This is a genomic window from Streptomyces sp. NPDC006296, from assembly GCF_040613235.1.
GTDB lineage: Bacteria > Actinomycetota > Actinomycetes > Streptomycetales > Streptomycetaceae > Streptomyces.
Window position 1 is genome coordinate 1 of record NZ_JBEXRT010000011.1, and the last position, 56,608, is coordinate 56,608.

50 protein-coding genes, 1 rRNA gene and 2 pseudogenes (1 of these 53 cut by a window edge) are annotated in these 56,608 nt (G+C 73.8%); 40 read left to right on the forward strand and 13 right to left on the reverse strand.

Translation table 11 applies throughout. From position 1 onward, the window contains the following. From rrf to ABZ172_RS10120, 3 genes are all read left to right on the forward strand, one after another. A 5S ribosomal RNA gene (gene rrf, locus ABZ172_RS10110) occupies positions 1-92 on the forward strand; the annotation flags it as partial. Between the two features lie 212 nt (positions 93-304). Next, positions 305-1,792, forward strand: a complete 1,488-nt coding sequence (locus ABZ172_RS10115) for a hypothetical protein (protein ID WP_356882166.1) — start codon at positions 305-307, stop codon at positions 1,790-1,792. Continuing rightward, positions 1,792-2,625 carry a tetratricopeptide repeat protein gene (locus ABZ172_RS10120; RefSeq protein ID WP_356882168.1) on the forward strand — a complete coding sequence of 278 codons (834 nt, stop codon included), beginning with the start codon at positions 1,792-1,794 and terminating at the stop codon, positions 2,623-2,625. The genes ABZ172_RS10115 and ABZ172_RS10120 overlap by 1 nt, the downstream gene beginning before the upstream one ends. 161 nt (positions 2,626-2,786) lie before the next feature. Here the strand turns inward: ABZ172_RS10120 and ABZ172_RS10125 are convergent, their stop codons facing one another. Continuing rightward, positions 2,787-4,067, reverse strand: coding sequence for a DUF1015 family protein (locus tag ABZ172_RS10125; RefSeq protein ID WP_356882170.1), 1,281 nt, complete (start codon positions 4,065-4,067; stop codon positions 2,787-2,789). A 72-nt stretch (positions 4,068-4,139) separates the two neighbouring features. Between ABZ172_RS10125 and ABZ172_RS10130 the strand changes: the two genes are divergently transcribed. Then, on the forward strand, positions 4,140-5,168 hold the full coding sequence (locus ABZ172_RS10130) for an HAD hydrolase-like protein (RefSeq protein ID WP_356882172.1): 1,029 nt from the start codon (positions 4,140-4,142) through the stop codon (positions 5,166-5,168). 214 nt (positions 5,169-5,382) lie between these two features. On the opposite strand, the gene ABZ172_RS10135 is transcribed toward ABZ172_RS10130, so the two are convergent. Next, positions 5,383-5,730, reverse strand: coding sequence for an alkyl sulfatase C-terminal domain-containing protein (locus ABZ172_RS10135; RefSeq protein WP_356882174.1), 348 nt, complete (start codon positions 5,728-5,730; stop codon positions 5,383-5,385). A 42-nt stretch (positions 5,731-5,772) separates the two neighbouring features. Between ABZ172_RS10135 and ABZ172_RS10140 the strand changes: the two genes are divergently transcribed. From ABZ172_RS10140 to ABZ172_RS10160, 5 genes are all read left to right on the forward strand, one after another. Then, positions 5,773-6,087, forward strand: a complete 315-nt coding sequence (locus ABZ172_RS10140) for a hypothetical protein (RefSeq protein ID WP_356882176.1) — start codon at positions 5,773-5,775, stop codon at positions 6,085-6,087. Positions 6,088-6,094: 7 nt separating this feature from the next. Next, on the forward strand, positions 6,095-6,910 hold the full coding sequence (locus ABZ172_RS10145; protein WP_356882178.1) for a TlyA family RNA methyltransferase: 816 nt from the start codon (positions 6,095-6,097) through the stop codon (positions 6,908-6,910). Beyond that, positions 6,907-7,848, forward strand: a complete 942-nt coding sequence (locus ABZ172_RS10150; protein ID WP_356882180.1) for an NAD kinase — start codon at positions 6,907-6,909, stop codon at positions 7,846-7,848. Before ABZ172_RS10145 ends, ABZ172_RS10150 begins: the two co-directional genes overlap by 4 nt. Before the next feature lie 83 nt (positions 7,849-7,931). Next, positions 7,932-9,677: a DNA repair protein RecN gene (gene recN / locus ABZ172_RS10155; protein ID WP_356882182.1), complete on the forward strand. Its 1,746-nt coding sequence runs from the start codon at positions 7,932-7,934 to the stop codon at positions 9,675-9,677. 175 nt (positions 9,678-9,852) lie between these two features. Next, positions 9,853-10,926 carry a glycosyltransferase family 4 protein gene (locus ABZ172_RS10160; protein ID WP_356882184.1) on the forward strand — a complete coding sequence of 358 codons (1,074 nt, stop codon included), beginning with the start codon at positions 9,853-9,855 and terminating at the stop codon, positions 10,924-10,926. A gap of 62 nt (positions 10,927-10,988) precedes the next feature. Here ABZ172_RS10160 and ABZ172_RS10165 read toward each other — a convergent pair whose 3' ends face one another. The 5 genes from ABZ172_RS10165 to ABZ172_RS10185 form a co-directional block, all read right to left on the reverse strand. Beyond that, complete coding sequence (locus ABZ172_RS10165) at positions 10,989-12,620, reverse strand: PucR family transcriptional regulator ligand-binding domain-containing protein (protein WP_356882186.1); 1,632 nt, start codon at positions 12,618-12,620, stop codon at positions 10,989-10,991. Positions 12,621-12,718: 98 nt separating this feature from the next. Further along, positions 12,719-14,116: an FAD-binding oxidoreductase gene (locus ABZ172_RS10170; protein ID WP_356882188.1), complete on the reverse strand. Its 1,398-nt coding sequence runs from the start codon at positions 14,114-14,116 to the stop codon at positions 12,719-12,721. Positions 14,117-14,209: 93 nt separating this feature from the next. After that, positions 14,210-14,749, reverse strand: a complete 540-nt coding sequence (locus ABZ172_RS10175) for a DapH/DapD/GlmU-related protein (protein ID WP_356882190.1) — start codon at positions 14,747-14,749, stop codon at positions 14,210-14,212. A gap of 75 nt (positions 14,750-14,824) precedes the next feature. Continuing rightward, on the reverse strand, positions 14,825-15,796 hold the full coding sequence (locus tag ABZ172_RS10180) for a LysR family transcriptional regulator (RefSeq protein WP_356882193.1): 972 nt from the start codon (positions 15,794-15,796) through the stop codon (positions 14,825-14,827). Between the two features lie 151 nt (positions 15,797-15,947). Beyond that, on the reverse strand, positions 15,948-17,750 hold the full coding sequence (locus ABZ172_RS10185) for a glycoside hydrolase family 15 protein (protein WP_356882438.1): 1,803 nt from the start codon (positions 17,748-17,750) through the stop codon (positions 15,948-15,950). 439 nt (positions 17,751-18,189) lie between these two features. Here ABZ172_RS10185 and ABZ172_RS10190 point away from each other — a divergent pair, with 439 nt between their 5' ends. The 14 genes and pseudogenes from ABZ172_RS10190 to ABZ172_RS10255 all read left to right on the forward strand — a co-directional run. Continuing rightward, on the forward strand, positions 18,190-19,860 hold the full coding sequence (locus ABZ172_RS10190) for a CTP synthase (RefSeq protein WP_356882195.1): 1,671 nt from the start codon (positions 18,190-18,192) through the stop codon (positions 19,858-19,860). 137 nt (positions 19,861-19,997) lie between these two features. Continuing rightward, positions 19,998-20,624, forward strand: coding sequence for an NUDIX hydrolase (locus ABZ172_RS10195; RefSeq protein ID WP_356882197.1), 627 nt, complete (start codon positions 19,998-20,000; stop codon positions 20,622-20,624). 430 nt (positions 20,625-21,054) lie between these two features. Beyond that, positions 21,055-23,088, forward strand: coding sequence for a tetratricopeptide repeat protein (locus tag ABZ172_RS10200; protein WP_356882199.1), 2,034 nt, complete (start codon positions 21,055-21,057; stop codon positions 23,086-23,088). Between the two features lie 222 nt (positions 23,089-23,310). After that, entirely contained in the window at positions 23,311-24,426 is a 1,116-nt protein-coding gene (ald, locus tag ABZ172_RS10205; protein WP_356882440.1) for an alanine dehydrogenase, read from the forward strand. A 371-nt stretch (positions 24,427-24,797) separates the two neighbouring features. Further along, complete coding sequence (locus tag ABZ172_RS10210) at positions 24,798-25,916, forward strand: ParA family protein (protein ID WP_356882201.1); 1,119 nt, start codon at positions 24,798-24,800, stop codon at positions 25,914-25,916. Beyond that, entirely contained in the window at positions 25,913-26,521 is a 609-nt protein-coding gene (locus ABZ172_RS10215; protein WP_356882442.1) for a hypothetical protein, read from the forward strand. Before ABZ172_RS10210 ends, ABZ172_RS10215 begins: the two co-directional genes overlap by 4 nt. Positions 26,522-26,621: 100 nt before the next feature. Beyond that, positions 26,622-27,824: a segregation/condensation protein A gene (locus ABZ172_RS10220; protein WP_356882203.1), complete on the forward strand. Its 1,203-nt coding sequence runs from the start codon at positions 26,622-26,624 to the stop codon at positions 27,822-27,824. Continuing rightward, positions 27,821-28,471 carry an SMC-Scp complex subunit ScpB gene (gene scpB / locus ABZ172_RS10225; RefSeq protein ID WP_356882205.1) on the forward strand — a complete coding sequence of 217 codons (651 nt, stop codon included), beginning with the start codon at positions 27,821-27,823 and terminating at the stop codon, positions 28,469-28,471. The genes ABZ172_RS10220 and scpB overlap by 4 nt, the downstream gene beginning before the upstream one ends. Continuing rightward, positions 28,471-29,595 carry a pseudouridine synthase gene (locus ABZ172_RS10230; protein WP_356882207.1) on the forward strand — a complete coding sequence of 375 codons (1,125 nt, stop codon included), beginning with the start codon at positions 28,471-28,473 and terminating at the stop codon, positions 29,593-29,595. The genes scpB and ABZ172_RS10230 overlap by 1 nt, the downstream gene beginning before the upstream one ends. Positions 29,596-29,787: 192 nt before the next feature. Further along, the gene (gene pnuC, locus ABZ172_RS10235) at positions 29,788-30,441 is read left to right on the forward strand and encodes a nicotinamide riboside transporter PnuC (protein ID WP_356882209.1); all 654 of its coding nucleotides are present in this window, start codon (positions 29,788-29,790) and stop codon (positions 30,439-30,441) included. After that, positions 30,438-31,517 carry an AAA family ATPase gene (locus tag ABZ172_RS10240; RefSeq protein ID WP_356882211.1) on the forward strand — a complete coding sequence of 360 codons (1,080 nt, stop codon included), beginning with the start codon at positions 30,438-30,440 and terminating at the stop codon, positions 31,515-31,517. The genes pnuC and ABZ172_RS10240 overlap by 4 nt, the downstream gene beginning before the upstream one ends. Further along, positions 31,514-32,257 (forward strand): NUDIX domain-containing protein, encoded by a 744-nt coding sequence (locus ABZ172_RS10245; RefSeq protein ID WP_356882213.1) that lies wholly within the window; start codon positions 31,514-31,516, stop codon positions 32,255-32,257. The genes ABZ172_RS10240 and ABZ172_RS10245 overlap by 4 nt, the downstream gene beginning before the upstream one ends. Next, positions 32,254-33,276 (forward strand): ADP-ribosylglycohydrolase family protein, encoded by a 1,023-nt coding sequence (locus tag ABZ172_RS10250; protein ID WP_356882215.1) that lies wholly within the window; start codon positions 32,254-32,256, stop codon positions 33,274-33,276. The genes ABZ172_RS10245 and ABZ172_RS10250 overlap by 4 nt, the downstream gene beginning before the upstream one ends. Before the next feature lie 3 nt (positions 33,277-33,279). Beyond that, positions 33,280-33,498: pseudogene (locus ABZ172_RS10255) on the forward strand (nucleotidyltransferase domain-containing protein); the annotation flags it as partial. A 48-nt stretch (positions 33,499-33,546) separates the two neighbouring features. Here the strand turns inward: ABZ172_RS10255 and ABZ172_RS10260 are convergent. Beyond that, positions 33,547-34,245: a nucleotidyltransferase domain-containing protein gene (locus tag ABZ172_RS10260; protein WP_356882217.1), complete on the reverse strand. Its 699-nt coding sequence runs from the start codon at positions 34,243-34,245 to the stop codon at positions 33,547-33,549. Positions 34,246-34,469: 224 nt separating this feature from the next. Here ABZ172_RS10260 and ABZ172_RS10265 point away from each other — a divergent pair, with 224 nt between their 5' ends. From ABZ172_RS10265 to der, 7 genes are all read left to right on the forward strand, one after another. Continuing rightward, positions 34,470-34,832 (forward strand): DUF1304 domain-containing protein, encoded by a 363-nt coding sequence (locus tag ABZ172_RS10265; RefSeq protein ID WP_356882219.1) that lies wholly within the window; start codon positions 34,470-34,472, stop codon positions 34,830-34,832. Between the two features lie 4 nt (positions 34,833-34,836). Beyond that, positions 34,837-35,466 carry a TetR/AcrR family transcriptional regulator gene (locus ABZ172_RS10270; protein ID WP_356882221.1) on the forward strand — a complete coding sequence of 210 codons (630 nt, stop codon included), beginning with the start codon at positions 34,837-34,839 and terminating at the stop codon, positions 35,464-35,466. 35 nt (positions 35,467-35,501) lie between these two features. Continuing rightward, entirely contained in the window at positions 35,502-35,864 is a 363-nt protein-coding gene (gene aroH, locus ABZ172_RS10275; protein WP_356882223.1) for a chorismate mutase, read from the forward strand. Further along, positions 35,861-36,946, forward strand: a complete 1,086-nt coding sequence (locus tag ABZ172_RS10280; protein WP_356882225.1) for a prephenate dehydrogenase — start codon at positions 35,861-35,863, stop codon at positions 36,944-36,946. The genes aroH and ABZ172_RS10280 overlap by 4 nt, the downstream gene beginning before the upstream one ends. 110 nt (positions 36,947-37,056) lie before the next feature. After that, the gene (gene cmk, locus ABZ172_RS10285; RefSeq protein WP_356882227.1) at positions 37,057-37,773 is read left to right on the forward strand and encodes a (d)CMP kinase; all 717 of its coding nucleotides are present in this window, start codon (positions 37,057-37,059) and stop codon (positions 37,771-37,773) included. Continuing rightward, a complete protein-coding gene (locus tag ABZ172_RS10290) occupies positions 37,770-38,429 on the forward strand; it encodes a lysophospholipid acyltransferase family protein (RefSeq protein ID WP_356882229.1) in 660 nt (219 codons plus the stop codon). The genes cmk and ABZ172_RS10290 overlap by 4 nt, the downstream gene beginning before the upstream one ends. A gap of 63 nt (positions 38,430-38,492) precedes the next feature. Beyond that, a complete protein-coding gene (gene der / locus ABZ172_RS10295) occupies positions 38,493-39,962 on the forward strand; it encodes a ribosome biogenesis GTPase Der (protein ID WP_356882231.1) in 1,470 nt (489 codons plus the stop codon). A 65-nt stretch (positions 39,963-40,027) separates the two neighbouring features. Here the strand turns inward: der and ABZ172_RS10300 are convergent, their stop codons facing one another. Together ABZ172_RS10300 and ABZ172_RS10305 are read right to left on the reverse strand one after the other, a co-directional pair. Continuing rightward, a complete protein-coding gene (locus ABZ172_RS10300; protein ID WP_356882233.1) occupies positions 40,028-40,333 on the reverse strand; it encodes a hypothetical protein in 306 nt (101 codons plus the stop codon). Between the two features lie 137 nt (positions 40,334-40,470). Further along, complete coding sequence (locus tag ABZ172_RS10305; RefSeq protein WP_356882444.1) at positions 40,471-41,253, reverse strand: hypothetical protein; 783 nt, start codon at positions 41,251-41,253, stop codon at positions 40,471-40,473. Positions 41,254-41,564: 311 nt separating this feature from the next. Here ABZ172_RS10305 and ABZ172_RS10310 point away from each other — a divergent pair, with 311 nt between their 5' ends. Together ABZ172_RS10310 and ABZ172_RS10315 are read left to right on the forward strand one after the other, a co-directional pair. Then, the gene (locus tag ABZ172_RS10310; RefSeq protein WP_356882235.1) at positions 41,565-42,845 is read left to right on the forward strand and encodes a glycosyltransferase family 4 protein; all 1,281 of its coding nucleotides are present in this window, start codon (positions 41,565-41,567) and stop codon (positions 42,843-42,845) included. A gap of 435 nt (positions 42,846-43,280) precedes the next feature. Beyond that, positions 43,281-43,496, forward strand: a complete 216-nt coding sequence (locus ABZ172_RS10315; RefSeq protein WP_356882237.1) for an I78 family peptidase inhibitor — start codon at positions 43,281-43,283, stop codon at positions 43,494-43,496. A gap of 88 nt (positions 43,497-43,584) precedes the next feature. Here the strand turns inward: ABZ172_RS10315 and ABZ172_RS10320 are convergent, their stop codons facing one another. After that, positions 43,585-44,607 carry a phosphatase PAP2 family protein gene (locus ABZ172_RS10320; protein ID WP_356882239.1) on the reverse strand — a complete coding sequence of 341 codons (1,023 nt, stop codon included), beginning with the start codon at positions 44,605-44,607 and terminating at the stop codon, positions 43,585-43,587. Between the two features lie 476 nt (positions 44,608-45,083). Between ABZ172_RS10320 and ABZ172_RS10325 the strand changes: the two genes are divergently transcribed. Both ABZ172_RS10325 and ABZ172_RS10330 read left to right on the forward strand, forming a co-directional pair. Beyond that, entirely contained in the window at positions 45,084-46,814 is a 1,731-nt protein-coding gene (locus ABZ172_RS10325; protein ID WP_356882241.1) for an MFS transporter, read from the forward strand. A gap of 89 nt (positions 46,815-46,903) precedes the next feature. Continuing rightward, entirely contained in the window at positions 46,904-48,130 is a 1,227-nt protein-coding gene (locus tag ABZ172_RS10330; protein ID WP_356882243.1) for an acyl-CoA dehydrogenase family protein, read from the forward strand. Between the two features lie 22 nt (positions 48,131-48,152). On the opposite strand, the gene ABZ172_RS10335 is transcribed toward ABZ172_RS10330, so the two are convergent. After that, positions 48,153-48,593: a cell division protein SepF gene (locus ABZ172_RS10335; protein ID WP_356882245.1), complete on the reverse strand. Its 441-nt coding sequence runs from the start codon at positions 48,591-48,593 to the stop codon at positions 48,153-48,155. A gap of 310 nt (positions 48,594-48,903) precedes the next feature. Between ABZ172_RS10335 and ABZ172_RS10340 the strand changes: the two genes are divergently transcribed. Continuing rightward, positions 48,904-50,100: a DUF5685 family protein gene (locus ABZ172_RS10340; protein ID WP_356882247.1), complete on the forward strand. Its 1,197-nt coding sequence runs from the start codon at positions 48,904-48,906 to the stop codon at positions 50,098-50,100. Between the two features lie 30 nt (positions 50,101-50,130). Here the strand turns inward: ABZ172_RS10340 and ABZ172_RS10345 are convergent, their stop codons facing one another. Further along, entirely contained in the window at positions 50,131-51,069 is a 939-nt protein-coding gene (locus tag ABZ172_RS10345; protein ID WP_356882250.1) for an ABC transporter substrate-binding protein, read from the reverse strand. 447 nt (positions 51,070-51,516) lie between these two features. On the opposite strand from ABZ172_RS10345, the gene ABZ172_RS10350 reads away from it, so the two are divergent. The 5 genes and pseudogenes from ABZ172_RS10350 to ABZ172_RS10370 all read left to right on the forward strand — a co-directional run. After that, the gene (locus ABZ172_RS10350; RefSeq protein WP_356882252.1) at positions 51,517-52,383 is read left to right on the forward strand and encodes an amino acid ABC transporter permease; all 867 of its coding nucleotides are present in this window, start codon (positions 51,517-51,519) and stop codon (positions 52,381-52,383) included. Next, a pseudogene (locus ABZ172_RS10355) lies at positions 52,380-54,223 on the forward strand (FAD/NAD(P)-binding protein). Before ABZ172_RS10350 ends, ABZ172_RS10355 begins: the two are co-directional and overlap by 4 nt. Positions 54,224-54,286: 63 nt before the next feature. Further along, positions 54,287-54,499 carry a hypothetical protein gene (locus ABZ172_RS10360; protein WP_356882254.1) on the forward strand — a complete coding sequence of 71 codons (213 nt, stop codon included), beginning with the start codon at positions 54,287-54,289 and terminating at the stop codon, positions 54,497-54,499. Positions 54,500-54,534: 35 nt separating this feature from the next. Continuing rightward, on the forward strand, positions 54,535-55,287 hold the full coding sequence (locus ABZ172_RS10365; protein WP_356882446.1) for an amino acid ABC transporter ATP-binding protein: 753 nt from the start codon (positions 54,535-54,537) through the stop codon (positions 55,285-55,287). A 352-nt stretch (positions 55,288-55,639) separates the two neighbouring features. After that, on the forward strand, positions 55,640-56,608 hold the 5' portion of the coding sequence (locus ABZ172_RS10370) for an LLM class flavin-dependent oxidoreductase (RefSeq protein WP_356882256.1). The gene runs 108 nt beyond the window's last position; only the first 969 of its 1,077 coding nucleotides appear in the window; it begins with the start codon at positions 55,640-55,642; the stop codon falls past the right edge of the window.

The following is a 56,608-nucleotide window of genomic DNA, read 5'->3' on the forward strand; positions in this document are numbered from 1 at the left end:
CGCCCGGTTACATTCCGAACCCGGAAGCTAAGCCTTTCAGCGCCGATGGTACTGCAGGGGGGACCCTGTGGGAGAGTAGGACGCCGCCGAACAATCTTTCAGGACCCTTGGTCCCAGCGTTCATGCTGGGGCCGAGGGTCCTTTTTTGTTTGTCGAAGCGCGTCGGATGGTCGACTGCGCGAGAATGTCTTGTGGTACCCGATGACAGGAGTCACCCCCATGTCCACCAACTCTTCCGACGACCGTTCGGAGCGCGAGCCGCGTCGCCGGGACGGGGACGACAGGGGCGGCTACCGAGGCGGCCGTGACGACCGGTCCGGCGCGCCTCGCCGTGACGGCGACCGCGGCGGTTTCCGCCGCGACGACCGTGACCGTGGTCCCCGTCGTGACGACCGCGGTGGTTCCGGTACCGGTGGCGGAGGCTTCCGTCGTGACGACCGTGCCCCGCGTCGTGAAGACGACCGTGGTGGGTACCGCGGCGGTCAGCGCGACGACCGTGGCGGCCGCCCCGCCGGCGGCGGTTTTGACCGTCGTCCCTCGGGTGGTGGCTTCGACCGTCGTGACGATCGTGGTGGCCGTCCCTCGGGTGGTGGGTTCGACCGTCGTGACGACCGGCCGCGTGGGCCCCGTCGTGACGATGACCGTCCCGGTGGTTTCCGCCGTGACGACAGTCGTGGCGGTGGCTCCGGCGGTGGCTTCCGTCGCGACGACAGCCGTGGTTCCGGTTCCGGCGGTGGCTTCCGTCGGGATGACCGTGACCGTGGTCCGCGCCGTGACGATGACCGGGGCGGCAGCTTCCGTCGTGACGACCGTGCCCCGCGTCGTGAAGACGACCGGGGCGGTTACCGCGGCGGTCAGCGCGATGACCGCGGTGGGCGTCCGGCCGGCGGCGGTTTTGACCGTCGTCCCTCGGGTGGTGGCTTCGACCGTCGTGACGATCGTGGTGGCCGTCCCTCGGGTGGTGGGTTCGACCGTCGTGACGACCGGCCGCGTGGGCCCCGTCGTGACGATGACCGTCCCGGTGGTTTCCGCCGTGACGACAGCCGTGGCGGTGGCTCCGGCGGTGGCTTCCGTCGGGATGACCGTGACCGTGGTCCGCGCCGTGATGACGACCGGGGCGGCAGCTTCCGTCGTGACGACCGTGCTCCCCGTCGTGAAGACGACCGTGGTGGGTACCGCGGTGGCCAGCGCGACGACCGTGGCGGCCGTCCCGCCGGCGGCGGCTTCGACCGCCGTGACGACCGTGGTGGCCGTCCCTCGGGCGGTGGCTTCGACCGCCGTGACGACCGGCCGCGTGGGCCTCGCCGTGACGACGACCGTCCCGGTGGCTTCCGCCGTGACGACAGCCGTGGTTCCGGTTCCGGCGGTGGCTTCCGCCGTGACGACCGTGACCGTGGTCCGCGCCGTGATGACGACCGGGGCGGCAGCTTCCGTCGTGACGACCGCGCCCCCCGTCGTGAAGACGACCGGGGCGGTTACCGCGGTGGCCAGCGCGACGACCGTGGCGGCCGTCCCGCCGGCGGCGGCTTCGACCGCCGTGACGACCGCGACCGCGGCCCCCGCCGCGATGACCGCGGTGGTTCCGGCTCCGGCGGTGGCTTCCGCCGTGACGACCGTGACCGCGGACCCCGTCGTGACGACCGGGGCAACGACCGCGGTGGCTACCGCGGCCGGGACGACCGGGGCGGCTACCAGGGGCGCGACGACCGTGACCGGGAGCCCGTCAAGCGGCTTCCGCTCCCTGACGACGTCACCGGCGACGAGATCGACAAGGACGTACGGCAGGAGCTGATGAGCCTGCCGAAGACCCTGGCCGAGGATGTCGCACGGAACCTCGTCATGGTCGCCCGGCTGCTCGACGAGGACCCGGAGCAGGCCTACGCCTACTCCCGTATCGCCCTCCGGCTGGCGTCGAGGGTTGCCGCCGTGCGTGAGGCCGCCGGCTTCGCCGCGTACGCCACCCAGCGGTACTCCGAGGCGCTCGCCGAGTTCCGGGCGTCGCGTCGGATGACCGGCTCCGTGGAGCTGTGGCCCGTCATGGCCGACTGCGAGCGTGGCCTCGGCCGCCCCGAGCGTGCCATGGCCATGGCCGGTGAGCCCGAGGTGCAGAAGCTGGACAAGGCCGGCCAGGTCGAGATGCGGCTGGTCGCCGCCGGCGCCCGCAGGGACATGGGGCAGATCGACGCCGCGATCGTCACGCTGCAGAGCTCCGAGCTGGCGTCCAACGCCGTGCACCCGTGGACCCCGCGCCTGCGGTACGCCTACGCCGACGCGCTCCTCGAAGCGGGCCGCGAGGACGAGGCCCGTGAATGGTTCGGCAAGGCCCTGGAGGCCGACAAGGACGGTGCGACCGACGCGTCCGACCGGCTGGCCGAACTCGACGGCGTGGAGTTCGTCGACGCGCTCGGTGACGACGAGCACACCGAGGCCTCCGACGCCTCCGTGACCTCCGACGGCGACGCTCCGGACGTCGGCCTCCGCGCCACGGACGCGCGCGACCGCGACGACATCGGGAACGACGACGTTCACGAGGCCGACGAGGCCGACGAGGCTGACGAGGACGACGACGACGAGGAAGCGGTCGACGGCGAGCACGGCGACCTGAACGGGTCCGCGAAGGCCTGAGCTCCGCCGGATCACGGCAGATGAAGAGGGCGGCACCCACTCCGGGTGCCGCCCTCTTCATGTGCTGCCCTCTTGCATGCGCCCGCTCCCGCACCTGCGCCCGCTCCCGCACCTGCGCCCGCTCGCGGGGGTCCTACCGGCTGCGTCCCCCGCGCGGTGTGTCAGCCGATGTCGAGGCTGCGCAGGACCAGCCCCGTGGCCGGCTTGGGGCCGAACGAGGTCGACTTGCGGGGCATCGTGACGCCCTGCCGGGCCAGGTCCCTGACCACGTCCTCACGCACCGGGTGCATCAGCACAGCGGTGCCACCGTGCCGTTCCGCCTGTTCGACCGCGGCATCCGCCGCGTGGAGGTAGGCGATGTGCTCCGGGGCGTCGGGGATCCGCCACACCTCGTCCAGGAGCGTGGAGTGCAGCACGGTCGCGTCCAGCGCGCGCCAGGCCGCCGGCCTGTCGGCGCGGACCGTGCGGGCGAGCAGTGCCCCGTCCGGGCGGTCGACGAGGTGGAAGCCGCCGTCGCCCGCCAGGAGGAAGGCGTTGCCTTCCCCCGCGGCGGCGCCGAGCGCGTCGAGCGCACGGGGCAGCGGCCCCGCGACGGGCCGGACGCGGAAGAGCCCGTCGAGGGCCCGCAGCGCCTCGGCGACCGGGAGGCGGCGCAGGAGCCGGTGGATGGCGCGTACCCGCAGCGGGTAGCGGGCCGTGTCGACGAGCAGGACGAGCCCGAAGTCCCAGGGACCGGGGGTGGACCGCTCCTGCTGGAGCCGCAGATAGGTGGCCCACCGGTGGTGTCCGTCGGCGATCAGCGCCTGGCGGTGGGACAGGTCGGAGGTGATCTCCGCCCGCTCCGCGGGGTCGGTGACGGCCCAGAGCCGGTGCCCGACCCCGTCCTCCGTCGTCGTGGTGAGGAGCGGGAGGCGTTCCACCACCCGCTCGATCACGGCCGTCGCACCGCTCGGCCCGCCGTCGCCCGCATAGCTGAGGAGCAGGGGTTCGAGATGGGCGGCCGCGGTGCGCATCAGGTCGGCGCGGTCCTCGACGACGTCGTCCATGACGTCCTCGTGCGGCAGCACGACGCCCTCCGACGCGGGGGAGAGTGCCAGGGCCCCGATCACCCCGCGCTGGAGGGCGTCGCCGGCCCGCTGCTCGTAGACGTAGAGCGCGGGCACCGGGTCCGGGGCGAGGACGCCCTCCGCCAGCCAGCGCTTCAGGGTGTCGGCGGCCTGCCGGTGGCGTGCGGCGGCCGTGCCGGCCTGCGGGAGGATCAGCCGCACGATGTTGTGCGGGTCCGCGGACTCCAGGTGGTGGAGGCCGTCGGGCCGCACCACGACGTCGTACGGCGGCGAGGTGACCGCCGCGAGGCTGCCGATCCGCTCGGGTACGTACCGCAGGCCGCGGAAGGGGATCAGCCGCAGCCCCTGGCCGACGGCGGGCCCGGATGTGTTCATTTGTGCATCGTAGGTGCGCCTCCGCGATGCGCGATGATCGGGGGAGAGGCACGGAACGAGGAGCAGAGGCATATGAGTCAGCAGTACAGGTCCCGGCCGCTCGGGAGCGCGGTGGCGCTCAGCGAGGCGTACGACACGGCCCTGCTCGATCTCGACGGGGTGGTGTACGCGGGCGGGCACGCGATCGGCCACGCGGTCGAGTCGCTGGGCACCGCCCGTCAGGGTGGCATGCACCTGGCGTATGTGACGAACAACGCGCTGCGGACCCCGGACGCGGTGGCCGCGCATCTCACGGAGCTCGGGGTTCCGGCGGACGCCGCCGATGTGATCACGTCCGCGCAGGCGGTGGCCCGGCTGATGGCCGATCAGCTGCCGTCCGGCGCCAGGGTGCTCGTGGTCGGCGGTGAGGGGCTGCGGGTCGCGCTGCGCGAGCGCGGTCTGGTCCCGGTGGAGTCGGCGGACGACGATCCGGTCGCCGTGGCACAGGGGTACGGCGGACCCGACCTTCCCTGGGGCCGCTTCTCCGAGGCCGCGTACGCGATCTCGCGCGGAGCCGTGTGGTTCGCGTCCAACACCGACCTGACGATCCCGAGCGCCCGGGGGATCGCGCCGGGCAACGGGGCGGCGGTGGAGGTCGTCCGCATCGCGACCGGGGCCGAACCGCAGGTGGCCGGCAAGCCGCTCCCGCCGATGCACCGCGAGACCGTGCTGCGTACCGGGGCGAAGCGCCCGCTGGTCGTCGGGGACCGGCTGGACACCGACATCGAGGGCGCGTTCAACGGCGGTGTGGACTCGCTGCTCGTCCTCACCGGGGTGACCGACGCGGCCCGGCTGATCGCCGCCGGACCCGAGCACCGCCCGACCTACGTGGACCGCGACCTGCGGGGGGTGCTCACCGGTCAGCCCGAGGTCGCGGAGGAGGGGGCCGGCTTCCGCTGCGGCGGCTGGACGGCCGAGGTGCGCGGCGAGGCACTCGTGATGGACGGCGAGGGCGACCCGGTCGACGGGCTGCGGGCCCTGTGCGCGGCGGCGTGGACCCACGCCGGAGAGGGCGTGTCCCCGCTGGACGCGCGGAAGGCCGTGGCCGGGCTCGGCCTGTAGCGGGTCCGTGACGAGTCCGCGGTGGGTCCGCACCCGGTCCGCACCCGGTCCGGACCGGGTGCGCGGGACGGGAGGCCGGTGCGGCGGCCGGAGACCGGTGCGTCCGGCCCCGGTACGGCGGGCGCCCCCGGTGGGACGGGACCTCCGTGCCCCGCTCGTGAGGGGTGCATCCGGGCATGTCCGGGCACCCGGAGCGAGGACGGCAGGACATCCCTCAGAGCAGCGCCCTGAGCTTCAGCAGGTCGCGGAAGCCGGCCTCCAGCCGCACCCGGCCCGATGCCCAGGCCTTCGCGAAGTTCAGCTCGCCGCCGACCATGTCCACCAGGTCGTCGCCGGTCATCGCGAGCCGGATCTCCGCCTTCTGCCGGGGCGGGCCCTCGTGCGTGTCCAGCACCGTGATCCGGCCGTGCGCCAGCCGTCCGGTGAACGTCGCGTCGAGATCCTTGATGTGGCAGCTCAGCGAGCGGTCGAGGTCGGCGGCGCGGCGTACGTCGCCGTCGGCCCCCGCCAGGTTGTCGGAAAGTGTGTCGAGTGCGCTGCGGCACTCCGCCATGGTCGCCATCGGCACCGACGGTACACCGGCCCTTCGGGGTAGCGTTCCGGCATGAGCGACTGGATGCCGGGGCCGGACACGGCGCAGCGGGACGAGACGGACGGGACGGCCGGGACGCCGCCCGTCGCACCCCCCGAAACCTCCTTCGACCCCGTCCCGCCCGCCCCGCTCGGTGTCGCCCGTACACCCACCGGGCACGCCGGGGTCGACGCCCGGCTGGCACGGCTGGCCGACGCGGACCACCTCGCGGCGGACGGCCACACCGAGGTGTACGAGGATGTACACCGCGGGCTGCGCGACGAGCTGACCGCGCTGGACGCCCGGCCCGCACCCGCACCGACGCCCGCGCACGACAACAGGAGCTGAACCGAACGTGGCAGGAGTGGCACGTCGACGCCTCGACGCCGAGCTGGTACGCCGCAAGCTGGCGCGCTCGCGTGAGCACGCGAGCCAGCTGATCGCAGCGGGGCGGGTGACCGTCGGCGGCAACACCGCGACGAAGCCCGCCACCCAGGTCGAGACCAGCGCCGCCCTCGTCGTCGTCAAGGACGACAGCGACCCCGAGTACGTCTCGCGCGGCGGGCACAAACTCGCGGGCGCCCTGGACGCCTTCGTGCCGCTCGGGCTGGAGGTCGAGGGACGGCGGGCCCTGGACGCCGGGGCCTCCACCGGCGGCTTCACGGACGTCCTGCTGCGGGCCGGCGCCGGCCACGTCGTCGCCGTGGACGTCGGCTACGGCCAGCTCGCCTGGTCCCTGCAGTCCGACGAGCGCGTCACCGTCAAGGACCGTACGAACGTGCGCGAGCTGACGCTGGAGCAGATCGACGGGACGGCGGTGGACCTGGTCGTGGGCGACCTGTCGTTCATCCCGCTCGGCCTGGTGCTGCCCGCCCTCGCGCGCTGCGCCGCTCCCGACGCCGACCTGGTGCTCATGGTCAAGCCGCAGTTCGAGGTGGGCAAGGAGCGCCTCGGCACCGGCGGCGTGGTCCGCAGCCCCGAGCTGCGGGCCGAGGCGGTGCGCGAGGTGGCGCGCCGGGCCGGTCTGCTGGGCCTCGGCGTCCAGGGGGTGACGGCGAGCCCGCTGCCCGGGCCGTCGGGGAACGTCGAGTACTTTCTGTGGCTGCGGGCCGGCGCACCTGAGCTGGATCCCGCGGACGTCGACCGCGCAGTGGCGGAGGGGCCCCGTTGACGACGCACACGGCACACACCGGGAACACGCAGCGGCCGGGGGACCCGGACCGCACGGTCTTCCTGCTGGCGCACACCGGCCGCCCGGCCGCGATCCGCAGCGCCGAACTGGTCGTGCAGGGCCTCCTGCGGAACGGCCTGGGGGTCCGGGCGCTGGCCGTCGAGGCGGAGGACCTGCCGCTGCCGCGGTCCGTGCAGACGGTCACCGACGCGACGCCCGCCGCCGTGGACGGCTGCGAGCTGCTGATCGTGCTCGGCGGGGACGGAACGCTGCTGCGCGGGGCGGAGATCTCCCGGGCCTCCGGTGTGCCCATGCTCGGCGTCAACCTCGGCCGGGTCGGCTTCCTCGCCGAGGCCGAGCGTGACGACCTGGACCAGGTGGTCGACCGTGTGGTGACCCGTGCCTACCAGGTCGAGGAGCGGATGACGCTCGACGTCGTCGTGCACAGCAACGGCGACGTCGTGCACACCGACTGGGCGCTCAACGAGGCCGCCGTGCAGAAGGTCTCGCCCGAGCGGATGCTGGAGGTCGTCCTGGAGATCGACGGCCGCCCGGTGACCGGCTTCGGATGCGACGGGATCGTGTGCGCCACCCCCACCGGGTCGACGGCGTACGCCTTCTCCGCGGGCGGCCCCGTCGTCTGGCCGGAGGTCGAGGCGCTGCTGATGGTCCCGATCAGCGCCCATGCGCTCTTCGCGAAGCCGCTCGTCACGTCACCCGACTCGGTGCTGGCCGTGGAGGTCCAGCCGCACACCCCGCACGGGGTGCTGTGGTGCGACGGCCGCCGCACCGTCGAACTGCCCGCGGGCGCCCGTGTCGAGGTGCGGCGCGGAGCGGTGCCGGTACGGCTCGCACGGCTCCACCAGGCGTCGTTCACCGACCGTCTGGTGGCCAAGTTCGCCCTGCCCGTCCAGGGCTGGCGGGGTGCCCCGCACTGACCCCGCGGGACGCTGCTCACACCCGCGGGAGTGAATCCGCCACCGGGGTCCGTCGCACGGCGGTGCCCGGACCTCGTAAGGTCGTGTCCGTGTTGGAGGAGATGCGGATACGGTCGCTCGGGGTCATCGACGACGCGGTGGTGGAGCTGTCACCCGGTTTCACCGCGGTGACGGGTGAGACCGGCGCGGGCAAGACCATGGTCGTCACCAGCCTCGGGCTGCTGCTCGGAGGGCGTGCCGACCCCGCCCTCGTGCGGATCGGCGCCAAGGCCGCGGTCGTCGAGGGGCGCATCACCGTGTCCCCGGGCGACGCGGCGGCGGTACGGGCCGAGGAGGCCGGGGGCGAGGTCGAGGACGGTGCGCTGCTCGTCAGCCGTACCGTTTCGGCCGAGGGGCGCTCCCGGGCCCACCTGGGCGGGAGATCCGTGCCGGTGGGGGTGCTCGCCGAGCTCGCCGACGAACTCGTCGCCGTGCACGGCCAGACCGACCAGCAGGGGCTGCTCAAGCCCGCACGGCAGCGCCAGGCGCTGGACCGCTACGCCGGGGACGGTGTCGAGGGCCCGCTCTCCGCGTACACGGCGGCCCACCGGCGGCTGCGTGCCGTCGTCACCGAACTCGACGAACTGACCACCCGGGCCAGGGAACGCGCCCAGGAGGCGGACCTGCTGCGCTTCGGCCTCGACGAGGTCGCCGCCGTCGAGCCGCTGCCGGGGGAGGACACCGAGCTCGCCGCGGAGGCCGAACGGCTCGGCCACGCGGAGGCCCTCGCCTCCGCGGCGGCCCTCGCCCACGCGGCGCTCGCCGGCGACCCCGAGGACCAGGAAGGGGTGGACGCCACCACGGTCGTGGCCGCCGCCGGCCGGTCCCTGGACGGCGTGCGGGCGCACGACCCCGCCCTGGCGGCCCTCGCCGACCGGATCGGCGAGATCTCGATCCTGCTGGCCGACGTGGCCGGGGAACTCGCCGGTTACGCCGACCAGCTCGACGCCGACCCGCTGCGGCTCGCCGTCGTGGAGGAGCGGCGCGCCGCGCTCGGCGCGCTGACCCGCAAGTACGGCGAGGACATCGCCTCCGTGCTCGCCTGGGCCACGGAGGGCGCCGCCCGGCTGACCGAGCTGGAGGGCGACGACGACCGCATCGGAGAGCTGACGGCGGAGCGCGACGCGCTGCGCGGGGAGCTCTCCGCCCTCGGGCAGCGGCTGACCGACGCACGGACCGAGGCGGCGGCCCGCTTCGCCGCGGACGTCACCGAGGAACTGGCCTCCCTCGCGATGCCGCACGCCCGGGTCTCGTTCGCCATCGGGCAGACCGCGGCGCCGGACGAGCCGTCCGGGATCGACATCGGCGGCCGGAGCGTCCTCTACGGGCCGTCCGGCGCCGACGAGGTGGAACTCCTGCTGGCGCCGCACCCCGGTGCGCAGCCGCGGCCGATCGCCAAGGGCGCCTCGGGCGGTGAGTTGTCCCGGGTCATGCTCGCCGTCGAGGTGGTCTTCGCGGGCTCGGACCCCGTGCCGACGTACCTCTTCGACGAGGTCGACGCCGGTGTCGGCGGGAAGGCCGCCGTGGAGGTCGGCCGGCGGCTGGCCAAGCTCGCCAGGTCCGCGCAGGTCGTCGTGGTCACCCACCTGCCTCAGGTGGCGGCCTTCGCCGACCGGCAGCTGCTGGTCGAGAAGACCGTGGACGGAGCGGTCACCCGGAGCGGTGTCACGGTCCTGGAGGGCGAGGACCGGGTGCGGGAACTCTCCCGGATGCTCGCCGGGCAGGAGGACTCCGAGACGGCACGGGCGCACGCCGAGGAGCTCCTGGAGACCGCCCGGGCCGACGGCTGACGGCGCGTCCGCGTCAGTCTCACGCGGCCCACTTCACTCGTACGAGTGGGGTGGGCCGCCTCGTTGCCGGTGAGGGGACGGGAACAACGTTTCGTCAGTCCCGGAACGTGCGTGCGGGCTGGCATCCTTGGGACCGTACACATCACCGACTGGGGAGCCCCGGGAGCCGATCAACGTGTCACAGCTGCGTACGGTCCAAGTCCTGGGCGGCGGCGCCGGAAGCAGCGCTCGGGTCAGCTCGCTCGCCGCGGGGCTGGTCGCCAGAGGCGTGCAGGTCACCGTCTGCGCCCCGGCCGGGTCCGGTCACGCCCACGGCCTGCCCGCCGCCGGGACCCGGTTCGTCGCGGTGCCCCGGCGCAGTGATCCCGCGGCGGTCGCCGCCCTGCGCGCCGCGTGCGCCGGAGCGGACCTCGTCCACGCGCACGGCCTGCACGCCGCCGTGCGCGCCGCGCTCGCGCTCAGCGGCCGGGCCACCCCGCTGGTCGTGACCTGGCACACCCGCGCCCCCGCGGCGGGCGCCCGCGGCCGGCTGCTGCGGATGCTGGAGCGCAGGGCGGCCCGGGTGGCCGCCGTCGTGCTGGGCACCTCCTCGGAGGTGGTCGACCGGGCCCGCCGCCGAGGCGCCAGGGACGCCCGGCTCGCGCCGCCCGCGATCCCCCCGAGCCGCTTCGCCGGCGCCCCCGACGACGGCAAGGTCCGTGCCGAACTGGGCGCGTACGGAAGACCGTTGCTGGTGGCGTTCGCCCAGCACGGTCAGGACGCGCTGCTGGACGCGGCGCGCGGATGGTGCGCGCTCGACCCGGTGCCCCTGCTGGCCGTCGTGGGGGAGGAGCACCTGACCGGCGCGCTGCGGCGCCGGATCGCCGCGGAGGGCCTGCCCGTCGTCCTCGCGGGCGGCCCGGACGCCATCGGCGGTCTCCTCGCCGCCGCCGACCTCGCCGTCCTGGCCGGCCCGGGGGAGAGCGGCCCGCTGCTCGCGCGGGAGGCCCTGCGGCTCGGCACCCCCCTGGTGGCGGCCCGGGCGGACGGGCTGCCCGAGCTCGTGGGCGACGCGGCGGAGTTCGTTCCTCAGGGGGACGCCGAAGCGCTCTCCGAGGCCGTCGTGCGCCTTCTCGGCGACCCCGGGCACCGGCAGCGGCTCGCGGCGTCAGGACGCGCGCAGGCGGCGGGCTGGCCGACCGAGGACGACACCATCGCCCATGTGCTCTCCGTGTACGACGAGTTGGCGACGCCCGCCGCGACCGGCTGAGACGGCGTCCGCCGGCGCACCGGCCGGCGAGGCGCGCGGCGCTCCGCGGGCCGGTGCGGTCCTCACCGGGGCGTCAGCCGCCGGGCCCGCAGCGCGAGGTTCAGCGCCAGCACCGACGCGGGGTCGTCCAGATCGGTGCCGAGCAGCTCGCCGATGCGGGCCAGCCGGTTGTAGAGCGTCTGCCGGTTCAGATGCAGGTCGCGTGCGGCCTCCGCCTTGCGGCCCGCATGGGCGAGGTAGGCCTCCAGCGTGGGCAGCAGCGCGGGGCGCGAGGTCCGGTCGTGCGCCAGCAGCGGACCGATCGCCCGGTCCACGAAGGACGCCAGGTCCGGATCGTCCCGCAGCCGCCACAGCAGCAGGTCGATGTCCAGCCGGCGGGCGTCGTACCAGGGGCGGTCCCCGAGCCCCTGCGCGGCCGTCGCCGCCTGGGCCGCGTGCCGCAGCCCCGCGCCCGCCGCCTCCCAGCCGCCCGCGTCGCCGACCACCACGGCCGACGGCGCACGGTCACCGGGGCTGCGGAGGCCCGCCCGGTCTGCCCCGGTCCGCAGCGCCGCCGCGACCCGTTCCGCGAGCGCCGTACGGGAGGTCCCCGGGCGCAGCGCCAGCAGCAGCGGGACCCTGCCCTCCACCGGGCGCACCCCCACCAGCACCGGCGTCCCCACCGCAGCGAGCTCCTCCGTCACCGCCCGGGCCAGCACCGCCCAGCTGCCCGCGGGTGCCGACGCGGGGGAGAGCCGCATCACCACCGGGAGCAGCGGGTCCCCGCCCGGCCGGAACCCGAGGACGCCGGCCTGCGCGGGGGCGTCCGACGGGGCGATCCGGCCCTCGGCGAGATCGGTGAGGAAGTCACCGCGGCCCCGCGCCGCCACCTCGTCCTCCTGCCGGGCCTGCATCAGGACGACCGCCAGGATGCCCGCGGCCCGCTCGGCGGCCATCCGGTGCACCGCCACCAGCGGCCCGGACACCGCGAGCAGCACCAGCCGGGCCCGCACGGAACCCGGCCCGGGCCCGCTCCCCGGCACCTCGACCACCACCGTGCCGGCGGGGGGCGCCTCACGCGCCGTACGCGCCCCGCGCAGCCCCTCCCAGACCTGGAGCGGATCGGCGCCCACCGGTCCGGCGTCCGTGCCCGCCGCGAACAGCAGCCGGCCGTCGGGGGTCTCCAGGAAGACCGGGTTCGCCGCGAAGTCCGCCAGGATCCCCAGGACCTGCGGCACCCCGCCGCCGCCCAGGACCGCCTGCGTACACCGCAGGTGGACCTCCTCCGCCCGCCGGAGCAGGCCGTAGTGGCCGTTCACGATCTCGGTGTGGATCTCCTCGGTCACCGCCACGAACGGCACCTCGCGGTGCAGCTGGACGAGCGGCAGCCCCGCCGCGCGCGCCGCCTCCACGATCGCCGGGGGCAGCCGGCCGAAGCGCGGCCCGAGCTCCACGACGAGGGCCGCGATACCGCGCTCGGCCAGCCTGCGGACGAAGGCGCGCTGGTCGGCGGGGCGTGACCCCAGGCCGAGCCCGGTGGTGAGCAGCAGCTCCCCGCCCCTGAGCAGGTCGGGGAGGTTGGGCGCCTCACCGGCGTGCACCCAGCGCACCGCACGGTCCAGGTGGTCCGCACCGGTCAGGACCTCCGGAAGTCCGCCGCGCAGCCCCGGCAGCTCCAGCGCCCGCCGTACGGTGATCACGCCCTCTGTCTCCACCGGCTCCGGCCTCGTGCTTCCACTCGTGCGCCCAGGCGCGGGGTGTCCGGGGCGCGGAGGCCCCCGGTCAGGAAGCTACCGGGCCCCGCCGTGCCGCGTCACACCACGGCCACCGCGGGCTTCACGTTGTGGTTCAGGTGGAAGACGTTGTCCGGGTCGTACCGGGCCTTCACGCGGGACAGCCGCTCGTAGGCCCGCTCGCCGAATCCGGCCACCACCCGCTCCTGCCCCTCGCGGCCGATGAAGTTGAGGTAGACCGCGCCGTTCGCCCACGGCAGCATCGAGTCGCGTACCCCGCGCACCCACCCCCTGACCCGCTCGTCGTCCGTCTCGTTCTCCCAGATCCCGAAGGGGTGGACGGCCCACGGGCAGGACCGCCACGGCAGCGGGTGGTCGGCGGCTCCGCGCGCCACCGCGCCGCCCATCGGGAACAGCACGTGCTGGGTGGGCGTGGGGACCGGGAGGGTGGCGGCGTTCGCGCAGAACGCCGTGACGGCCTCGTCCGGGAACGCGTCCAGGTACTCCGCCGACCAGTAGTTCCGCAGGCCGGGCGGATCGTCGAGCATGCACTGCAGCTCCGCGTAGGGGATCGTGTCGACGATCTCCGCCCGGTGGTCCAGGGCCAGCAGCGGGGCCGCCACGTCGCGCGCCCGGTCCGGTGTCCCGGTGAAGGTGACGAGAGCGGCGCACACGAGCCGGCCCACCATGTCCTCCGGGACCCACTCCTCCGGCGGCGCGGTGACGTACATGCAGCCGCCGCCCGCCTCGTCGGGGGCGGACTCCATGACGTCCCGGTACGTACGGACCGCCTCGGGGCCGTCCTCCGGGCGGAAGAGCAGCATCACGATGCTCATCCGGGGCAGCTCGTGCAGCCTCAGCGTCAGCGAGGTGACGACACCGAAGTTGCCCCCGCCGCCGTGCAGGGCCCAGAACAGCTCGGGGTGTTCGTCCGCCCGCGCGTGGACGAGCGTGCCGTCCGCCGTCACCACGTCGGCGGCCAGCAGGTTGTCGCAGGCCAGCCCGAACGCCCGCTCCAGCCAGCCCGAGCCGCCGCCCAGCGTGAAGCCGCCGACGCCGGTGGTGGACACCCGTCCGCCGGTGGTCGCCAGGGCGTACGGCTGGGTGGCCCGGTCCAGGTCGCTCATGACGGCGCCCCCGCCGACACGGGCGGACCGGGCGCCGGGGTCGACCTCGACCGAGCGCATCCGGCGCAGGTCCACCACCAGGCCGCCCTCGCTGAGGGCCATGCCCGCGACGCTGTGGCCGCCCCCGCGCACCGCGACCTCCAGCCCCCGGTCTCGTGCGACGGCGAGCGCCCGCGCCACGTCCGTCCCGGACGCGCACTGGGCCACCACCGCGGGTCTGCGGTCGATCATGCCGTTGAAGACGGTGCGTGCCTCGTCGTAGCCCGGGTCGCCCGGGACGTGGACCTCACCGGTGAAGCCGGGGCGCAGGCCGGCCGCGGCGGTGTCCGGCACGGAGGTGCGGGGTGTCATGGCGTGCCCCCTTCACAGGGCTCTGCAGGACCCCTCCATCGTAGGACCGGCCGTGGACACCGGCCGTTCCTCGGGGGCGGCCGGACCGTGCGGTCACCACCGTCGCCGTACCGCCGCCTTCCCGCCGGTCACCAGACTCGCCGGCGGCACGTCGTCGGCCACCACCGCGCCGGCGGCGACCACGGCGTCACGGCCGATGCTGACCCCGGGGAGGATCGTGGCGCCGGCGCCGATCCACACGTTCTCCGCGACGTCGATGGGCGCGCCGCTCAGCCACCCGCGCCGGTCCCCGGGATCGACCGGGTGGCCCACGGTGATGAACGTGGCCCGCGGCCCGATCATCACGCGCTCGCCGAGCCGGATGCCGGCGTAGTCGAGGAACGTGCAGTTCTGGTTGACGAACACCCGCGGCCCGAACTCCAGGTTCAGGCCGTGGTCGGTGAAGAAGGGCGGATACACGGTGACCCCGGAGGGAAGCGGCCGGCCGAGTATCCGGCCGAGCAGCTCCGCCCTGCCCTCCTCGTCGTCGAAGGGCAGGACGTTCAGGCGGGAGGTCAGCTCCGTGACCCGCAGGACCCGCTCCGACATGGCCCGGAACTCCGGGCTGTGGATACGCATGAGACGGTCGGACATACGGTGCTCCTCATTCCTCTCTGCCGTCCCGGCGGCCGGGCACGGCCCCCGGGACACCGGTCCGCTGACGGCCGGTCACCGGTGACCGGCCCCGTGCTTCTGCGCGTCGCCGCCGCCCGGCACCTTCGCCCAGGACGGGCGCCAGACCCGGCCGGCGGGCCGCGGCAGGCTCCCGAGATGGGCGATGAGACCGCCGAGCGCCGGATGCGGGTGGGTCCCGGGGAGGATGAGGGAGAGCGGGTAGGCGAGGACCGGGTCCACGACGGGGATGCGCCGCAGACCGTGGGCCGCCGGCCAGACGTACCGGTCGCGCGCCCCCACCAGGGTCGCCACGTCCGGCGACTCCGCGAGGGTCTCCAGCAGCACCTCGTCCCCGAAGTGCGGGCCCGCCGCGTCGACGCGCAGGCCGAAAGCGGTCACGAGCTGGTCGTAGAAGTCCGACCACTCGCTGAGGGGCGCGATACCGGGGATCCAGATCCGGTGCCCGCGCAGCCGCGCGGGCGTCACCTCCGGCTCGTGGGCGAGCGGATGACGCGGACCGACGAGGAGGTCCAGCGGGGAGTCGAACGCGTGGATCATCCGCACCCCGGGCGGCAACGCGCCCGGAGCCGTGACCGTGCGGAAGGAGGCGTCGACCTCGCCCGCCTCGACGGCGGCGGCCGCCACGCCCGGGTCGTCGGCCCGCAGGGTCACCACGTCCAGGCCGGTTCCCGGCCGCGACCGCCAGTACTCGTGCAGCACGACGGCCTGCGCGCTCCGCAGGCCGAGCACGTCGACGCGCAGGGTCCGCGCACCCGGCCCGACCGCGGAGACCGCGCGGTCGGCGGCCGCGACGACACTCCGCGCGTGCGGCAGGAACACCCGGCCGTCGGGTGTCAGCCCGACGCCCCGGGCGCTCCGTGAGAGGAGCCTGACCTCCAGCCGGCGCTCCAGGGCGGCGATCCGCTTGGAGACGGCCTGCTGCGTCACGCCCAGCTCGTCCGCCGCACGCCGCACCTGTCCGAGCTCCGCCGCCCGGACGAACGATCGCAATGCCTCGATGTCCACCGGTTCACCCTAGGGGCGTACAACCGAGGGTTGTGAGGCGTGGTGGACCGGTTGCGGGACGGCACGCCCCGGAGCATGAGGGCCCCGCGACGGCAGGACCCGCCCCGGTCGTCCGACCGGGGCGGGTCCTGTGCACGAGAGGGCGGGCGGGTCAGCCGACGTACGCCCCGCTGGCCGTCAGCCGCAGCGCCGTGTCGATCAGCGGGACGTGGCTGAACGCCTGGGGGAAGTTGCCCACCTGACGCTGGAGCCGGGAGTCCCACTCCTCGGCCAGCAGGCCGAGGTCGTTGCGGAGGGACAGCAGCTTCTCGAAGAGCCGGCGGGCCTCGTCGACCCGGCCGATCATCGCCAGGTCGTCCGCCAGCCAGAACGAGCAGGCGAGGAACGCGCCCTCGTCGCCCTCCAGACCGTCCACGCCCGCGTCGTCGCCCTCGGTGGGGTAGCGCAGCACGAAGCCGTCCTCCGTGGACAGCTCCCGCTGGATCGCCTCGATCGTGCCGATGACGCGCTTGTCGTCCGGCGGGAGGAAGCCCATCTGCGGGATCAGCAGCAGCGACGCGTCCAGTTCCTTCGACCCGTAGGACTGGGTGAAGGTGTTGCGCTCCGGGTCGTAGCCGTGCTCGCAGACGTCCCGGTGGATGTCCTCGCGGAGCTGGTGCCAGCGCTCCAGGGGCCCCTCCACGTCCCCCGCCTCGATCAGCTTGATCGTGCGGTCGACCGCGACCCAGGCCATCACCTTGGAGTGCACGAAGTGCCGGCGCGGCCCGCGCACCTCCCAGATGCCCTCGTCGGGCTCCTCCCAGTGCTTCTCCAGGTACTCGATCAGCTTGAGCTGGAGGCCCATCGCGTAGTCGTTGCGGGTCAGCCCCGTCATGTGCGCCAGGTGGAGCGCCTCGGTGACCTCGCCGTACACGTCGAGCTGGAGCTGGTTGGCCGCGCCGTTGCCGACCCGGACCGGGGCGGAGTTCTCGTAGCCCGGAAGCCACTCCAGCTCCGCCTCGCCGAGCTCGCGCTCACCGGCGATGCCGTACATGATCTGCAGGTTCTCCGGGTCGCCCGCGACGGCGCGCAGCAGCCACTCGCGCCAGGCGCGGGCCTCCTCGCGGTACCCCGTGCGCAGCAGGGAGGAGAGCGTGATCGCCGCGTCCCGCAGCCAGGTGTAGCGGTAGTCCCAGTTCCGGGAGCCGCCGATGTCCTCCGGGAGGGACGTGGTCGGGGCCGCCACGATCCCGCCGGTCGGCGCGTAGGTGAGCGCCTTCAGGGTGATCAGGGAGCGGACCACGGCCTCGCGGTAGGGGCCGTGGTACGTGCACTGGCCGACCCAGTCGCGCCAGAAGTCCTCCGTCGCCGTCAGCGAGGCCTCCGGTTCCGGGACGCCCGGCGGCTCGTGGTGCGAGGGCTGCCAGCTGATGGTGAACGCGATCCGGTCACCGGGGGCCACCGTGAAGTCGGAGTACGTGGTCAGGTTCTGGCCGTACGTCTCCGTGTCCGTGTCCAGCCACACCGAGTCGGGCCCGGCGACGGCGACCGTCCGTCCGTCGACCTTGTGCACCCAGGGGGTGACCCGCCCGTAGCTGAAGCGCATCCGCAGTTCCGAGCGCATCGGAACCCGGCCGCTCACCCCTTCGACGATGCGGATGAGCTGCGGTGCTCCGTCACGCGGCGGCATGAAGTCGGTCACCCGGACCGTGCCGCGGGAGGTGTCCCACTCCGATTCCAGGACGAGCGAGTCGCCGCGGTAGCGGCGCCGGTCCGCCGCCGGGGGCTCCGCGCCCTCCGGGCGGGCGGGGCCCAGCCTCCAGAAACCGTTCTCCTCGGTACCGAGGAGCCCGGCGAAAATTGCGTGTGAATCAAAACGTGGGAGGCACAGCCAGTCCGCCGTGCCGTCCCGGCAGACCAGGGCTGCGGTCTGCATGTCTCCGATGAGTGCGTAATCCTCGATGCGCCCGGCCACGTGCTTCTCCAGTCGAACGGCCATGTCGCCCCGGAGGGCGCTTACTGCTGGTCAAGGGGTCGTTGTAGTAGAACCGACGAGCTCTTGCACGGGTGAGCGGGCTGGGGTGGAGCCGCTGGGCCGGCCAACTCGGCAGCGAGTGTCCGAGCAGGATACGACGCACCAAGGGGTTCCGCGCGCCTGTCCACGACTTGTCCGTCGCCCGTCACGAATGAATGCGGTGGACCTGAAACGAACGTGATGATCGTGTGACGACCCCGGAGAAGGCATGGCCGGAAGCGGCCTCCCTCCGTCGCTGTTACCCTGGTAGCCCGTGGACCGGTGGTCGTCCCCGCAGTGGACGAGGCCCCCGAACCGCAGCGACGGCACCTCCGGAGACCCTCCGCACGGCACGCCGGTACGCACCTCACGATCGCGACCACGGGAGCCCCCTTTGGCTATGCAGCCCACATCCACGACGACCAAGCACATCTTCGTCACCGGGGGTGTCGCCTCCTCCCTCGGCAAGGGTCTGACTGCCTCCAGCCTGGGTGCCCTGCTCAAGGCACGTGGCCTCCGGGTCACCATGCAGAAGCTCGACCCCTACCTCAACGTCGACCCCGGGACGATGAACCCCTTCCAGCACGGTGAGGTGTTCGTCACCAACGACGGCGCCGAGACCGACCTGGACATCGGCCACTACGAGCGCTTCCTCGACGTCGACCTCGACGGCTCGGCCAACGTCACGACCGGCCAGGTCTACAACACGGTGATCGCCAAGGAGCGGCGCGGCGAGTACCTCGGCGACACCGTCCAGGTCATCCCGCACATCACCAACGAGATCAAGCACCGCATCCGCCGCATGGCCACCGACGACGTCGACGTCGTCATCACCGAGGTCGGCGGCACCGTCGGCGACATCGAGTCGCTGCCCTTCCTGGAGACCGTCCGCCAGGTCCGCCACGAGGTCGGCCGCGACAACGTCTTCGTCGTGCACATCTCGCTGCTGCCCTACATCGGCCCCTCCGGCGAGCTGAAGACCAAGCCCACCCAGCACTCCGTCGCCGCGCTGCGCAACATCGGCATCCAGCCCGACGCGATCGTGCTGCGCGCCGACCGCGACGTCCCGACCGCCATCAAGCGCAAGATCTCGCTGATGTGCGACGTCGACGAGGCCGCCGTGGTGGCCTGCGTGGACGCCAAGTCGATCTACGACATCCCCAAGGTGCTGCACACCGAGGGCCTGGACGCCTACGTCGTGCGGAAGCTGGACCTGCCGTTCCGCGACGTGGACTGGACCACCTGGGACGACCTGCTGGACCGTGTCCACAACCCCGACCACGAGGTCACCGTCGCCCTGGTCGGCAAGTACATCGACCTGCCCGACGCCTACCTCTCGGTCACTGAGGCCATCCGGGCCGGCGGCTTCGCCAACAAGGCCCGCGTCAAGGTCAAGTGGGTCGCCTCCGACGACTGCAAGACCCCGGCCGGCGCGCAGAAGCAGCTCGGCGACGTCGACGCGGTCTGCATCCCCGGCGGCTTCGGCGAGCGCGGTGTGGTCGGCAAGGTCGGCGCCATCCAGTACGCCCGCGAGAACAAGGTGCCGCTGCTCGGCCTCTGCCTCGGCCTGCAGTGCATCGTGATCGAGGCCGCGCGCAACCTCGCCGGCATCCCCGACGCGAACTCCACCGAGTTCGACGCCGCCACCGGGCACCCCGTCATCTCCACCATGGAGGAGCAGCTCGCCTACGTCGAGGGCGCGGGCGACCTGGGCGGCACCATGCGGCTCGGCCTCTACCCGGCGAAGCTCGCCGAGGGCTCCCTGGTCCGCGAGGCCTACGCCGACGAGCCCTACGTCGAGGAGCGCCACCGCCACCGCTACGAGGTCAACAACGGCTACCGCGCGGAGCTGGAGAAGAAGGCCGGACTGGTCTTCTCCGGCACCTCCCCGGACAACAAGCTCGTCGAGTACGTCGAGTACCCGCGTGAGGCCCACCCCTACCTGGTGGCCACCCAGGCGCACCCGGAGCTCCGCTCCCGCCCGACCCGCCCCCACCCGCTCTTCGCCGGCCTGGTGAAGGCCGCCGTGGAACGCCGGATCGCGGCGCGCGGGACGGCCGCCGACGCCTGAGGGCCGCTCCACCGGGCCGGACGGGCCCGGGAGCGGCCCGGCGGCCCGAGGGTGCTCCGAGGCGATACGGTGGACCGGGGCGCGGTTCCTTCACGGGATGCGCGCCCCGGTTTCCGTTTGTTCGTGGGAGGACGTACATGGGTTTCCAGGACACGCCCGAGGAGTGGCAGGTCACCGCGTCGGTGACCCCCTTCACCGGCAACAAGACCAGCGTCCGCACCGACGACGTCGTGATGCCCGACGGAAGCGTCCACAGCCGCGACTACCAGGTGCACCCCGGATCCGTCGCCGTGCTCGCGCTCGACGCGGACGGCGGGGTCCTGGTCCTGCGGCAGTACCGGCACCCGGTCCGCCACAAGCTCTGGGAGATCCCCGCGGGGCTGCTCGACATCCCCGGTGAGAACCCGCTGCACGCCGCCCAGCGGGAGCTCTACGAGGAGGCCCACGTCAAGGCCGAGGACTGGCGGGTGCTCGCCGACGTCTACACCACCCCCGGCGGCTGCGACGAGGCGGTGCGGATCTTCCTCGCCCGGGACCTCTCCGAGGCGGAGGGCGAACGCTTCGAGGTCTCCGAGGAGGAGGCCGACATGGAGCAGGCCCGGGTCCCCCTCGACGAGCTCGTGCGGGGTGTGCTCGCCGGTGATCTGCACAACAACTGCCTGGTCGTGGGTGTGCTGTCGCTGACGGCTGCCCTGGCGGGCGACGGGGTGGACGCACTGCGCCCGGCCGACGCCCCGTGGCCGGCACGGCCGTTCGAGGCCTGAGGCCCCACCGGCCGCTCCGGGGACCTGTCCGGCCGTGCCCCGCGGGGCACGGCCCGGGCGGCCCGGGGCGCTGCCCGACCCGCGCCCGGCCGGGTCCGATGCGCGCCCGCCGGGTGCCGCGCTCCGGCCGGAGCGCGGCACCCGGACGCCGGTCCGGTCAGGCCGTCCGCCCGGGCCGCTCCCCGGCCCGGGCCCCGCTCCCGCCCGGCCGGCCGCCCCGCCCGTGTGCCCGGCCCGTCCGGCCGCCCCGCCCGTCCGCGCGGGCCGGTGGTTCCGCGTCGACGGAGGACCGATCGTACGAAAAGCTGATCCGATCGGGGGACGTCTCCGCCGCGCTCGGCCGTGATCGTCCGCACCTCTGAACTACGCTCGACAGGCCCCGTCCGGACTTCCGGCGGGCAACCGCGTGCAGCGAAGTGGAGCGTGGCCCGTGACGGATCAGGCGGTGGACACCAACGGCCCGGCCGGACCGGCGGGGACGGCGGAAACCAAAGAGCCGCCGGATGTGACACCACCTCAGTTCTTCGGCCGCGAACGCGAGTTGAAGGCGCTTCAGGAGGACGTCGCGGGGGCCGGGCTGGACACCCTGGCAGGCCGCAAAGCGGCCCGCGCCCGGGTCCTGCTGATCGCCGGCCGGCCCGGATCCGGACGCTCCGCGCTCGCCTCCGAACTCGCCCGCAGGCTCGCCGAACCGGGTGACTACCCCGACGGGGTCTTCCAGGTGGCGCTCACCGAACCCGGGGGCGAGCGGGTCCCCACGGAACGCACCGCGCGCGCCCTCCTGGACCTGCTCTCCGTCGCCGCTCCGCCCGGAGCCCACGAGGACGAACTCTCCGAGATGGTCCGCGAGGCGTTCGCCGTGCGGCGCTCCCTGATCCTCCTCGACGACGCCGTCGACGCCGAACAGGTCGACCCGCTGCTGCCCGACAACCCGGACTGCCTGGTCGTCGCCACCTCGACCGGCCCGCTCACCGGCATCCCCGGGGTCCGCCCGTGCACCCTCGGCGGCCTGGACGCCGGCTCCGCCGTGCAGCTGCTCGCGCGCACCATCGGACAGGTCCGCATCACGGTCGATCCACGGACCGCGGAGGCCCTCGCCGAGGAGTGCGGGGGACAGCCCGCCGCGCTCACCCTGGTCGCGGGCTGGCTGGCCGCCCGCCCCGGCGCCTCGGTCGCCGATGTCACCGGCCGGCTGCGCGACCAGCCCGACGACCCCGAACAGCCCTCCGGGGACCGGCCGTTGGCCCGGGCCTTCCGGCTCGTCCACGCCTCGCTCCCGCCCGCCGCCGCCGGGATACTGCGGCTGCTCGCCCTCGCCCCCGCCGGACTGGCCGACGCCCACACCGCCTCCGCGCTGGCCGGCTGCTCGGTCTCGGCCGCCCGGACGACCCTCGACGACTTCGTGCGGCTCGGCCTCCTCCGGACCAACAGCGCCGCGCTGCCGCAGTACGAGCTGCCCGGCTGCCTCGCCCCGCTGGTGCGCGCCGCGCTGGAGGAGCGGGAGCGGCCCGCCGAGATCCAGCTGGCCCGCGCCAGGATGCTGGAGCGGACGGTGCGCCGGCTCCAGGCCTGCCGTGCGGTCACCGACCCCGAGGACTCCCCGGCCCGCCGCAGGCTCGCCGGCCTGCCCCGCTCGCTGCGCTTCCCGCACCCGGAGGCCGCCGCCGCGTGGCTGCGGACCCGGGAGCCCGCCCTGCTCGCCGCCGCCCGGACCGCGGTGCGCGACGGGGACCTGGACACCCTCGCCCGGCGGCTGGTGGCAGCGCTCGTGCGGGCCCTCGCCGTGCACCGCGGCACCGAGGAGGCCGCCCCCGTGCTGTACGGGCTGCACGGCCTGGTCCTCGACGTGGCGGAACGCCGCGACCTGCCCCGGGAGAAGGCGGCGGCCCTGCTGAACCTCGCCGACCTGGACGCCAGGACCGGCCGCACCCGGGAGGCGCTGGCCCGCTACCGGGCCGCGCTGGACGCGGGGCGCGCGGCGAAGGACCTCTACGCGACCGGCAGGGCGATGGAATCCGCGGGCGGCGCGCACGCGGAGCTCGGGGACTTCAGCCGGGCGTCCGACTGGTACGGCCGGGCGCTCGCGCAGCGGCTCACCCAGGGGGAGCGGGCCGACGCGGCACGGCTGTACGGACGGCTCGGCGCCGTCCACACGTACGCCGGACGCTACGGCGAGGCGCTGCGCGACTGGCGCGCGGCGGCGTCCGGGCACCGCAGGCTCGGTGACCTGCCCGCCCAGGCGCGGGCGCTCAGCGAGGCCGCGCGGGTGCAGGAGTACGCGGGCCGGCCGCAGGAGTCGCTCCACACCTGCCGGGAGGCCGTCGAGCTGGCGCGCAAGGCCGGTGACCTGCGGCTCCAGGCCGCGCTGGAGCTCAGGCTCGCGGACACCCTGGACCGGCTCGGGGACCCGGCGGCGGCCCGGCTGCACCGGACGACGGCCGACAGGCTGCTGGGCGAGGACTGAGGGGCCTCCCGCGGCACCGGCGGGCTCCGGGGCACCCCCCGGACCTGTGAAATCCGTAGTGCTTCGATCAAAACTTAATGGTTTGTAAGGCTAGACAGGGAGAAGTCCTTCGTTAATGATGGCTCTGCCGCACCTTCTCGCGGTGTCTCCCCCTATGCTTGGTTCATACGGGTGTATCCCGTTGTGCGCCAGCGACCCCCCGAGCCAAGGACCGTGATCGACGTGAAGGTCGGCATCCCCCGCGAAGTCAAGAACAACGAGTTCCGGGTGGCGATCACCCCCGCCGGAGTGCACGAGCTCGTCCGGCACGGCCACCAGGTCCTCGTCGAGCAGCACGCGGGCGAGGGGTCCTCCATCCCGGACGCCGAGTACGTCGCCGCCGGTGCGCGGATCCTGTCCACCGCCGACGAGGTCTGGGCCGCGGCCGACCTGCTGCTCAAGGTCAAGGAGCCGGTCGCCGAGGAGTACCACCGCCTCCGCAAGGGCCAGACCCTCTTCACCTACCTCCACCTCGCCGCCTCCCGCGCGTGCACGGACGCCCTGCTGGAGTCGGGCACGACGGCGATCGCCTACGAGACCGTCGAGACCGCGACCCGCGCGCTGCCGCTGCTCGCCCCGATGTCCGAGGTCGCCGGCCGGCTCGCCCCGCAGGTCGGTGCGTACCACCTGATGCGTTCGGTCGGCGGGCGCGGTGTGCTCCCCGGCGGCGTCCCCGGCACCGGGGCGGGCCGTGCCGTCGTCATCGGCGGCGGGGTCTCCGGCTGGAACGCCACGCAGATCGCCGTCGGGCTCGGTTTCCACGTCACGCTGCTCGACCGCGACATCAACAAGCTGCGCGAGGCCGACAGGATCTTCGGCACCCGGGTGCGCACGGTCGTGTCCAACGCACTCGAACTGGAGAAGGCCGTCGTCGAGGCGGACCTCGTCGTGGGCGCCGTGCTGATCCCCGGTGCGAAGGCGCCGAAGCTGGTCACCAACGAGCTGGTCGCCAAGATGAAGCCCGGAAGTGTTCTTGTCGACATCGCGATCGACCAGGGAGGGTGTTTCGAGGACTCCCGTCCGACCACGCACGCCGAGCCGACCTTCACGGTCCACGACTCGGTCTTCTACTGCGTCGCGAACATGCCCGGCGCGGTGCCGAACACCTCGACCTACGCGCTCACCAACGCCACGCTCCCCTACATCCTGGAGCTCGCGAACCGCGGCTGGGCCGACGCCCTGCGCCGTGACGCCGCGCTGGCCAAGGGCCTCAACACCCATGACGGCCAGGTGGTTTACCGCGAGGTGGCCGAGGCGCACGGTCTTGACCACGTCGAGCTGAGCACGCTGCTGGGCTGAGCGCCCGGCACCTCCCGTCAACCCTCCCCGTCAACCTCGCGCGTCCGGCCGGACCTTGCCCAGCAAGGTCCGGCCGGACGCATGAGAGGCTTCCCTCCAACTCGCCGGAGACGTAACCCTCGACCCGTTTTGCACCCCCGCGAAAGGTGCGCCCCGGACGCTCCGCGCTCTTGACAGAGCGGTGTTCGATTGCCGACACAACGGGTCGGGTCCGGCGGATTGTGTTGCTGCGAACCGGTGACACGCCATAGAGTCGCCAATCGTCGGCATGATGCCACGCTGACCAATCGATAAGTTTCCTGGTCACATCCAAGGAGGTAAGACGACTTGTGAATGAGTCGACAATTACTCCCGGGGGTGGTCGACCAGGGATGCCTGCACGGGGCCTGAGCCCGAACGGGCTCGAAGCTGTCGGCTCCGTCGCGGTCCGCACCTTCGCCACCCAACAGCACATGACGACAGCCCCCCAGATGATGGACGGCCTACACGTGAACGCCATGGCCGGCAACGAAAGTGGCCGAGAGACCGCCCACTTCGCCGACTTCGCCGAGGTGCCCGAGGGGCACTTCTACGACCCCGACGCCGAATACGAGCCCGATCCGGAGTACGCGGCCACGCTCGCGCCCGACGCCGCACGCCAGCGCCGCGAGCGGATCGGCCCGACCGGGAGGCCGCTCCCGTACTTCCCGATTCCCGGTCCGCTGACCGAACACGGCCCCGCGAAGATCATCGCGATGTGCAACCAGAAGGGCGGCGTCGGCAAGACGACGTCGACCATCAACCTGGGTGCCGCCCTCGCCGAGTACGGCCGGCGCGTCCTGCTGGTCGACTTCGACCCGCAGGGCGCCCTGTCCGTCGGCCTCGGGGTCAACCCGATGGAGCTCGACCTCACCGTCTACAACCTGCTCATGGAGCGGGGCATGGCGGCCGACGAGGTGCTGCTGAAGACGGCCGTGCCCAACATGGACCTGCTCCCCAGCAACATCGACCTCTCCGCCGCCGAGGTGCAGCTGGTGAGCGAGGTGGCCCGGGAGTCGACGCTGCAGCGCGCCCTCAAGCCGCTGATGGCCGACTACGACTACATCGTGATCGACTGTCAGCCCTCGCTCGGTCTGCTCACCGTCAACGCCCTGACGGCGGCCCACAAGGTGATAGTCCCGCTCGAGTGCGAGTTCTTCGCGCTGCGCGGCGTGGCGCTGCTCACCGAGACCATCGAGAAGGTCCAGGAGCGGCTCAACCCCGAGCTGGAGCTGGACGGCATCCTGGCCACCATGTACGACTCCCGGACGGTGCACAGCCGTGAGGTGCTCGCACGCGTCGTCGAGGCCTTCGACGATCACGTGTACCACACCGTCATCGGCCGCACCGTGCGTTTCCCGGAGACCACGGTCGCCGGTGAACCCATCACCACGTACGCGTCGAACTCGGTCGGCGCCGCCGCGTACCGCCAGCTCGCCAGGGAGGTGCTCGCCCGGTGTCACGCCGAGTGAGTCTGCCGGGGGCCGACGAGCTGTTCCGTACCACCGGGGGCATGGGCCTCCAGGCCTCGTCCCCGGCCGAGCGGCGACGCAAGGCGAACGGCGAGGCGCGGGTCCCCGCGCCGGCCTCGGGAGGCGACCCGGCGACGGAGCCGGGGGCCCAGGGCGGCTCCGCGGCCTCCGGCGGCGGCACGTCCGCCGGAGGGTCCCCGGAGGAGCACTCGGCGGCGGACGCCGACGGCGGCGGCTCGCGCAGCCGGGCCGACGGGGAGGACCGCACCCCCGCCGGCGCGCCCCGCGCCCGGGGCGCGGCACCGCAGGAACCCGCTCCCACCGTCCAGCCGCAGCGGGCACGCGGGAGCGGTGGCGGCGGTGGTGGCGGGCGTGGCGCGAACCGCAGGCCCAGCGGCCGCGAACGCCACGACGAGAAGATCACCGTGTACGTGTCGGCCGAGGAACTGATGGACCTCGAACACGCGCGTCTGGTGCTGCGCGGTGAGCACGGACTGGCCGTCGACCGCGGGCGCATCGTCCGGGAGGCCGTCGCCGTGGTGCTGGCCGACCTGGAGTCGCGCGGCGACGCGAGCATCCTCGTACGGAGGCTGCGCGGCCGCTGAGCGGCCCCGCGCCGGTAGCCTGCCGGGGGAGGGCCGCCGCACCGGCGGCCCCGCCCGGGGTGCACCGCCCCGCTCCCGCCGCACCCCTGGACCCCCGCACATGCCGACTGCCGACGACCCGCCCCGCCCGACCCGCCGTGCCCTCGGCCGCGGACCGGGCATACGGCCTGCGTCGGCTCCCGCAGCTCCTGCGGCGTCCGGGGAGCCCGCCGCGGCGGCTCCGGCGCCTCCCACCGCCCCCGTAGCGCCTTCCGTGGATCCCCCGGCCGTCGTCCCGGTCCCGGGAGCACCCGCGGTCCCGCCGGACGCCGCCGAGCCCGCCGGGGGACTCCCCGGGCCGGACACCCGGCCCGCGACACCGGAGGAACGCCACGGTCCCGTCCCGGTCCCCACGGGCGAGGACGCCGGTGCGCCGCCCGTCCCCGGGGCCCCCGCCGGTGGGACGCCCCCCGGCGGGGAGCCGGCCGCGGAGGGGGCCGCAGGGGAGGGAGCCGAGGACCGGCGGTTCACCGTCCGGCTGGTGAACTTCGAGGGCCCCTTCGACCTGCTCCTCCAGCTCATCTCCAAGCACAAGCTCGATGTGACCGAGGTCGCCCTGTCGAAGGTCACCGACGAGTTCATGGCGCACATCCGGGCCATGGGCCCGGACGGGGACCTCGACCAGACCACCGAGTTCCTCGTCGTCGCCGCGACCCTGCTGGATCTGAAGGCCGCCCGGCTGCTGCCCACCGCCGAGGTGGAGGACGAGGCGGACCTCGCCCTCCTGGAGGCCCGGGACCTGCTCTTCGCGCGGCTGCTGCAGTACCGCGCGTACAAGCGGATCGCGGAGATCTTCAGCGACCGGCTGGAGTCCGAGTCCCGGCGCCACCCCCGCACCGTGGGGCTCGAACCCCAGCACGCCGAGCTGCTCCCCGAGGTCGTGATCAGCATCGGCCCGGAGGGCTTCGCCCGGCTCGCGGTCAAGGCGATGCAGCCGAGGCCCGAGCCGCAGGTGTACGTCGACCACATCCACGCGCCGCTGGTCAGCGTGCGCGAGCAGGCGGAGGTGGTGGTGGCCCGGCTGCGGACCGGCGGCGAGATCAGCTTCCGGGAGCTCACCGAGGACGCCCCCGACACCCTCACGGTCGTCGCCCGCTTCCTGGCGCTCCTGGAGCTCTACCGGGAGAAGGCGGTGGCGCTCGACCAGGAGGAGGCGCTCGGCGACCTCCGGGTGCGCTGGGCCGGGGGAGAGGACACCGTGCCGGTGGTCACGGACGAGTTCGACCAAGAGGTGCGCGAGCCGCAGGAGGACGTACAGGCATGAGCACGGACGACGAGGGACGCGAGGGCACGGTGGCCGGGCTCGACCTCAGGCCCGCACTGGAGGCGGTCCTCATGGTCGTCGACGAGCCCGCCACCGAGGAGCACCTCGCCAAGGTCCTCCAGCGGCCCCGCAGGGCCGTCGCGGACGCCCTGCGGGCGCTGGCCGACGAGTACACCGCGCAGGGCCGTGGCTTCGACCTCAGGCTCGTCGCCGGGGGCTGGCGCTTCTACACCCGCCCCGCGTACGCGGAGGCGGTCGAGGGCTTCGTCCTGGACGGCCAGCACGCCCGCCTCACCCAGGCCGCGCTGGAGACCCTGGCCGTGGTCGCGTACCGCCAGCCCGTCAGCCGGTCGAGGGTCTCGGCGGTGCGCGGGGTGAACTGCGACGGCGTGATGCGGACCCTGCTCCAGAGGGGTCTCGTCGAGGAGGCGGGCGCGGAACCCGAAACAGGTGCGATCCTGTACAGGACGACGAACTACTTTCTGGAGCGCATGGGCCTGCGAGCCCTGGACGAGCTCCCGGAGCTCGCCCCCTTCCTCCCGGAGGCGGACGCGATCGAGGCTGAGACGCCAGAGGGTGTGCCGTCGTTCGATCCGGACGCACCGGACACCCCGGAAACGCACGCAGACGACAAGACGGAATTTTGATGCGAAGCAGTGGCAGCAGCAACGGAAGCGGCAGCGGCAAGAGCGGCGGCAACCGGAACCCCCGGGGCGGCTCGGGCGGCTCCGGGCGTCCCAGGGCCGCGGGCGGGCGCGACGACAAGCAGGAGCAGCGTCCCCGCCGTCCCCGCCCCGAGGAGCGCCGCTACGACGTGGGCTCCGACAAGCCGGGCGGCGACGGTGGCCCCCGCAAGGGCCGCGGCGCCGCGGCCCGCGGCGGGGCCAAGGGCGGCCCCAAGCCGGCCCAGAACGTGAGCAAGGGCGGCCGCCGCCAGGGCGCGCCCTCCCGTCCCCGGGAGCTCGACGCCAAGATCGAGCAGCGCAACCGCGACCGGTACGCCGACAAGCCCGACGTCAAGCTGCCGAAGACGCACCCGGGCGCCGAGCAGGAGGGCGAGCGGCTGCAGAAGATCCTGGCCCGGGCCGGCATGGGCTCGCGCAGGGCGTGCGAGGAGCTGATCGAGCAGGCCAGGGTCGAGGTGAACGGCGAGATCGTCCTGGAGCAGGGCATGCGCGTCGACCCGCAGAAGGACGAGATCAAGGTCGACGGGCTGACCGTCGCCACCCAGTCGTACCTCTTCTTCGCGCTGAACAAGCCGGCCGGGGTCGTCTCCACCATGGGCGATCCGGACGGACGCCAGAACCTCGGCGACTACGTCACCAACCGCGAGACCCGGCTGTTCCACGTCGGCCGTCTCGACACCGAGACCGAGGGCATCATCCTGCTCACCAACCACGGCGAGCTGGCCCACCGTCTGACGCACCCCAAGTACGGCGTCAAGAAGACCTACCTGGCCGCCATCCAGGGGCCGCTCCCGCGCGACCTCGGCAAGCGGCTCAAGGACGGGATCCAGCTGGAGGACGGCTACGCGCGCGCCGACCACTTCCGGGTCGTCGAGAACACCGGCAAGAACTACCTGGTCGAGGTCACCCTCCACGAGGGCCGCAAGCACATCGTGCGCCGGATGCTGGCCGAGGCGGGCTTCCCGGTCGAGCGCCTCGTGCGGACGTCCTTCGGGCCGATCCCGCTGGGCGACCAGAAGTCCGGCTGGCTGCGCCGCCTGACCAACACCGAGGTGGGCATGCTGATGCGCGAGGTCGGCCTCTAGGACGTCTCGCGGGCTCCGTCCGCCCGGAGGGCGGGCGGCACGTCCGCAGCACGCGCCCGCCCCGGCGCACCACCCCGTCGAACGGCCCGCGGCCGGTTCCTCGTTCAGTTCTTCGAACGGGAACCGGCCGCGGGCTTTTCCTCGCGCCGGTTCTTCTTTATAGTCAGAGTGACCATTAAGAAGGAGGGCGGCGTGACGCTCGCGGACCTGCTCGATCCCCTGCAGCAGCCCCTGGTGACGGTCCTGGACACCCCGGTCAGCTGGACCGAGGTGCTGGGCTTCGGCAGCGGTGCGCTGTGCGTCTGGCTCGTGGCCCGCCAGCACCTCGCCAACTGGCCCCTCGGGATCGCCAACAACCTCTTCTTCGTCCTGCTGTTCACCCAGTCCGGTCTGTACGCCGACGCCGGCCTGCAGATCGTCTTCATCGTCCTCGCCGCGTACGGCTGGTGGACCTGGACCCACGGGGGTGGACCAGGTGCCGCGGCCCTTCCGGTGCGGAGCACGACCCGCACCGAATGGGCCTGGCTGCTCGCGGCGGGGGCGGTGGGGACCCTCGGCCTGACCCTGCTGCTGTCCCGGGCCACGGACTCGACCGTGCCGTTCTGGGACGCCCTGACCACCTCGCTGTCGCTCATGGCGACGTACGGACAGTGCCGCAAACGCGTGGAGTCCTGGTGGCTGTGGATCGCCGCCGACCTGGTCTACATCCCGCTGTACGCGCACAAGGAGCTCTACCTGACCTCCCTGCTGTACGTCGGCTTCCTCACCCTCTGCCTCCTCGGGCTGCGCAGCTGGAGCAGGGACCTCGCGCCGCACCGGCCGACGGACGCGGCGGTGCCGGCATGAGGCGCTTCGGACACGGCCTGGTGCTCGGCAAGTTCTATCCGCCGCACGCCGGCCACCACCACGTCGTCCGCACCGCGCGGGACCGGTGCGAGACGCTCACGGTCCTGGTCTGCGCCGCCTCGGTCGAATCCGTGCCGCTCGCCGACCGGGTCGCCTGGATGCAGGAGGTCCACCCCGATGTCCGGGTGGTGGGCGCGGTGGACGACATCCCCATGGACCTCCACGACGCCGCCGTCTGGGACGCCCACATGGAGGTGTTCACCACGGCGGTCCCCGAACGCGTCGACGCCGTCTTCACCTCGGAGACGTACGGCGGGGAACTGGCCCGCCGCTTCGGCGCGGAGTCCGTCCTCGTCGACCCCGCCCGCACCGCCTTCCCGGTCTCCGGCACCGCCGTCCGCGCGGACCCCGCCGGCTGCTGGGACCACCTGGAACCCCCGGTACGGGCCGCGCTCGTCCGCCGCGTGGTCGTCCTGGGCGCCGAGTCGACCGGCACCACGACCCTGGCCGAGGCGCTGACCGGGCACTACCGGCGGCGCGGCGGCGTCTGGGCGCGGACCCTCTGCGTCGCCGAGTACGGAAGGGAGTTCAGCGAGCGGAAGCTCGCGGATCTGCGGAGCCGCCGGCCCGGTGCGCGGTGGGAGGACGTCTCCTTCACCACCGACGACTTCCCCCGCATCGCGGAGACCCAGAACGCCCGGGAGGAGGCCGCCGCCCGGTCCGGCTCCCCGGTGCTCTTCTGCGACACCGACTCCTTCGCCACCACCGTCTGGCACGAGCGCTACCTCGGAGGGCGCAACCCGCTCGTCGAGAAGACCGCCGACCGCCTCACCCACCACCTCTGGCTGCTCACCGGCCACGAGGGCGTCCCCTTCGAGGACGACGGACTGCGCGACGGCGAGGAGCTGCGGCCCTGGATGACGGACCACTTCCGCGCCGAACTCACCCGGACGGGACGCCGGTTCGTCGAGATCACCGGCTCGCCCACCGAACGCCTCGACGCCGCGGTCGCCGCCGTGGACGAACTCCTCGCCACCGGGTGGCACTTCACCGCACCCCTGCCGGAGAAGCGATGAGCACCGCCCCCGAGGGGTACGACCCCCACGCCTTCGTCCCCTTCGCCGTGACCGTCGACCTCGCCGTCTTCACGGTTCGCGACGCCCGGCTGCACGTGCTGCTCGTGGAACGCGGCCAGGCGCCCCACGAGGGGCGCTGGGCCCTGCCCGGCGGCTTCGTCCTGCCCCGGGAGTCCGCCGAGGAGGCGGCCCGCCGCGAGCTCGCCGAGGAGACGGGCCTCACCCAGAAGTCGGTCTGCGCCTTCCACCTCGAACAGCTCCGCACCTACAGCGAACCGGACCGCGACCCCAGGATGCGGGTCGTCTCCGTCGCGTACGCCGCGCTCGTGCCGGACCTCCCCGAACCCCGGGGCGGCGGGGACGCGGCCCGCGCCCGGTGGTGGGAGGCGGAGGGCGCCGGGCCGCTCGCCTTCGACCACGACCGCATCCTGGCCGACGCGCACGACCGGATCGGCGCCAGGCTCGAATACTCCTGCCTGGCCACCGCGTTCTGCCCCGCCGAGTTCACCCTCGGGGAGCTCCAGCAGGTCTACGAGACCGTCTGGGGCGTGGAGCTGGACCGGCCCAACTTCCGGCGCAAGGTCCTCGCCACGCCCGGCTTCGTGCAGGCCGTGGACGGACCGCCGCGCCGCACCGGCGGACGGGGGAAACCCGCCGCCCTCTACCGGGCGGGTACCGCCACCGCCCTCCACCCTCCCCTGCTGCGCCCGGAAGGACGCCCCGAAGGACGGACGCCATGATCCCGACGAGAACAATCACCACGCAGGCCGCCACCGGTGCGCTGACCGGGCTCGCGCTCGGCGACGCCCTGGGCTTCCCCACCGAGTTCGACGACGTCCCGTCGATCCTCGCGACATGCGGGCCCTGGCGGCAGATGCCCCTGCCGCAGCCCGCGTTGGTCAGCGACGACACCCAGATGACCCTGGCGCTGGGGCGCGGCATACGCACCGCCATGGACCGGGGTCCGCTCACCCCGGAGCGCCTGGTGGGGCCGGTGCGCCAGGAGTTCGTCGCCTGGCTGCACTCGCCGGACAACAACCGCGCACCCGGCGGCACCTGTCTGACCGCCTGCGGTCTGCTCGACAGCGACCGCCCCTGGCAGGAGGCCAGCCGGACCGGCTCCAAGGGCTGCGGCGCCGACATGCGGGTCGCCCCCGTCGGCCTCGTGCCGGGCCTCAGCGAGGAGCAGCGCTCCGGCGCCGCCCAGCTCCAGGCCGCGCTGACCCACGGACACCCCACCGCACTGGCCGCCTCCGACCTGATGGCCCATGCCGTGCACCTCCTGGCGCAGGGCGCCGAACCGACGGGCCTGGTCGGCCTGCTGCGCAGCTACGCCTACGAGAACGGCAGCCGCTACCGGAAGCGCTGGCTCGGCGACCTGTGGCGGTACGCGGGCGACCCCTCCCCGGAGGCCTACATCCGGCGCGGCTGGGACGAGTGCCTCGACGCCCTCGCCCGGGTCCAGGACGCCCTGCGCGCCCCGTCACCCGAGACCGACCCCTGCGAGGCGACCGGCGACGGCTGGATCGCCGAGGAGGCCCTCGCGACGGCCCTGCACTGTTTCCTGCTCTTCCCCGGCGAACCCGTCACCGCCCTGCGCCGGGCCGCCTGCACCCGGGGCGACTCCGACTCCCTCGCCTGCCTGACCGGCGCGCTCGCGGGCGCCCACATGGGCGCGGGCGCCTGGCCCAGGGAGTGGTCGGAACGCATCGAGTACCGCAGCGACCTGCTGTCGCTCGCCGCGCTCTGGGACGCTTGATCCGTGCACCCCGACACGGCACTCCTCCGGCAGGCCGGACTGCCGCTCACCGACTTCGCCCCCGTCCTCGCCGAAGAGCCCGGCCCCCTCCTGTTCGCCACGGTCTCCGGCGCGCACCTGTACGGCTTCCCCTCCCGTGACTCGGACGTGGACCTGCGGGGGGTCCACGTCCTTCCCGCGGAGGATCTCGTCGGGCTGCGCGACCCCGAGGAGACGCGCTCGCACCCGGTGGTCCGCGCGCGCCTCGGCTGACGGACGACGGGGCGTCCCTCAGCCGCAGGCCGCCGCCGACGCCCTGCGGGCCCGGACCAGGAACGCCTCCACGCGTTCCCGGTCCGGCTCGGCGGGCAGCGGGGAGCGTGCGGCGGCGGCGTCGCTCTCCTCGGCCAGGCGCGTCATCCGGCGTTCCACCTCGGGCCACGGGACCTCGCCCCGCTTCACCGCGAGCAGATCCTCGCGCGCGTCCCCGACGCCGATCCGCAGCTCACCCGTCCTCAGCAGGTCCCGGCAGGACGCCAGAAGCCGCAGCAGGTGCATGGCGTGCTTCCAGCGGGGCGCGCCGTGCACGCGGACGTCGGCCTCCAGCTTCCGCCGCTGGCCCAGGGCGTAGCGCACGAACGTCCCGTGGGCCGAACGGGACAGGAAGGCCGGGCGCAGGGCGACCAGCTCACGGCCCGTGGCGTCGATCCGCTCCACGAGCGGCGAGTGCAGGCACTCCAGCACGTTGGGGTTCCCCCGGAGCGCCAGCTCGCAGAAGCGCTCCAGCTCCCAGGAGAACTGCTCGTCCGCCGGCCCGTCCACGTGGGTCGGCGGTTTCGCGAAGCCCCAGAACAGCGGGGTGGGGGCGAGGAACACCCCGCGCCGGTCCGTGTCGCTGTCCTCCGTGGCCAGACCGAAGGCGCGGGAGCCCATCACGCAGGAGTAGACGGTGTGCTCACGCACCAGCCGTGCGCCGTCGGGAGTGATCATGCGCGCGAGCGTACGCGCTCCGACCGGGCCGGACGCCGCCGCCTCCGGCGGTGCCCCGCCGGTCCGGGGACCGCCGTGCGGGCGCGGCTCTCCCCGGGCGGTCGGCGGACGCCGACGGGCGTCGTGACGCCACCCGGGGCCCGGAGTGCGGCACCCCGGGCGAGAGGCGGCGGCGCTACTTCCTGTACAGTCGTCCAGGAAATATCCGACCGGGAGGACCCGCCATGCACACCGCCGCCCATGTGCTCGTCGCGCTCGTCGCGCTGATCCACGTCTACTTCCTGGTCCTGGAGATGTTCCTGTGGGACACCCCGCGGGGACGCAGCACGTTCGGCACCACCGAGGAGTTCTCCGCGCAGAGCGCCACCCTCGCCGCCAACCAGGGGCTCTACAACGGCTTCATGGCCGCGGGACTGGTCTGGAGCCTGATCGCCGGCGACCCCGTCGGGTACCAGGCGCAGATCTTCTTCCTCGGCTGCCTGGTCGTCGCGGGCGTCTACGGAGCGGCCACCGTCAGCCGCAGGATCCTGTACGTCCAGGCCGCCCCCGCCGCGCTCGCCCTCGCCCTCGTGCTGTCGGCGGGCTGAGCGCATGGCGCCCGCGGTCACGGACGGCAGCCGGGACCCGAGGACCGCGCGCACCCGCGCCCGGCTCAGGACCGCGCTGCTGGCGGCGTACGAGGAGCAGCCGCCCGACCAGGTCGGCGTCGCCGAGGTGGTGCGCCGCGCGGGCGTGGGGCGGGCCACGTTCTACCTGCACTACGACGATCTGCACGCCCTCGCCCTGGACGCCTGCGCCGGGACCGTACGGGACGCGGTCGAGGCCCTGCACGCCTGGGACCGCACGCCGCCCGGCCCCGGCGCCCCGCCGCCCGAGCTCGTCGCCCTGTTCCGGGAGATCCGCGCCCGGGCCGCCGTGTACCGCAGTCTGCTGGGTCCCGGCGGCGGCCCGCTCGGCGAACTGCTGCACCGCGAGCTCCGCGCCCGCAGCGTCGACGAGCTCCGCCGCCGCCGACCCGCCGGCAGCGGTCACGACCTGACCGCGAGCGCCGTGGCCGGACTGTTCACCGGGGTGCTCACCGACTGGGTGCACGAGCGGACCGACGCCTCGCCGGAGCGGCTGGCCGGCCGGGTCTGGCGCATGCTCCTCGCCGTGCACGCCGCCGCCGCGTCTCACGGACAGAGCACCGTGACCGGCGAGGACGGCGCACCTCTAGGCTGAAAGGGCACACAGCACGAGGCGACGAGGGGTACGACGTGGCGGTACGAGCAGTCCGTGGAGCCGTCCAGCTGGAACGGGACGAAGCCGGACACATGGCCGAGCGGGTGAGCGAGCTCCTCACCGCGGTCCTGGAGCGCAACCGGCTCGTCGCCGACGACCTGATCAGCGTCTGGTTCACGGCCACCCCCGATCTGCACAGCGACTTCCCGGCCGCCGCAGCCCGCGGCCTCGGCATCGTCGACGTCCCGCTGATCTGCGCCCAGGAGCTCGACATCGCGGGGGCGATGCCCCGGGTGGTCCGCGTCATGGCCCACGTCGAGACGCAGCTCTCCAAGGCGGAGATCGGCCACGTCTACCTCGGCGCCACCGGCGCCCTGCGCAAGGACATCGCCCAGTGAGAACAGCCCTCGTCATCGGAACCGGCCTGGTCGGCACCTCCGCCGCCCTCGCCCTCGCCGGCCGCGGCGTCGCGGTGCACCTGGTCGACCGCGACCCGTCGTCGGCGCGGACCGCCGCCGCGCTCGGCGCCGGCACCGACGAGGCCCCGGAGGGCCCCGTCGATCTGGCGGTCGTCGCCGTGCCGCCCGCCCACACCGCGTCCGTCCTCGCCGCGGCCGTGCGGGACGGGGCCGCCCGTGCCTATCTCGACGTCGCGAGCGTCAAGGGCGGCCCCCGCCGTGAGCTGGAGGCCCTCGGCGTGGACCTGGCCCCCTACATCGGCACGCACCCCATGGCCGGCAAGGAGCGCTCCGGCCCGCTCGCGGCCACCGCCGACCTCTTCGAGGGCCGCCCCTGGGTCCTCACCCCGACCCGGGACACCGACACCGAGGTCCTCAACCTGGCCCTGGAACTGGTCGCGCTCTGCCGGGCCGTCCCGGTCGTCATGGACGCCGACGCCCACGACCGCGCCGTCGCCCTCGTCTCCCACACCCCGCAGCTGATCTCGTCGATGGTCGCCGCCCGGCTGGAGGAGGCCGACGAGACCGCCGTACGGCTGTGCGGCCAGGGCATCAGGGACGTCACCCGCATCGCGGCCTCCGACCCCCGGATGTGGGTGGAGATCCTCTCCGCCAACCCCGGACCGGTCGCCGACGTCCTCGCGGGCGTCGCCGCCGACCTCGACGAGACGGTCCGGTCCCTGCGCGGCCTGCAGTCCGCCGACGAGGCCGAGCGCCGCACCGGGACCGAGGGCATCGAGGACGTCCTGCGGCGCGGCAACCTCGGCCGGGTCAGGGTCCCCGGCAAGCACGGCGCCGCCCCGGCCTCCTACGAGACCGTCGCCGTGCTCATCAGCGACCGGCCCGGCGAGCTCGCGGCGATCTTCGCCGACGCGGGACGGGCGGGGGTCAACATCGAGGACGTGCGCATCGAGCACGCCACCGGTCAGCAGGCCGGCCTCGTCCAGCTGACGGTCGAGCCGAGTGCGGCCCCCGCGCTGAGCGCGGCCCTCGCCGAGCGCGGCTGGTCGATCCGGCCCTGACGGGCCCGGGGACTGCCCGGAGACAGGGGTGCGAAGCCGCTTCGCACACTCGGTAACCTTGGGGGAGGCCGTCCCGAGGCCCGCTCCGCCCGTCCCCGTGTACCAGGAAGGTGTCCACCACCGTGGAAACCGCAACCGCCGCCGCCCGGACCGCCCCGGCCGCCGTGATCGTCGCCATCGACGGGCCCTCCGGCACCGGCAAGTCGAGCACCTCCAAGGCCGTCGCCGCCCAGCTCGGCCTGAGCTACCTGGACACCGGCGCCCAGTACCGGGCCATCACCTGGTGGATGCTGAACAACGGCATCGACGTGTCGGACGCCGCCGAGGTCGCCACGGCCGCCGCCAAGCCGGTCATCGTCTCCGGCACCGACCCGTCCGCCCCCACGATCACCGTCGACGGCGAGGACGCCTCGGGGCCCATCCGCACCCAGGAGGTCACCTCCAGGGTCAGCGCCGTCAGCGCCGTGCCCGAGGTGCGCACCCTCATCACCGAGCTGCAGCGCACCATCGCCGCGGAGGCCGTGCGCGGCATCGTCGTCGAGGGCCGCGACATCGGCACGACCGTGCTGCCCGACGCCGACATCAAGATCTTCCTGACCGCCTCCCCGGAGGCGCGCGCCGCCCGCCGCAGCGGCGAGGTCAAGGGCTCCGACCTCGCCGCCACCAAGGAGGCGCTGATCAAGCGGGACGCCGCCGACTCCGGCCGCACCACCTCCCCGCTGGCCAAGGCCGGGGACGCCGTCGAGGTGGACACCACCGACCTGACCCTCGCGCAGGTCATCGAGTGCGTCGTCACCCTCGTCGGGGAGAAGCAGGCCGCGAAGTGACCGGAGCCACCGCCGCGCCGACGCTGCGCGGAGCGGCCGTCGGCCGCGGGATCGGGATCGGGCTCATGTACGGGCTGTTCCGGCCCCGTGTGCTCGGCGCGTGGCGCGTCCCCGCCACCGGACCCGTCATACTCGCGGTGAACCACGCGCACAATCTCGACGGACCGATGCTGATGGGCACCGCGCCCCGGCCCGTGCACTTCCTGATCAAGAAGGAGGCGTTCGTCGGCCCCCTCGACCCGTTCCTGCGCGGGATCGGGCAGCTGAAGGTGGACCGCACGACCGTCGACCGCACCGCCATCACGCAGGCACTCGGGGTGCTGCACGACGGCGGGGTCCTCGGGATCTTCCCCGAGGGCACCCGGGGAGAGGGCGACTTCGCCTCGCTGCGCGCGGGGCTCGCGTACTTCGCGGTGCGCGGCGGGGCGCCCATCGTCCCCGTCGCCGTCCTGGGGAGCACGGAGCGCCCCGGACGGCTGATACGGGCGCTGCCGCCGCTGCGCAGCCGGGTCGACGTCGTCTTCGGCGACGCCTTCCAGGCCGGTGACGGCAGCGGACGGCGGACCAGGAAGGCGCTCGACGAGGCGACGCTCCGCATCCAGGACGAGCTGACCGCCCACCTGGAGAACGCCAGGCGTCTCACCGGACGCCTGTGACACGTGAGTAGTGGGCCGCGCGATCGTGGCCCATCGATGATGATGCAAAGAGGAACGGACTTCATGAACGACCAGATTCACTCCGGCGGCTCGGACCACGAGCACGGAGCACTTGGCGACGCCGAGTACGCGGAGTTCATGGAGCTCGCCGCGCAGGAGGGGTTCGACCCCGAGGACGTCGAGGGCGCGATCGGTGAGGCCGGTCACGGACCGCTTCCCGTGCTCGCCGTCGTCGGCCGCCCGAACGTCGGCAAGTCGACCCTGGTGAACCGGATCATCGGCCGCCGTGAGGCCGTCGTGCAGGACAAGCCCGGCGTCACCCGCGACCGCGTCAGCTACGAGGCCGAGTGGGCCGGCCGCCGCTTCAAGGTCGTCGACACCGGCGGCTGGGAGCAGGACGTGCTGGGCCTCGACGCGTCCGTCGCCGCCCAGGCCGAGTACGCCATCGAGACGGCCGACGCGGTCGTCTTCGTGGTCGACGCCACCGTCGGTGCCACCGACACCGACGAGGCCGTCGTCAAGCTGCTGCGCCGGGCCGGCAAGCCCGTCGTGCTGTGCGCCAACAAGGTCGACGGACAGAGCGGCGAGGCCGACGCCACGGCGCTCTGGTCGCTCGGTCTCGGCGAGCCGCACCCCGTCTCCTCCCTGCACGGCCGCGGCACCGGGGACATGCTGGACGCCGTCCTGGAGGCGCTGCCCGAGGCCCCGGCCCAGACCTTCGGCACCGCGCTCGGCGGCCCCCGCCGCATCGCGCTGATCGGCCGTCCCAACGTCGGCAAGTCCTCCCTGCTGAACAAGGTCGCCGGCGAGGACCGGGTCGTCGTCAACTCCCTGGCCGGCACCACCCGCGACCCGGTCGACGAGCTGATCACCCTCGGCGGCATCACCTGGAAGTTCATCGACACGGCCGGCATCCGCCGCAAGGTGCACCTCCAGGAGGGCGCGGACTACTACGCCTCGCTGCGCACCGCGGCCGCCGTCGAGAAGGCCGAGGTCGCCGTCATCCTGATCGACGCCAGCGAGTCCATCAGCGTCCAGGACCAGCGGATCGTCACCATGGCCGTCGAGGCGGGCCGCGCCGTCGTGATCGCCTTCAACAAGTGGGACACCCTCGACGAGGAGCGCCGCTACTACCTGGAGCGCGAGATCGACACGGAGCTCGCCCAGGTCTCCTGGGCGCCGCGCGTCAACGTCTCCGCCGTCACCGGCCGGCACATGGAGAAGCTGGTCCCGGCGATCGAGACCGCGATCGAGGGCTGGGAGACCCGCGTCCCCACCGGCCGGCTGAACGCCTTCCTCGGTGAGATCGTCGCCTCCCACCCGCACCCGGTGCGCGGCGGCAAGCAGCCCCGCATCCTCTTCGGCACCCAGGCGGGCACCAAGCCGCCGCGGTTCGTCCTCTTCTCGTCCGGCTTCCTGGAGCACGGCTACCGCCGCTTCGTCGAACGCCGGCTGCGCGAGGAGTTCGGCTTCGAGGGCACCCCGCTGCACATCTCGGTCCGGGTCCGCGAGAAGCGCGGCCGCAAGAAGTAGCCCGCCGCACGGCGAAGCCCCGGACCCTCCGCGCACGGCGGACGGTCCGGGGCTTCGCCGTGTCCTCAGGCGTCCGTGGAACCGGGCGGCAGCGCCGCCGGCCGGGCACGCCCCGCGTGCCGCCCCACCCGCTGCCAGGAACCGGGGTTGGAACCGCCGGAGCCGTGGCTCCCCTGGGCGTTCGCCGCCGTACGGCCGCCCATCGGTGCACGGCTGCCGAACATCCCGATGCCGAACGTTCTGAAGCCGAGGTTCTCCTCACCGGAGCGGTCCCCCGGAAGCGCCCGGAACGATCGCCGGTACTCGGAGTACAAGGCGTCGTAGATCGGGGTGGGGGACTTACCGCCCGAGGGGTCCTGCGACGGACGCATGGCCGGAATCGGGGTCTGCTGCTGGCGAGAAGGGTCGTATGAGTGCACGTAGGTGCCAACGACCCCACCGCCCGTCGGATGCGGGCCCGGCGCAGAAAACGCCGTCCGGCGGCCGGGGGAGGACGGTGCGGGCATGCTCAGGTCCCGGCGAGCGGCATCGTCGCGGCGACCAGCAGACCGTTGACCGCCGCCTTGTCCAGCGCGTCACGGAGCAGGTCCTCGCGCGGCTGCTGGCCGATGGAACCGGCCGGTGCGGCGAAGACCAGCACGCTCTGTGCCTTGTTGGCGGCCGTCCGCCAGCCCTCCGTGACCTGGAGCGGCTGGTGAGCCTGCCACCAGGCCACCGGGCTCCCGCCGCCGGCACCCGGCTGCAGGACGGCGTGCAGCTGGCCCATGGCGAGGAGGACCGACCAGCCCGGGAGGACACCCGGCAGCCGGTTCAGATGGGGCGTGGGCAGGAAGCCCTGCTCCAGCAGGAGCTGGAGGAACTGGTCGCCGCCGCTGCCGTCCGTGCCGGGCCGCGCGATCGGCCCGGTCGGTTCGACGACCAGCGCCGGGCGGAGGTCGTCCTCGATCAGGACGAGACCGCTGGTGATGCCGAGGACGGCCTGTTCGGGCATGAGGCCCTCCGGATTCTGTGGCTCGCTGCCGGTGATGGACCGCACCGCTCCCTGGAGCTGGTCCTCCGCGACCTGGACGACCTGAGAGGGGATGCAGGTCGCGTGGGCGAAGGCCAGCACGGCGGTCTCCTCGCCCACGAACAGCACCGTGCTGGTGCGTTCCTGGTCGGAGTCGCCGGGGGTGCGGCACGAGGTGCAGTCGTAACTGCCTGGTGCACTGTCGCCGACGAGCAGCCGGTCGGCTTCGGCATCGCCGATCTCGGCGCGTACGTCCTCGCTGACGTCGAGCATGCGCGGCACGGGTGGCTCCTCGAACTCGGTGCGTGGGCCGGGCGGTTCCCGGCTCATGAAGACAACGGAAGACCGGGGGCCGGGGTCACGCGCGAATCGGGAGATTGCCCGCCGGATCCGGCGGGCCCGCGGACGCGAGGGCCGCCCGGGCGGTCCGGAGTCCGCTGTTCCGTGCAAGGGTCGCTCGGAGGACGGTCCTTGTCCGCTGTGTCACAGGTCTGTACGACTCCCGCCCGCCGGCCGTTCCGCCCGCCGTGTCGCCCTCCGGTCCCGCGTAGGGTCCGTCGCAGACCGGTCGACCAGGGGGAAACGACGACGAGATGCACATTTCATTTCTGCTGCACAACGCGTACGGCATCGGGGGAACGATCCGTACCACCTTCACTCTCGCCAGGACCCTGGCGGAACAGCACGACGTCGAGATCGTGTCGGTCTTCCGGCACCGCGAGGTCCCGAAGCTCGGCGCACCGGAGGGAGTGCGGCTGAGCCACCTCGTCGATCTGCGCAGGGCGGGTCCGGGATACGAGGGGGAGGACCCCGAACACGCCAGGCCCGCAGCGGTGTTCCCGCGGGGCGACACCCGGCACAAGCAGTACAGCAGGCTGACCGACAGCCGTATCGCGGCTCATCTGGCCGGTCTGGAGGCCGACGTGGTCGTCGGTACGCGTCCCGGTCTGAACGTCCACATCAGCCGGCAGGCGCGGCGCGGCCCGGTGCGCGTGGGGCAGGAGCACCTCACCCTGGAGAGCCACGGCCACCGGCTGCGCCAGGAGATAGGCCACCGCTACGGCCTGCTCGACGCGGTCACCACCGTCACCGAGGCCGACGCCCGGGACTACCGTGCCGGGCTGCGGCTCCCCGGCGTCCGGATCGAGGCGATCCCCAACAGCGTGCCCGAGCCCGCGGGCCCGCCGGCCGACTGCGACGCCCGGTGGATCGTGGCGGCGGGCCGGCTGCACCGGGTCAAGCGCTACGACATCCTGGTCCGGGCCTTCGCCCAGGTCGCGGCGGTGCGCCCGGAGTGGCGGCTGCGGATCTGCGGCGCCGGTGACGCGTCGGGCGACGAGCAGCAGGCCCTGCGCGGGCTGGTGGACGAGCTCGGACTCCGGGACCGTGTCCTTCTCATGGGGCCGGTCGACCCGATGGAGGCGGAGTGGCCCAGGAACTCCATCGCGGCCGTGACCTCGGAGCGCGAGTCGTTCGGGATGACGATCGTGGAGGCGATGCGCTGCGGGGTGCCGGTCGTGGCGACCGACTGCCCGCACGGACCCGCCGAGATCATCGAGGACGGCACGGACGGCCGGCTGGTGCCGCCGGGGGACACCGGCGCCTTCGCCGAGGCGCTGCTCGGCCTGATCGACGACGACGACCTGCGGCACCGGATGGGCCGCGCGGCCCGGGTCTCCGCCGCCCGGTTCGACCCCGCCCCGATCGCCGCACGGCACGAGAAGCTCTTCAGGGAGCTGGCCGCACGGGGCGGGGGACGGCGGTCCCAGGGGGTGCTGCGCGGTGCGGTCCACCGGTCCCGGGGCACGCTGCTGGGCGGGGCGTACACGCTGCGCCACAAGGCGGCCGGAGCGGTCCGCCGGGGACGGGTCTGAGCCCGCGGCGCCCGTGACCCCGGTCCGGGCGCCGCGGTCCCGGGCCGTCCGGATCCGGACGGCCCGGCGGCCCCGCCGCCCTTCCCTCGGGGGATCGGCGGGCGTGCCGCACGCGGGAGTAAGGCATGCACAAGGGCGGGTGAATTCCAGGTGGCCCGCTCGTGTATTCGCTTTTTTCCGGCCTCGGGGCGGAAAAGGAATCGGGTCCGGAACCAATGTCCCGTAATTCCCCTCCGGTGACCCTCCGTGGCTATTTCCGGGTGCCCGGCAATGGGCCCGCGAGCCGGCCGGATGCCCGTTCGGCCGAAGTGGTCCGGCGTGAAGGCGTGTCGACGTCCTGTGACACAAGCGTGACCGCCGGGGTACATCGGGATGCCCGGGGTCCGTGACCGCCACGGCTTCCGCCGGGGCGCCGGGCGGCCTACGGTGAGACGTATGGCACCTGTACCGACTCCTCCCGCCCAGCCGGACGACACCACCGACGCGTACGTCGGCCTCGACGCCGAGGCCGCCGAGCGACAGGCCAGAGAGCGCGGCTGGAGCACCGTCCGCGCGCTTCCGCCGGGGTCCGTCATCACCATGGAGTTCCGCGGCGGCCGCATCAACTTCGAGGTGGACGACTCGACCGTGACCCGCTGCTGGGTCGGCTGAACCGGCCCCGATGCACGAAGGCCCCGACCGGAGTCGGGGCCTTCGCCGTGTGCGGGTGCGTCCCGCGCCCCCGCCGGGGCGCCGTCGGTCAGGGGGCGACCGGTCCGCCCGCCACCGGGCGGGCCGGACCCGCGCCGCTCCGCGGGACGCGGTCCGCGTGCGGCGGCCGGCGGCTGCCGGCCGGGGTCAGCGGGGTCCGTTCCGACCGCACCGGATGCGTCTGGTGCGCCCGTGCGCGTGCCGCGGCACCCGGGTGCCCCGTGCTCCCGGACGCCGGGGTCCGGCCCGCGGGTTCCGGGGCGTGGCCGCCGCCCGGTGCCCTCGGCAGCAGGACCGGTTCCGGCGCCGCGGGGGCGGCCGGCGCCGCCCACCGCTGCCGGAGGCGGTCCCGCCACCGGTCACGCACCGAGAGGACCCAGACCTCGGTCCGGCTGACCAGCGGTTCGAACCAGGGCAGGGCCAGCAGGATCAGCAGGCCGGCCGCCCAGCCCAGCAGCACGTCGCTGAGCCAGTGGGTGCCGATGTAGACCGTGGTGAGACCCACGCCCAGCGAGACGAAGGCCGACAGGGCCGACAGATAGCGCCTGGCGCGCGGGGTGGTGGCCAGATAGGCGAGGATTCCCCAGGTCACCACGGCGTTGGCGGTGTGGCCCGAAGGAAATATATCGCCGCCGGCGAAGAGCTCCGCCGAGCCGATCTGTGTGGCGTAGTGCGGGCCGAGCCGCCCCAGGCCGATCTTGACCGCTCCCACCGACAGGTTGAGCAGCAGCAGCGAGATGCCCAGCGTGAGCAGCGGGCGCAGCGTGTGCTGGCGCCAGGAGCGCCAGCCGAGCCAGGCCGCGACCATCACCGCCGTCGGGCCACGCTGGCCGAGCACCACGTAGTAGTCGAGGAAGGCGTGCAGCTGCGGCCACTGCTGATACGGCCGGAACAGCATGACCTTCCAGTCGAGGGCCACCAGCCAGGACGAGACCAGCACGGCGAGGACGATGGCGAGATAGAACGCCAAAGTCCCGCCGAAGAGAGCGATGCGGTGACGGCTCATCCGCGGGGTCTCTATCTTCGGCGGTTCCGGCTCCCGGTCCAGACGGGCAAAGATGTCGGTACGCACCTAAAGGACGTTACAGCGAGTGAGTGTCTGATCCTGCCGATCCCGCGTCTTTGTGATGACGATGTGATGTGGACTTTGTCTCAGGCCGGTATCCATTCGCTGCCTCCCGGGGAATGCCGCCGGTCCGCCGGCTATTCGTTCCGGCCGTTATTCGCAGAAATGTTTGAGGGCCGATGAAATGATTCGGCGCGCACGCCGGGTGCGGGCGCCGGGTCATTCGGGGGGCCCGCCGGTCCGGCGGACGCCGCGTCCCCGGGGGCCGGTGCGGCGGTCCGGCCGTCACCCCGCGTGCCGGCGGAGACGTGGCGCACACCACACCCGGTGGCCGGTGAACGTATGAGCTGCACCACGCGTGACCACCGGGAACTCGCGTACGCTGACGCTCACTCGCCCGTCGATGCCGGGCCCGGGGGATGTCCGAGCCGGCCCCCAGCGGGTCCGCCGAGCGCGAGGGACACAGGGTGGGAGGCACGTAGATGACCGGGACGTCCACGGCTGTGAGCAGGCTGCGCGCGGCGGCCGACGGCGCCAACCGCTGGATCGTCCTGGTCGTCCTCTGCCTCAGCCTGCTGCTCGTGGCGCTCGACGCGACCGTGCTGCACGTCGCCGTCCCCGCCGTCACCGAGGACCTGCGCCCCAGCGCGGTCGGCCTGCTCTGGATCGTCGACGCCTACCCGCTCGTCTGCGCTTCGCTGCTGATCCTCTTCGGCACGCTGGGTGACCGGGTCGGCAGACGGCGGGTGCTCCTCCTCGGGTACGCGCTCTTCGGGATCGCCTCCGCGCTCGCCGCGACGGCGGGGTCGCCCGGTGTGCTGATCGCCGCGCGCGCCCTGCTCGGCGTGGGCGGCGCGATGATCATGCCCGCCACCCTGTCGATCCTGCGCCAGGTCTTCCCCGACCGTCGCGAGCGGGCCACGGCCATCGGCATATGGACCGCGGTCGCCGCGGTCGGCGCCGCCACCGGGCCGGTCGTCGGCGGCTTCCTCGTCGAGCACTACTGGTGGGGCTCGGTCTTCCTCGTCAACGTCCCGCTGATGGCGCTGATCCTCCCGGTCGGGCGGTGGCTGCTCCCGGAGTCGCGGGGCGGGAACGACGGCCCCTGGGACGTGACCGGCGCGCTGATGGCCGCCGCCGGCGTGCTCGGGGTGGTGCTCGGGATCAAGCGGATCGGCGGGCACGAGGGGCCGGCCGCCCCCGCCACCCTCCTGCCCCTGCTCCTCGGGGCCGCGCTGGTGGTCCTCTTCGTCCGCAGGCAGAAGCGGCGGACCCATCCGCTGATCGACGTCGCGATGTTCTCCCGGCCCGCCTTCACCGCGGCCGTGGGCTGCATCGTGCTGGCCATGCTCGCCCTGGTCGGCCTGGAGCTGATCGCGGTCCAGTACCTCCAGCTGGTCCTGGACCTGAGTCCGCTGGAGACCGGCCTGCGGCTGCTTCCGCTGACCTTCGCCGCGATGGCGGCCGGGGCCACGGGGTCGTACACCCTGAGCCGTGTCGGTCCCCGCCGGATGGTCGGCTGCGGCTTCGTGCTGACGGCGCTCGCGGTGCTCCTGCTGACGCTGATGGGCCAGCACGACCGGCCCGTGCTGCTCACCGCCGGCTTCGTGCTGCTGGGCTTCGGACTCCAGTCCACGCTGTTCGGGGCGTACGAGTCGATGCTGAGCGAGGCCCCCGCCGAGCGGGCGGGCGGGGCGGCCGCGATCGGCGAGACCTCCTACCAGCTGGGCGCGGGCCTGGGGATAGCGCTGCTCGGCAGCGTCATGAACGCGGCCTACGCCCCGGGGCTCTCCCGGGTCCACGAGGAGGGCGTCCCCGCGGCGGCCGGAACGGCCGCCGCGCACTCGCTGGGCGAGGCCTACCAGGTGGCCGGCCGGCTGGGCGGCTCCGCCGGCGACCTGCTGCGGGACACGGCCCGCCACGCCTTCGTCGGCGGTCTCCACGTCACCCTGCTGGTCAGCGCGGGCCTGCTGCTGCTCGGGGCGCTGGCCGCGCTGCGGCTGCCGCGGGCGATGGACTGCCGCGAGGCGGGGAGCGCCTGCCCGGAGCGGGCGGACGCGGTCCCGGAGCAGGCCGCCGCGCACCGCGCCACGCGGCCGGTCCCGGAGCGGGACGCGGAGTCCGGGCGCCCGGACGCGGGGCCGCGGCGGGTCCCGCTGCCCGCCCGGCGCGCACCCGCCGAGGCCACGGGCTCTGGACGGGCGGCACGCTGAGCCGTAACGTCGGCACGGCGCCGTAACTACCACTGCTAGTTTTAGTACGGTGGCGTGTTTCTGTACCGAGCGAGCCGCCGGAGGCACCCATGTCCACCACCGAGTCCGCGAAGCCGTCGACGCCGAAGGCACCGCCCTTCGACCCGGGCGACCCGCTCGGCATCGACGACCTGCTCGAACCCGAGGACCTCGCGATCCGGGACACCGTGCGCAGCTGGGCCGCCGACCGGATCCTGCCGCACATCGCCGCCTGGTACGAGAACGGCGAGCTGCCCGGCATCCGCGAGCTGGCCCGTGAACTGGGATCGCTCGGCGCGCTGGGCATGTCCCTGAAGGGGTACGGCTGCGCGGGCGCGAGCGCCGTCCAGTACGGCCTGGCCTGTCTGGAGCTGGAGGCCGCCGACTCCGGCATCCGCTCCCTGGTCTCGGTCCAGGGCTCCCTGGCCATGTACGCGATCCACCGCTTCGGTTCCGAGGAGCAGAAGCAGCGGTGGCTGCCCGGCATGGCGGCCGGTGAGACCATCGGCTGCTTCGGCCTCACCGAACCCGACCACGGCTCCGACCCGGCGGGCATGCGGACCCACGCCCGGAGGGACGGCGAGGACTGGATCCTCACCGGCCGCAAGATGTGGATCACCAACGGCTCGGTCGCCGGGGTCGCCGTCGTGTGGGCGCAGACCGGCGAGGAGGGCGCCGGTGCCGGCATCCGCGGATTCGTCGTGCCGACGGACAGTCCCGGCTTCTCCGCACCCGAGATCCGGCACAAGTGGTCGCTGCGCGCGTCCGTCACCAGCGAGCTGGTCCTCGACGGCGTACGGCTGCCCGCGGACGCGGTCCTGCCCGGGGCCACCGGGCTGCGCGGGCCGCTCAGCTGTCTCAGCCACGCCCGCTACGGCATCGTCTGGGGGGCCATGGGTGCGGCGCGCGCCAGCTTCGAGGCCGCACTGGACTACGCGAAGTCGCGTGAGCAGTTCGGCAGGCCGATCGGCGGGTTCCAGCTCACCCAGGCCAAGCTCGCGGACATGGCCCTGGAACTCCACAAGGGCGTCCTGCTCGCCCACCACCTGGGCCGCCGCATGGACGCCGGAAGGATCCGCCCGGAGCAGGTCAGCTTCGGGAAGCTCAACAACGTGCGGGAGGCCATCGAGATCTGCCGCACCTCGCGGACGATCCTCGGGGCCAACGGAGTCTCGCTGGAGTACCCGGTGATGCGCCACGCGACGAATCTGGAGTCGGTGCTCACCTACGAGGGAACCGTGGAGATGCACCAGCTCGTGCTGGGCAAGGCGCTCACCGGCCTGGATGCCTTCCGGTAGGACTCTCCGGCGAGCGCCCTGCTCAGCTCTGGTTGAAGAAGCCGTCGGCCGACCGGCCGCCGGCCTCGCCGTTGACCACCTCGGTGTGGGCCGGGGACAGCAGGAAGACCCGGGTCGCCACGCGTTCGATCGTGCCGTGCAGTCCGAAGATCAGCCCGGCCGCGAAGTCCACGACGCGCTTGGCGTCACCCGGATCCATCGCGGTGAGGTTGACGATCACCGGTACGCCGTCCCGGAAGAGCTCCCCGATGGCACGCGCGTCCCGGAAGCTGTCCGGGGTGACGGTGGCGATCCGGCGGCCCTTGTCCTCGGCCTTCTCGGAGGCGACCCGGACCCGGGGGTCGGTCACCCATGGCTGGTTCGTGCCGGTCTCCGCATCCTCGGAGTACTCGTCGTCGTAGTACCGCTCGTTGTTGTCCTCCACGAGGCCCAGCCAGGCACTCGCCTTGCGCACCGATCCCATGGACGCCTCCTCTCACCGCGGTTCGTTGGTGTTCCGCATCTCTTTCCTATCCCTATGGTCGTCCATGATGCGGATCGAGCGCCAAGGGGATAGTCGCCGTACAGGCGATTCGTGACGCTACTGGTGCAGAACATGTGGCGGTTCGTCAGGGTACCTACCGCATCGGGGCCCTTGCGGAACGAAAATATGATCCAGCCCGTCCGTACGGGTGATATGGGGGGCGTACGGGTGAACGGGCCGCTGGATACGATGCACGCCGCGCGGGCGCACCAGGGCCGCTCGCCGGCGGAACGACTCACGGGGGATCGCTGTGTTCGGAATAGTGAGGCCATGCACCCATCGGCTCTCCGAAGGGCTCAGGACGGAGTGGATGGCTCATCTCTGCGGGCTGTGTCTCGCGCTCCGGGCGGACCACGGTCAGTTCGCCCGCGTCGTCACGAACTACGACGGCCTGATCGTCTCGGTCCTGACGGAGGCTCAGACCGGGACCTCGCCGCAGGGGCGCCGCACCGCCGGCCCCTGTCCGCTGCGCTCGATGCGCACGGCGCCGGTCGCCCGCGGGGAGGGCGCCAGGCTGGCCGCCGCCGTGTCGCTCGTGCTGGCCTCCGCGAAGGTGCGCGACCATGTGGCGGACCGGGACGGGCTGTTGAAACGGCGTCCGGTGGCCGCCGCCGCCCGCCGGGTCGCGGCGGGCTGGGACAGGGCCGGGGCGCGCACCGGGGCCGAGCTGGGCTTCGACACGGCCGTCCTGGTCGACGCCGTCGACCGGCAGACCGGGATCGAGTCGCTCGCCGGACCGGGCACCCCGCTGCTGACGGTCACCGAACCCACCGAGACGGCGACCGCCGCGGCCTTCGCGCACACCGCCGTACTCGCCGGCAGGCCGCAGAACGCGGCGCCGCTCGCCGAGGCCGGACGCCTCTTCGGACGGCTGGCCCACCTGCTGGACGCCGTGGAGGACAAGGAGGCTGACGCCGCGTCGGGTGCGTGGAACCCGCTCACCGCGACAGGCACGCCGCTCACCGAGGCCCGCCGGCTGTGCGACGACGCGCTGCACGGCGTGCGTCTCGCGGTGCGGGACGCGGAGTTCACCGACTCCGCGCTGGCGCACCTGCTGCTGGTCCACGAACTGCGGCGCTCCGTGGACCGTGCCTTCGGGTCCACGGCCTGCGCGCACCGAGCGGGCGGGGCGCCCTCGGGAGCCTTCGGTCCGCCGCCCGGGAACCCCTACGCGCCGTCCGGCCCTCCGGGACCGCCGCTCCCGCCCGAACCGCCCCGCAACCGCCGCGGTCTGATCGCCGGCTGCCTGGTCTGGGCCGGGCTCGCCTGCACCTGCCAGCTGTGCTGTGCCGGCTCCTTCCACGACCCGTGGTCCGGCCAGGAGCGCGAGGGGCTGTGCCACAAGAACGACTGCTGCGACGTCTGCGAGGGCTGCGGGGAGGGCTGCAACTGCTGCGGCAACTGCTGCAGCTGCTGCGAGGGCTGCGACTGCGGGTGCGACTGCTGACACCGGGCCGGGCCGCCGCGCCCGGCGCTGTCACCCGGTCTCGGGCGGCGAGATCCGCGAGGCCCGGATCGCCGACCCGGAGGTGCCCCACTTCTTCAGGATGCGGTCGTAGGTGCCGTCCGAGCGGAGCGCCTCGACAGCGGCCCGGAAGGCCGGTGCCAGCGGGGTGCCCTTCCTGAACGCGAACCCGACGTCCAGCCGCCGGTACTCGTTGAGGAAGCGCAGCCCCTCCTGCTGGGTCACGGCGTACCGCAGCCCGTTGATCGTGGACATCAGCACGTCGCTGCGGCCCTGCCGGAGCGAGATCCAGACCGCGGCCTGGTCGGCGTACGTCCGGATCTCGTACGGCTTCTCGCCCGCGTCCGCGCAGCGGTGCCGGTTCTCCTCCAGGGTCGCCTCGAAGGTGGTCCCGGCGCCGGTGCCGACGGTCAGACCGCAGAGCTGCGTGAGGTCGGTGACCTTCTTCAGATCGCTGTCCTCCCGCACGGCGAAGCCCTGCCCGTCGTTGATGTACGTGACGAAGTCGATCGTCCTGCGGCGCTCGTCCGTCACCCCGAAGTTGCCGGTGCCGACGTCGTACCTGCCGCTGCCCAGGGCCGGCAGGATCGCCTCGAAGGAGGCGACCCCCCGCTTCAGCCGCAGACCCAGCTTCCTGGCCACCGCGTCCGCGAAGTCGATGTCGGCGCCCGCGAGCGTCGTGCCGTCCTCCCGGTAGAACGCCCCGGGCGGCGCCCCGACGCTGGTGGCCAGGTTCAGCGTTCCCGCGGCGCGGACCTTTTCCGGCAGCAGCTCCGCCGCTCCGGCGTCCCGCCGCACCGACGTGACCACGTCGGTCGTCGGGGTCGTCCCTTTCGCGGCGGTCCCCGCACCGGCCGGTGCGGGGGAGGGGTCACCCGCACCGCAGGCGGTGAGGGCCAGGGCGGCCGCGGTGATCAGCGCGAGGGCGGCGGTCCGCCGGGTTCGGGGCATGACGGGGTTTCTCCGGGTTCGTCGACCGCGCTCCGGTGCATGGGCAGCACGGAGCGTCGGGGCGGGAGAGCGCTGGAACGAGGGGAGGGCGGAGCAGTGTCGTGTGCGTGAAGGAACGCGGGGAGACCGCTCCGGCGCCTCGGGCGCGAGCGGGGGGAACGACGACGCAGGGGGGTCAGCTCAACAGGAACAGGACCACACACGACCGAAGTCGATGTGGGAGCGGGAGACCAGCCACAGCTGCGGATGCATGGCCCCAGTGGAACAGGCATCCGAGGGCCCGTCAACCGGCCCGAGACGTACGGCTCACACTGTGGACAGGCTTGACAACGGGCCGTGCGTGGCGCTTTTCTCGGAGGCGGACCGGCGCTGAGGGGCCCGGTCCACGTCGTGTCACGCGTCGAAGGCACGCCCCGTGTTCGATCTCTGCATCCACGGAGCCTTCGTATGTCCGCGCAGACAGAAACCCCTGCCCCGTCACGTCCCGTCCCGCCGGACGGTCCCGGCCGGGAGCCCGCCCCGCGCATCGTCCCCGTACGCCGCACCGGCCAGTGGGCGGCGGCCGTCGTGGTGCTGCTGCTCCTCGCCGCCGTCCTGGTCTCCGTCGTCCGCAACGACGCCTTCCAGTGGGACGTCGTCGGCGCCTACCTGACGACGGACTCGGTGCTGCGGGGCCTCGGCCTGACCCTGTGGCTCACCGGCCTCGTCATGGTGCTCGGCTTCGCCCTCGGCACCCTGCTCGCGGTGTTCAGGCTCTCCGCCAACCGCGTCCTGCAGGCGGTGAGCTGGGGCTACACCTGGCTGTTCAGGTCGACCCCGATCCTGGTCCAGCTCCTCTTCTGGTTCGACATCGGCGCCCTCTACCCGCGGATCCTGGGCGTCAGCACCGTCGACCTCCTCGGCCCGGTCACCGTCGCGGTCGTGGGGCTCACCCTCCACGAGGCCGCCTACGCCGCCGAGGTGGTCCGCGGGGGCATCCTCTCCGTCGAGCGCGGCCAGCTGGAGGCGGCCCGGTCCCTCGGCCTGGGCCCCTGGCGCCGGCTCCGCAGGATCGTGCTGCCGCAGGCCATGCGCTCCATCGTGCCGCCCGCCGGGAACATGCTGATCGGCACCCTGAAGGGCACCTCGATCGTCAGCATCATCGCCGTGCAGGACCTGCTGTACTCCGTACAGCTCGTCTACCACCGCACCTACCAGGTCGTCCCGCTGCTGCTGGTCGCCACCCTCTGGTACGTGGCCGTCACCTCCCTGCTGTCCGTCGGCCAGCACTACGTCGAACGCCACTACGCACGCGGCACGGCGGGCGCACGGTGACCGGCGCACCCGCGCTCGTCGTCATCGGCGGCGGTCCGCGCGGCACCGGCGTCATCGAACGGATAGCCGCCAACGCCGCCGGGCTGTACGGCGACCGGACCCTGGACATCCACCTCGTCGACCCGTACCCGCCCGGCGGCGGCCGGATCTGGCGGGGCGACCAGTCCCCGCTGCTGTGGATGAACTCCATGGCCGAGGACGTCACCATGTTCACCGACGACACGGTCCGGATGGACGGCCCGGTCCGCCCCGGCCCGCCCTGCACACCTGGGCCGCGGACGTCCGGGAGGGGCGCACCGCCGCCGACGCCGGTCCCGGGACCCTGCGGGAGATCCACGGCCTCGGCGGCCAGGACTTCCCCAGCCGCCGCGTGCAGAGCGCCTACCTGCGGTGGGTGTACGAGCGGGCGGTCGCCGCGCTGCCGCCCGGCATCACCGTCCACCCGCACACCGGCCGCGCCGTGCGGGTGTCCGGGCCCCGCGACGGCCGGCAGCGCGTCCGGATCCAGGGGCGGTCCGAGCCGCTCGACGCCGACCTCGTCGTCCTCACCGTCGGGCACCTCGACGCCGAACCGGACGAGGAGCAGCGGGGCCTGTCCGCCTTCGCCGCACGCCACGGACTGGTCCACCTGCCGCCCGACTTCACCGCGGAGACCGACCTCTCCGCCCTGCCCGCCGGGGAGCCCGTCCTCGTGCGCGGCTTCGGCCTCGCCTTCGTCGATCTGATGGTGCTGCTCACCGAGGGCCGCGGCGGACGGTACGAGCACGGGGCCCACGTCCCCTCCGGCCGGGAGCCCGTCCTGCACGTCGGATCCCGGCGGGGCGTGCCGTACCGCTCGAAGATCGGCTACGCCCTGCACGGCGAACGGCCCCCGCTGCCCCGCCACTTCGGTCCCTCCCAGGTCGCGGAGATCCTCGGCAGGCCCGGCCCCGTGGACTTCCGGCGCGATCTGTGGCCGCTGATCGAGAAGGAGCTCGGCCACGCCCACTACCACCGGCTGCTCACCGCCCACCCCGGGCGCACCACCATGGACCGGGCGGACTTCGAGGAGAAGTACGCCGTCGCGGAGCCCGGCAGCGCCGAACTCGCCGCCCTCGTCGCCTCCGCCGTCCCCGATCCGGCCGACCGGCTCGACCTCGCGGCCCTCGACCACCCGCTCGACGGGGTGCGCCACGACTCGTACGACGCACTCCAGGCCGCCCTGCGCGCCCATGTCGCCGCCGACCTGGAGCGCCGGCACGACCCCCGGCACAGTCCCGACCTCGCCGTCTTCACCGGACTGCTCTCCGTCTACGCGCAGTTGGCCGGTCTCGGCGACACCGGCGAGCGGTGGCACGGCTTCTTCAGCTACCTCGCCTCCGGACCCCCCGGCCCCCGGCTGCGTCAGCTCCTCGCCCTCTCGCGGGCCGGCGTCGTCCGCTTCGTCGGCGCCGGGATGACCGTGGAGGCCGACGAGCGGCAGGGCGTCTTCCGCGCCCGGAGCGTCACCGTGCCCGGCGCGTCCACCGAGGCCCGCGCCCTCGTCGAGGCCCGGCTGCCCGATCCCTCGCTGCGCACGACCCGCAGCGCGCTGCTGCGGGGACTGTCCGAGGAGGGCGCGGCCGGGACCGCCGCAGGCCTGCTCCGGGTCGACCCGGCCGACGGGCGGATCCTCGACCGGGACGGCCGGCCCCACCCCCGGCGCTTCGCCCTCGGCCCCTTCACCACCGCACGCACCGGCGGCGCCTTCACCCGGCCGCGCACCGGCGGCCCGGCCTTCGTGCAGAACGACGCCACCGCCCGGACGGCGCTCGCCTTCCTGCACGGTCTCTCCTGTCGGGACCGCGCCGCCACCGCCTGAGCGTCCCCCCCTTGCTCTCCCTCGGCCACCGTCGGTGCGCCGCCGTCGAAGAAGGAACCCGCCATGTCGCCGACCAGCGATCCCCCCGTCGTCCGGCCGCTGTTCCGGCTGAACCCCGCCCGCCTCCACGACCGGGTCCGGGGCGTCCGCGGACGCCCCGGCCGGGTGGCGCCCCCGTCCATGGCGGCCACCGCCCGGTACGGCCTCCCGGCCACCGTCCCCTCCGCCCTCCGGCACCACGTCGAACGCCACGGCGCCGAGGGAGCCGTGCGATGAGCGCACCCACGGAAGAAGCCACCGGACCCCGGGTCATGGTCGAGATCAGGTCGGTGCACAAGAGCTTCGGCGCCGTCGAGGTGCTCCGCGGCATCGACCTGTCCGTACGCGCCGGAGAGGTGACCGTCGTCCTCGGCCCGTCCGGATCGGGCAAGTCCACCCTGCTGCGCACCATCAACCACCTGGAGAAGCCCGACCGGGGCTGGATCAGCGTCGACGGCACCCCGGTGGGCTACCGGAGGTCCGGCGACACGCTGTACGAGCTGCGCGAACGCGAGGTCCTGCGCCGGCGCACCCGGATCGGCTTCGTCTTCCAGAACTTCAACCTCTTCCCGCACCTCACCGTGCTGGAGAACCTCATCGAGGCGCCCGTCGCCGCCCTCGGCCGCCCCCGCGCGGAGGCCGTCGCCTCGGCGGAGAGGCTCCTCGCCCGGGTCGGACTCTCCGACCGGCCGGGCGCCTACCCCGAGCAACTCTCCGGAGGCCAGCAGCAGCGCGTCGCGATCGCCCGCGCCCTCGCCCTGGAACCGAAGCTGCTGCTCTTCGACGAGCCGACGTCGGCGCTCGACCCCGAACGCGTCGGCGAGGTCCTCGACGTCATCAAGGACCTGTCCCACGGGGGCACCACGATGATCGTCGTCACGCACGAGATCGGCTTCGCCCGCGAGGCCGCCGACACCGTCGTCTTCATGGACGAGGGGCGGATCGTCGAACAGGGCCCGCCCGCCGAGGTGTTCGACCACCCGGTCCAGGAACGCACCCGCGCCTTCCTCTCCAAGGTCCTCTGAGCCGTGTCCCGCCGGCCGAGGAGCACGCACCCGTCCGTCCGGCGCGCCCTCACCGCCGCGGTCCCGGTCCCCGCCGTCGTCCGGCGGCGCGGCACCCGCCGGCCGGGCGCGCGCGCCGACGCCCCGCCGCCGCCCGGCAACCGGGCGACGGCCTCCCGGGGAAGAGCGCCGCCACCGCGCAGAAGGGCCGTGGTCCCGCCGGGCGTACGGCCTCCCGCGCGACCACCTCGCCCCGGGCGGCTGTACGCCCGGGTGCTGAAGCGCCGGGGCCCGCCCGGCGAGGGCGTCGAAGCGCCGGAGACCGGCCCGCCCGGCCTCCCCGAGACCGAGAACCGAACCCGAGAGGTCCCGCATGTCCGCCACCAGACCACTCCACCTCGCCGCCGAGATCGGCGGCCCGCCCCGCTACGACGCCGCCTCGCACGTCGCGCTCGCCCGGCTCGCCGAGAAGGGTGCCCTCGACTACGTCACCCTGAACGACTCCTTCGCCCGTCCCGGTCCCGACGCGCTCGCCGTGCTCGCCCGGGTCGCCCCCGCCACCACCCGCATCGGCCTCGTGCCGACCGTCACCACCACCCACACCGAGCCCTTCCACGTCTCCTCCGCCGTCGCCACCCTCGACTGGGTCAGCAGGGGCCGGGCGGGCTGGCAGGCCGACGTGTCGACGACCGAGGCCGAGGCCCGGCTGTTCGGCCGGCGCCCGGCCGCACCCGCCGCCGCCCTGTGGCAGGAGGCGGGGGAGGCCGCCGACGCCGGAGCGCGGCTGTGGGACAGCTGGGAGGACGACGCGGAGATCCGGGACGTCGCCACCGGCCGCTTCATCGACCGCGACAAGCTGCATTACGTCGACTTCGAGGGCAGCACCTTCTCGGTCCGCGGCCCGGCCATCGTGCCCCGGCCGCCGCAGGGCCGGCCCGTCACCGTCATCGACGGCACGAGCGGACCGGCCCGCGAGCCGGCCGCCCGGCACGCCGACGTCGTCCACCTGCGGGCGACCTCCCCCGAGCACGCGGCCTCGCTCCGCGGGGAACTGCGCCGCGCCGCCGCGGCCCACGGCCGGGACCCCGGCAGCCTGCGGGTCCTCGCCGCCCTCACCGTCGACCTCGGGGACGCCGAGACCGCACCCGAACCCGGACTCCCCGGCGGGCCGCCGTCCGCGGGGCAGGGCACCTACTTCCGCGGCGGGCCGGTGGACCTCGCCGAGCTCATCACCCGCTGGCACCGGGGCGGCGCCGTGGACGGCTTCCACCTCACCCCCGTCACACCGCGGCGGGACCTGGAGAGGATCGTCAACGGGACCGTGGCCCTGCTCCAGCACCGC

What these genes read in the sequence shown, in the direction of transcription:
- ABZ172_RS10120 (WP_356882168.1), top strand. Translation starts at nt 1,792, where the DNA reads ATGAGCCTGCCGAAGACCCTGGCCGAGGATGTCGCACGGAACCTCGTC.
- ABZ172_RS10125 (WP_356882170.1), bottom strand. Translation starts at nt 4,067, where the DNA reads ATGAACACATCCGGGCCCGCCGTCGGCCAGGGGCTGCGGCTGATCCCC.
- ABZ172_RS10130 (WP_356882172.1), top strand. Translation starts at nt 4,140, where the DNA reads ATGAGTCAGCAGTACAGGTCCCGGCCGCTCGGGAGCGCGGTGGCGCTC.
- ABZ172_RS10135 (WP_356882174.1), bottom strand. Translation starts at nt 5,730, where the DNA reads ATGGCGACCATGGCGGAGTGCCGCAGCGCACTCGACACACTTTCCGAC.
- ABZ172_RS10140 (WP_356882176.1), top strand. Translation starts at nt 5,773, where the DNA reads ATGAGCGACTGGATGCCGGGGCCGGACACGGCGCAGCGGGACGAGACG.
- ABZ172_RS10170 (WP_356882188.1), bottom strand. Translation starts at nt 14,116, where the DNA reads ATGACACCCCGCACCTCCGTGCCGGACACCGCCGCGGCCGGCCTGCGC.
- ABZ172_RS10175 (WP_356882190.1), bottom strand. Translation starts at nt 14,749, where the DNA reads ATGTCCGACCGTCTCATGCGTATCCACAGCCCGGAGTTCCGGGCCATG.
- ABZ172_RS10190 (WP_356882195.1), top strand. Translation starts at nt 18,190, where the DNA reads ATGCAGCCCACATCCACGACGACCAAGCACATCTTCGTCACCGGGGGT.
- ABZ172_RS10195 (WP_356882197.1), top strand. Translation starts at nt 19,998, where the DNA reads ATGGGTTTCCAGGACACGCCCGAGGAGTGGCAGGTCACCGCGTCGGTG.
- ABZ172_RS10210 (WP_356882201.1), top strand. Translation starts at nt 24,798, where the DNA reads ATGCCTGCACGGGGCCTGAGCCCGAACGGGCTCGAAGCTGTCGGCTCC.
- ABZ172_RS10220 (WP_356882203.1), top strand. Translation starts at nt 26,622, where the DNA reads ATGCCGACTGCCGACGACCCGCCCCGCCCGACCCGCCGTGCCCTCGGC.
- scpB (WP_356882205.1), top strand. Translation starts at nt 27,821, where the DNA reads ATGAGCACGGACGACGAGGGACGCGAGGGCACGGTGGCCGGGCTCGAC.
- ABZ172_RS10230 (WP_356882207.1), top strand. Translation starts at nt 28,471, where the DNA reads ATGCGAAGCAGTGGCAGCAGCAACGGAAGCGGCAGCGGCAAGAGCGGC.
- ABZ172_RS10240 (WP_356882211.1), top strand. Translation starts at nt 30,438, where the DNA reads ATGAGGCGCTTCGGACACGGCCTGGTGCTCGGCAAGTTCTATCCGCCG.
- ABZ172_RS10245 (WP_356882213.1), top strand. Translation starts at nt 31,514, where the DNA reads ATGAGCACCGCCCCCGAGGGGTACGACCCCCACGCCTTCGTCCCCTTC.
- ABZ172_RS10250 (WP_356882215.1), top strand. Translation starts at nt 32,254, where the DNA reads ATGATCCCGACGAGAACAATCACCACGCAGGCCGCCACCGGTGCGCTG.
- ABZ172_RS10260 (WP_356882217.1), bottom strand. Translation starts at nt 34,245, where the DNA reads ATGATCACTCCCGACGGCGCACGGCTGGTGCGTGAGCACACCGTCTAC.
- ABZ172_RS10265 (WP_356882219.1), top strand. Translation starts at nt 34,470, where the DNA reads ATGCACACCGCCGCCCATGTGCTCGTCGCGCTCGTCGCGCTGATCCAC.
- ABZ172_RS10270 (WP_356882221.1), top strand. Translation starts at nt 34,837, where the DNA reads ATGGCGCCCGCGGTCACGGACGGCAGCCGGGACCCGAGGACCGCGCGC.
- der (WP_356882231.1), top strand. Translation starts at nt 38,493, where the DNA reads ATGAACGACCAGATTCACTCCGGCGGCTCGGACCACGAGCACGGAGCA.
- ABZ172_RS10300 (WP_356882233.1), bottom strand. Translation starts at nt 40,333, where the DNA reads ATGCGTCCGTCGCAGGACCCCTCGGGCGGTAAGTCCCCCACCCCGATC.
- ABZ172_RS10310 (WP_356882235.1), top strand. Translation starts at nt 41,565, where the DNA reads ATGCACATTTCATTTCTGCTGCACAACGCGTACGGCATCGGGGGAACG.
- ABZ172_RS10315 (WP_356882237.1), top strand. Translation starts at nt 43,281, where the DNA reads ATGGCACCTGTACCGACTCCTCCCGCCCAGCCGGACGACACCACCGAC.
- ABZ172_RS10325 (WP_356882241.1), top strand. Translation starts at nt 45,084, where the DNA reads ATGACCGGGACGTCCACGGCTGTGAGCAGGCTGCGCGCGGCGGCCGAC.
- ABZ172_RS10330 (WP_356882243.1), top strand. Translation starts at nt 46,904, where the DNA reads ATGTCCACCACCGAGTCCGCGAAGCCGTCGACGCCGAAGGCACCGCCC.
- ABZ172_RS10335 (WP_356882245.1), bottom strand. Translation starts at nt 48,593, where the DNA reads ATGGGATCGGTGCGCAAGGCGAGTGCCTGGCTGGGCCTCGTGGAGGAC.
- ABZ172_RS10345 (WP_356882250.1), bottom strand. Translation starts at nt 51,069, where the DNA reads ATGCCCCGAACCCGGCGGACCGCCGCCCTCGCGCTGATCACCGCGGCC.
- ABZ172_RS10350 (WP_356882252.1), top strand. Translation starts at nt 51,517, where the DNA reads ATGTCCGCGCAGACAGAAACCCCTGCCCCGTCACGTCCCGTCCCGCCG.
- ABZ172_RS10360 (WP_356882254.1), top strand. Translation starts at nt 54,287, where the DNA reads ATGTCGCCGACCAGCGATCCCCCCGTCGTCCGGCCGCTGTTCCGGCTG.
- ABZ172_RS10365 (WP_356882446.1), top strand. Translation starts at nt 54,535, where the DNA reads ATGGTCGAGATCAGGTCGGTGCACAAGAGCTTCGGCGCCGTCGAGGTG.